At 74.3% G+C, this 56,414-nt stretch carries 51 protein-coding genes, 1 tRNA gene and 1 pseudogene (1 of these 53 running past the window's edge); 21 read left to right on the top strand and 32 right to left on the bottom strand.

Annotated features, from left to right (window positions below; genetic code table 11):
• From HOY81_RS03415 to HOY81_RS03405, 3 genes and pseudogenes are all read right to left on the bottom strand, one after another.
• Positions 1-127, bottom strand: the start of a protein-coding gene (locus HOY81_RS03415) for an ion channel (RefSeq protein WP_237317923.1). Its footprint begins 908 nt before the window's first position; 127 of the gene's 1,035 nt are visible here — the first part of the coding sequence; it begins with the start codon at positions 125-127; its stop codon lies beyond the left edge, outside the window.
• A 73-nt stretch (positions 128-200) separates the two neighbouring features.
• Positions 201-1,154 (bottom strand): MerR family transcriptional regulator, encoded by a 954-nt coding sequence (locus HOY81_RS03410; protein ID WP_237317921.1) that lies wholly within the window; start codon positions 1,152-1,154, stop codon positions 201-203.
• A gap of 185 nt (positions 1,155-1,339) precedes the next feature.
• Positions 1,340-2,269, bottom strand: a pseudogene (locus tag HOY81_RS03405) (alpha/beta fold hydrolase); the annotation flags it as partial.
• 443 nt (positions 2,270-2,712) lie between these two features.
• On the opposite strand from HOY81_RS03405, the gene HOY81_RS03395 reads away from it, so the two are divergent.
• From HOY81_RS03395 to HOY81_RS03380, 4 genes are read left to right on the top strand one after another with little or no spacing between them, the layout of a single operon-like run.
• The gene (locus HOY81_RS03395; RefSeq protein ID WP_237318075.1) at positions 2,713-3,765 is read left to right on the top strand and encodes an ABC transporter ATP-binding protein; all 1,053 of its coding nucleotides are present in this window, start codon (positions 2,713-2,715) and stop codon (positions 3,763-3,765) included.
• Complete coding sequence (locus HOY81_RS03390) at positions 3,755-4,690, top strand: ABC transporter permease (RefSeq protein WP_237317919.1); 936 nt, start codon at positions 3,755-3,757, stop codon at positions 4,688-4,690. The genes HOY81_RS03395 and HOY81_RS03390 overlap by 11 nt, the downstream gene beginning before the upstream one ends.
• Before the next feature lie 49 nt (positions 4,691-4,739).
• Positions 4,740-5,657: an ABC transporter ATP-binding protein gene (locus HOY81_RS03385; protein WP_237317917.1), complete on the top strand. Its 918-nt coding sequence runs from the start codon at positions 4,740-4,742 to the stop codon at positions 5,655-5,657.
• 16 nt (positions 5,658-5,673) lie between these two features.
• Positions 5,674-6,492, top strand: a complete 819-nt coding sequence (locus HOY81_RS03380) for an ABC transporter permease subunit (RefSeq protein WP_237317915.1) — start codon at positions 5,674-5,676, stop codon at positions 6,490-6,492.
• A 124-nt stretch (positions 6,493-6,616) separates the two neighbouring features.
• On the opposite strand, the gene HOY81_RS03375 is transcribed toward HOY81_RS03380, so the two are convergent.
• Together HOY81_RS03375 and HOY81_RS03370 are read right to left on the bottom strand one after the other, a co-directional pair.
• Positions 6,617-7,531, bottom strand: coding sequence for a DUF3800 domain-containing protein (locus HOY81_RS03375; protein WP_237317913.1), 915 nt, complete (start codon positions 7,529-7,531; stop codon positions 6,617-6,619).
• Between the two features lie 132 nt (positions 7,532-7,663).
• Positions 7,664-8,155 (bottom strand): ATP-binding protein, encoded by a 492-nt coding sequence (locus tag HOY81_RS03370; RefSeq protein ID WP_237317911.1) that lies wholly within the window; start codon positions 8,153-8,155, stop codon positions 7,664-7,666.
• Positions 8,156-8,280: 125 nt separating this feature from the next.
• Here HOY81_RS03370 and HOY81_RS03365 point away from each other — a divergent pair, with 125 nt between their 5' ends.
• The 3 genes from HOY81_RS03365 to HOY81_RS03355 all read left to right on the top strand — a co-directional run bounded on the left by HOY81_RS03365 (position 8,281) and on the right by HOY81_RS03355 (position 9,852).
• Positions 8,281-9,024 (top strand): DUF5753 domain-containing protein, encoded by a 744-nt coding sequence (locus HOY81_RS03365; protein WP_237317909.1) that lies wholly within the window; start codon positions 8,281-8,283, stop codon positions 9,022-9,024.
• 88 nt (positions 9,025-9,112) lie between these two features.
• The gene (locus HOY81_RS03360) at positions 9,113-9,481 is read left to right on the top strand and encodes a hypothetical protein (protein WP_237318101.1); all 369 of its coding nucleotides are present in this window, start codon (positions 9,113-9,115) and stop codon (positions 9,479-9,481) included.
• Positions 9,409-9,852 (top strand): type I restriction-modification enzyme R subunit C-terminal domain-containing protein, encoded by a 444-nt coding sequence (locus tag HOY81_RS03355; protein ID WP_237318073.1) that lies wholly within the window; start codon positions 9,409-9,411, stop codon positions 9,850-9,852. Before HOY81_RS03360 ends, HOY81_RS03355 begins: the two co-directional genes overlap by 73 nt.
• 131 nt (positions 9,853-9,983) lie before the next feature.
• On the opposite strand, the gene HOY81_RS03350 is transcribed toward HOY81_RS03355, so the two are convergent.
• The 9 genes from HOY81_RS03350 to HOY81_RS03310 form a co-directional block, all read right to left on the bottom strand.
• The gene (locus HOY81_RS03350) at positions 9,984-10,838 is read right to left on the bottom strand and encodes an HAD family hydrolase (RefSeq protein WP_237317907.1); all 855 of its coding nucleotides are present in this window, start codon (positions 10,836-10,838) and stop codon (positions 9,984-9,986) included.
• Positions 10,835-12,112, bottom strand: a complete 1,278-nt coding sequence (serS, locus tag HOY81_RS03345; RefSeq protein ID WP_237317904.1) for a serine--tRNA ligase — start codon at positions 12,110-12,112, stop codon at positions 10,835-10,837. The genes HOY81_RS03350 and serS overlap by 4 nt, the downstream gene beginning before the upstream one ends.
• Positions 12,113-12,692: 580 nt before the next feature.
• Positions 12,693-13,625 carry a prephenate dehydratase gene (gene pheA, locus HOY81_RS03340; RefSeq protein ID WP_237317902.1) on the bottom strand — a complete coding sequence of 311 codons (933 nt, stop codon included), beginning with the start codon at positions 13,623-13,625 and terminating at the stop codon, positions 12,693-12,695.
• A 43-nt stretch (positions 13,626-13,668) separates the two neighbouring features.
• The gene (gene efeB / locus HOY81_RS03335; protein WP_237317900.1) at positions 13,669-14,904 is read right to left on the bottom strand and encodes an iron uptake transporter deferrochelatase/peroxidase subunit; all 1,236 of its coding nucleotides are present in this window, start codon (positions 14,902-14,904) and stop codon (positions 13,669-13,671) included.
• A gap of 145 nt (positions 14,905-15,049) precedes the next feature.
• Positions 15,050-17,368 carry a copper resistance protein CopC gene (locus HOY81_RS03330; RefSeq protein ID WP_237318071.1) on the bottom strand — a complete coding sequence of 773 codons (2,319 nt, stop codon included), beginning with the start codon at positions 17,366-17,368 and terminating at the stop codon, positions 15,050-15,052.
• Positions 17,369-17,486: 118 nt separating this feature from the next.
• Positions 17,487-18,056: a copper chaperone PCu(A)C gene (locus HOY81_RS03325; RefSeq protein ID WP_237317898.1), complete on the bottom strand. Its 570-nt coding sequence runs from the start codon at positions 18,054-18,056 to the stop codon at positions 17,487-17,489.
• Positions 18,053-18,715 (bottom strand): SCO family protein, encoded by a 663-nt coding sequence (locus tag HOY81_RS03320; RefSeq protein ID WP_237317896.1) that lies wholly within the window; start codon positions 18,713-18,715, stop codon positions 18,053-18,055. Before HOY81_RS03320 ends, HOY81_RS03325 begins: the two co-directional genes overlap by 4 nt.
• A 122-nt stretch (positions 18,716-18,837) precedes the next feature.
• Positions 18,838-19,629 carry a YcnI family protein gene (locus tag HOY81_RS03315; protein ID WP_237318069.1) on the bottom strand — a complete coding sequence of 264 codons (792 nt, stop codon included), beginning with the start codon at positions 19,627-19,629 and terminating at the stop codon, positions 18,838-18,840.
• 368 nt (positions 19,630-19,997) lie between these two features.
• Positions 19,998-20,828: a hypothetical protein gene (locus HOY81_RS03310; RefSeq protein ID WP_237317894.1), complete on the bottom strand. Its 831-nt coding sequence runs from the start codon at positions 20,826-20,828 to the stop codon at positions 19,998-20,000.
• 304 nt (positions 20,829-21,132) lie between these two features.
• On the opposite strand from HOY81_RS03310, the gene HOY81_RS03305 reads away from it, so the two are divergent.
• Positions 21,133-21,603 carry an ATP-binding protein gene (locus HOY81_RS03305; protein WP_237317892.1) on the top strand — a complete coding sequence of 157 codons (471 nt, stop codon included), beginning with the start codon at positions 21,133-21,135 and terminating at the stop codon, positions 21,601-21,603.
• On the opposite strand, the gene HOY81_RS03300 is transcribed toward HOY81_RS03305, so the two are convergent.
• Positions 21,563-22,516 (bottom strand): helix-turn-helix transcriptional regulator, encoded by a 954-nt coding sequence (locus HOY81_RS03300; protein WP_237317889.1) that lies wholly within the window; start codon positions 22,514-22,516, stop codon positions 21,563-21,565. The genes HOY81_RS03305 and HOY81_RS03300 overlap by 41 nt on opposite strands.
• A 149-nt stretch (positions 22,517-22,665) precedes the next feature.
• Between HOY81_RS03300 and HOY81_RS03295 the strand changes: the two genes are divergently transcribed.
• Positions 22,666-23,589 (top strand): NAD(P)-dependent oxidoreductase, encoded by a 924-nt coding sequence (locus tag HOY81_RS03295; protein WP_237317887.1) that lies wholly within the window; start codon positions 22,666-22,668, stop codon positions 23,587-23,589.
• Between the two features lie 72 nt (positions 23,590-23,661).
• On the opposite strand, the gene HOY81_RS03290 is transcribed toward HOY81_RS03295, so the two are convergent.
• Together HOY81_RS03290 and HOY81_RS03285 are read right to left on the bottom strand one after the other, a co-directional pair.
• A complete protein-coding gene (locus HOY81_RS03290) occupies positions 23,662-24,567 on the bottom strand; it encodes a helix-turn-helix transcriptional regulator (protein ID WP_237317884.1) in 906 nt (301 codons plus the stop codon).
• Between the two features lie 315 nt (positions 24,568-24,882).
• On the bottom strand, positions 24,883-25,134 hold the full coding sequence (locus HOY81_RS03285) for a DUF397 domain-containing protein (protein WP_237317882.1): 252 nt from the start codon (positions 25,132-25,134) through the stop codon (positions 24,883-24,885).
• Between the two features lie 325 nt (positions 25,135-25,459).
• Between HOY81_RS03285 and HOY81_RS03280 the strand changes: the two genes are divergently transcribed.
• A complete protein-coding gene (locus HOY81_RS03280; protein WP_237317880.1) occupies positions 25,460-26,308 on the top strand; it encodes an SAM-dependent methyltransferase in 849 nt (282 codons plus the stop codon).
• Between the two features lie 137 nt (positions 26,309-26,445).
• Here the strand turns inward: HOY81_RS03280 and HOY81_RS03275 are convergent, their stop codons facing one another.
• Positions 26,446-27,888 carry an aminopeptidase P family protein gene (locus tag HOY81_RS03275; protein ID WP_237317878.1) on the bottom strand — a complete coding sequence of 481 codons (1,443 nt, stop codon included), beginning with the start codon at positions 27,886-27,888 and terminating at the stop codon, positions 26,446-26,448.
• Positions 27,889-28,031: 143 nt separating this feature from the next.
• Complete coding sequence (locus HOY81_RS03270) at positions 28,032-29,540, bottom strand: PP2C family protein-serine/threonine phosphatase (protein WP_237317876.1); 1,509 nt, start codon at positions 29,538-29,540, stop codon at positions 28,032-28,034.
• A 456-nt stretch (positions 29,541-29,996) separates the two neighbouring features.
• Here HOY81_RS03270 and HOY81_RS03265 point away from each other — a divergent pair, with 456 nt between their 5' ends.
• Positions 29,997-30,812, top strand: coding sequence for a bifunctional DNA primase/polymerase (locus tag HOY81_RS03265; RefSeq protein WP_237317874.1), 816 nt, complete (start codon positions 29,997-29,999; stop codon positions 30,810-30,812).
• Positions 30,813-31,953: 1,141 nt separating this feature from the next.
• On the opposite strand, the gene HOY81_RS03260 is transcribed toward HOY81_RS03265, so the two are convergent.
• The 3 genes from HOY81_RS03260 to HOY81_RS03250 form a co-directional block, all read right to left on the bottom strand.
• The gene (locus tag HOY81_RS03260; protein WP_237317871.1) at positions 31,954-32,922 is read right to left on the bottom strand and encodes a DUF5926 family protein; all 969 of its coding nucleotides are present in this window, start codon (positions 32,920-32,922) and stop codon (positions 31,954-31,956) included.
• 61 nt (positions 32,923-32,983) lie between these two features.
• A complete protein-coding gene (locus HOY81_RS03255; protein ID WP_237317869.1) occupies positions 32,984-33,667 on the bottom strand; it encodes an ATP-binding protein in 684 nt (227 codons plus the stop codon).
• A gap of 213 nt (positions 33,668-33,880) precedes the next feature.
• Complete coding sequence (locus tag HOY81_RS03250) at positions 33,881-34,705, bottom strand: glycerophosphodiester phosphodiesterase (protein WP_237318067.1); 825 nt, start codon at positions 34,703-34,705, stop codon at positions 33,881-33,883.
• Positions 34,706-35,181: 476 nt separating this feature from the next.
• Between HOY81_RS03250 and HOY81_RS03245 the strand changes: the two genes are divergently transcribed.
• Positions 35,182-37,023 (top strand): S1C family serine protease, encoded by a 1,842-nt coding sequence (locus tag HOY81_RS03245; protein WP_237318065.1) that lies wholly within the window; start codon positions 35,182-35,184, stop codon positions 37,021-37,023.
• Positions 37,024-37,169: 146 nt separating this feature from the next.
• Positions 37,170-37,254, top strand: a tRNA-Ser gene (locus HOY81_RS03240).
• Between the two features lie 185 nt (positions 37,255-37,439).
• Here HOY81_RS03240 and HOY81_RS03235 read toward each other — a convergent pair.
• From HOY81_RS03235 to HOY81_RS03225, 3 genes are all read right to left on the bottom strand, one after another.
• The gene (locus tag HOY81_RS03235) at positions 37,440-37,880 is read right to left on the bottom strand and encodes a GNAT family N-acetyltransferase (RefSeq protein WP_237317867.1); all 441 of its coding nucleotides are present in this window, start codon (positions 37,878-37,880) and stop codon (positions 37,440-37,442) included.
• A 118-nt stretch (positions 37,881-37,998) separates the two neighbouring features.
• Positions 37,999-38,925: a Rieske (2Fe-2S) protein gene (locus HOY81_RS03230; protein ID WP_237317865.1), complete on the bottom strand. Its 927-nt coding sequence runs from the start codon at positions 38,923-38,925 to the stop codon at positions 37,999-38,001.
• 145 nt (positions 38,926-39,070) lie between these two features.
• Positions 39,071-39,295: a DUF2945 domain-containing protein gene (locus tag HOY81_RS03225; RefSeq protein ID WP_237317863.1), complete on the bottom strand. Its 225-nt coding sequence runs from the start codon at positions 39,293-39,295 to the stop codon at positions 39,071-39,073.
• Between the two features lie 387 nt (positions 39,296-39,682).
• Between HOY81_RS03225 and HOY81_RS03220 the strand changes: the two genes are divergently transcribed.
• Positions 39,683-40,192 (top strand): hypothetical protein, encoded by a 510-nt coding sequence (locus tag HOY81_RS03220; RefSeq protein WP_237317861.1) that lies wholly within the window; start codon positions 39,683-39,685, stop codon positions 40,190-40,192.
• 176 nt (positions 40,193-40,368) lie between these two features.
• Here the strand turns inward: HOY81_RS03220 and HOY81_RS03215 are convergent, their stop codons facing one another.
• A complete protein-coding gene (locus HOY81_RS03215) occupies positions 40,369-40,845 on the bottom strand; it encodes a DUF488 family protein (protein ID WP_237318063.1) in 477 nt (158 codons plus the stop codon).
• A 327-nt stretch (positions 40,846-41,172) separates the two neighbouring features.
• Here HOY81_RS03215 and HOY81_RS03210 point away from each other — a divergent pair, with 327 nt between their 5' ends.
• Both HOY81_RS03210 and HOY81_RS03205 read left to right on the top strand, forming a co-directional pair.
• The gene (locus HOY81_RS03210) at positions 41,173-41,898 is read left to right on the top strand and encodes a hypothetical protein (protein WP_237317859.1); all 726 of its coding nucleotides are present in this window, start codon (positions 41,173-41,175) and stop codon (positions 41,896-41,898) included.
• Positions 41,891-42,331: a hypothetical protein gene (locus tag HOY81_RS03205; protein WP_237317857.1), complete on the top strand. Its 441-nt coding sequence runs from the start codon at positions 41,891-41,893 to the stop codon at positions 42,329-42,331. The genes HOY81_RS03210 and HOY81_RS03205 overlap by 8 nt, the downstream gene beginning before the upstream one ends.
• A gap of 46 nt (positions 42,332-42,377) precedes the next feature.
• Here HOY81_RS03205 and HOY81_RS03200 read toward each other — a convergent pair whose 3' ends face one another.
• From HOY81_RS03200 to HOY81_RS03180, 5 genes are all read right to left on the bottom strand, one after another.
• Positions 42,378-43,175 carry a hypothetical protein gene (locus HOY81_RS03200; RefSeq protein WP_237317856.1) on the bottom strand — a complete coding sequence of 266 codons (798 nt, stop codon included), beginning with the start codon at positions 43,173-43,175 and terminating at the stop codon, positions 42,378-42,380.
• Positions 43,176-43,339: 164 nt separating this feature from the next.
• Positions 43,340-43,807 carry a hypothetical protein gene (locus tag HOY81_RS03195; RefSeq protein WP_237317853.1) on the bottom strand — a complete coding sequence of 156 codons (468 nt, stop codon included), beginning with the start codon at positions 43,805-43,807 and terminating at the stop codon, positions 43,340-43,342.
• Between the two features lie 244 nt (positions 43,808-44,051).
• Complete coding sequence (locus tag HOY81_RS03190) at positions 44,052-46,421, bottom strand: ABC transporter permease (RefSeq protein WP_237317851.1); 2,370 nt, start codon at positions 46,419-46,421, stop codon at positions 44,052-44,054.
• A complete protein-coding gene (locus tag HOY81_RS03185; protein ID WP_237317849.1) occupies positions 46,418-47,107 on the bottom strand; it encodes an ABC transporter ATP-binding protein in 690 nt (229 codons plus the stop codon). Before HOY81_RS03185 ends, HOY81_RS03190 begins: the two co-directional genes overlap by 4 nt.
• A 282-nt stretch (positions 47,108-47,389) precedes the next feature.
• On the bottom strand, positions 47,390-48,082 hold the full coding sequence (locus HOY81_RS03180; protein WP_237317847.1) for a TetR/AcrR family transcriptional regulator: 693 nt from the start codon (positions 48,080-48,082) through the stop codon (positions 47,390-47,392).
• Between the two features lie 618 nt (positions 48,083-48,700).
• On the opposite strand from HOY81_RS03180, the gene HOY81_RS27265 reads away from it, so the two are divergent.
• The 5 genes from HOY81_RS27265 (at position 48,701) to HOY81_RS03160 (ending at position 54,679) form a co-directional block, all read left to right on the top strand.
• Positions 48,701-48,835: a hypothetical protein gene (locus tag HOY81_RS27265; protein ID WP_272892300.1), complete on the top strand. Its 135-nt coding sequence runs from the start codon at positions 48,701-48,703 to the stop codon at positions 48,833-48,835.
• 1,688 nt (positions 48,836-50,523) lie between these two features.
• Positions 50,524-50,763: a hypothetical protein gene (locus HOY81_RS03175; protein ID WP_237317845.1), complete on the top strand. Its 240-nt coding sequence runs from the start codon at positions 50,524-50,526 to the stop codon at positions 50,761-50,763.
• Between the two features lie 316 nt (positions 50,764-51,079).
• Positions 51,080-52,084, top strand: coding sequence for a DUF1906 domain-containing protein (locus HOY81_RS03170; protein ID WP_237317842.1), 1,005 nt, complete (start codon positions 51,080-51,082; stop codon positions 52,082-52,084).
• A 264-nt stretch (positions 52,085-52,348) separates the two neighbouring features.
• Positions 52,349-52,927, top strand: a complete 579-nt coding sequence (locus HOY81_RS03165) for a SigE family RNA polymerase sigma factor (protein WP_237317840.1) — start codon at positions 52,349-52,351, stop codon at positions 52,925-52,927.
• Positions 52,928-53,026: 99 nt separating this feature from the next.
• Positions 53,027-54,679, top strand: coding sequence for a long-chain fatty acid--CoA ligase (locus tag HOY81_RS03160; protein WP_237317838.1), 1,653 nt, complete (start codon positions 53,027-53,029; stop codon positions 54,677-54,679).
• Between the two features lie 253 nt (positions 54,680-54,932).
• Here HOY81_RS03160 and HOY81_RS03155 read toward each other — a convergent pair.
• Positions 54,933-56,414: response regulator (locus tag HOY81_RS03155; RefSeq protein ID WP_237317836.1), on the bottom strand; the 1,482-nt coding region annotated here is incomplete at its 5' end.

The raw sequence follows: 56,414 nt of genomic DNA, 5'->3' as shown, positions 1-56,414 counted from the left end.
CGGGCTCGGCCAGCCACAGCGCGAGCCAGCTCGTGGTGAAGACGAACAGCGCCACCACGAGCGCCGCACGCCAGCCACGCACCCGCGCGCGGACGGCACGGACCATCCTGGCCAGAAAGATCGGCACCGGTGTCTCCCCGTTACGTCCTGCGGATCGGCGTGGACCGCAGCCTATCGGCCACGGAACCGCCGGAAACCGGTCAGGGCCCGGCCGCGTCGCCGCGCCCCGCCAGCCGGTCCATGGTGCGGGCGGCGACCTCCCGCTCGGCCGCCGCCGCGACGAACTCCGCGACGTGCTCCTCCCCCACCAGCTCCCGGACGGCCTCCAGGGTGGCCGCCGGGAGCAGCACCGGCCGGGCCGGCGGCGCGCCCTCCGTCCCCGGGGGTGCCGCGGCCGCCGTGCGCAGCGGGTCGCGCAACGTCCGTGCGGAGAGCAGCCGCATGGCCCGGGCCAGCTCGGCGTCGACCGACTGCTGGGCCAGCGGCCGCAGCCGCCGCACCAGGTCCGTGGCCTCGGCCACCTCCTCCTGCGTCGGGGCGTGCCCCAAGTAGCGGATGAAGACGTGCTCGGTGGTGAAGTCCAGGAACCGCGCGGCGATGTGCTCCACCCGGGCCCGCAGCTCCCGCAGGTGCGCGGTGAGGGCGCGCAGCGGGACGCCGGCAGCGTGCAGCTCGGCGGCCACCGCGAGCTCCTGCGGGCTGGGCACGACGAACTCGTCCGGTGCGTCGGGCGCCGGCACCAGGACGCCGAGCGCGACCGCCTCCGCCACGGCGTCGTCCTGCTGCCCGTCCTGCTGCCCGGCCTCCTGGCCCTCCGCACCGAAGAGCGCGTGCAGCTCGGCCCGCCCGATCCGTCCCGGCTCCTCGTCCGTCCAGGGCCCGGCCACCTCACCGGCCAGGCCGAGGACGCCGCCCAGCCCCCGCCCGGCGTCCCAGGCCTCCAGCAGCTCCTTGATGGAGGCCAGGGTGTAGCCACGGTCCAGCAGTCCGGCTATCTGCCGGAGCCGCGCCAGATGGGCGTCGTCGTAGACGTTCGCCCGTCCGCGCCGCTCCGGCTTCGGCAGCAGCCCGCGGTCCTGGTAGGCGCGGATGGTGCGCACCGAGGTGCCGCTGTGGTGCGCCAGGTCCTCGATCCGGTATGCGGAGACCACCATCGCTCTGCGCTCCTTCGCCGGCGGACGGGTGGACGGATGGACAGACGGACGGACGGGGTCGATGGGCGGGTGGACGGGTCGGCGGACAGACGGGCCGGCGGGCGCGCGCGTGGACGCGTGGGCCGCCGCAGGGCTCACGGCTTCCCGGCTCCGGGCCGCTCCGGCGCCCCGGGCTCATGCCGCCGGACGAACTCCCCGATCCAGGCCGCGAGCTGGTCGGGCCGGGTGCGCGGGACCCAGTGCCGGGCGGGCAGGGTGCGCCGGGTGAGCCGCGGCACCCAGCGTTCCAGATCGTCGTACAGCCGCGCGTCGAGGAAGGCGTCCCGCGTGGGTATGACGAGCTGGACCGGCACGTGCGCACGGCAGTCGGGACGTGGGCGCCGCAGCCGCGGCAGGACGTTGTCCCGGTAGAGCCAGGCGCCGTGCGCGGCGTCGGTGGGCAGCGAAGCCACGGGGTACGCCGCCGGGGACGGGTCGGCGGGCAGCCCCTCGAACCGCTCCAGCAGCCGCGGCCAGCGCCTGCCGAGCGGCCCCTTCCAGGCCAGTTCGGGCAGCACCGGCGTGTGCAGCAGGTAGACGTACCACGACTTGGCGCCCTGGCCCAGGAGCTGGGCGACGCCGCGTGGGGTCGGCCGGGCGAGCCGCCGCCGGATCCAGTGCCCGAAGTGGTCGAGGGAGGGCCCGGAGATGCTGGTGAAGGAGGCGATCCGGCCGCCGGTGTGCGGGACCGTGACGAACTCCCAGGACTGCACCGAGCCCCAGTCGTGTCCGACGAGATGCACCGGCCGGTCCGGGCTCACCGCGTCGAGCACGGTCAGGAAGTCGCCGGTGAGCTTCTCCAGGGTGAAGCCGCCGCGCAGCGGCCGGGGCGCCGTCGACCGGCCGCAGCCCCGCACGTCGTACAGCACCACGTGGAAGCGGTCACGCAGCCGGGCGGCGACCTCGGACCAGACCTCCTTGCTGTCCGGATAGCCGTGCACCAGCACCACCGTGGGCCGGCCGGTCTCACCGAGCTCGGCGACGCACAGCTCGACGCCCTCCCGGGTGCGCACGGTGCGCTCCCGGGCCCCCGCCGGCAAGGGGCCCGGGCTCCCCGGTGTGACCTGCTCGCTCATGCCGCCGCCCCCTTCTCCGCGCTCTCACGGCGTCGCGTCTCTCACGGCCTCTTCGTGCAGCCCCGTGCACGCACAGTGACACCGACGACTGTGACAACAGTCGGTGGCGACGTCAAGGGGCTCGGTCCCGGCCCTGTGGATACCGGGGGTAACTCCTGGTGGAGCCGCCCCCGCTCCTCCCGGAGCAGGGGCCGCCCGCGCGGGACGCCCCGGCCCTCCCGGAACCTGCCGGAGCCGGCCCGGGAACCGCCCCGGGAACTGCCCCGGGAACTGCCCCGGGAACTGCCCCGGGAACTGCCCCGGGAACTGCCCCGAAACCTCCCCGGAGACCTCCCTGGGAAGCAGCCCCCCTAGGGGCGCCTCCGCCCCCGGGACGAGGTGGATTCCCGCCCCAGGAGGGACGTGTCCCGCGGCCCGCTGCCGTTACCGTCGAGGACGTGACTGTGATCGCGACCCAGAGCCTGACCAAGCGGTACCCACGGGTGACCGCACTCGACCGGCTGACCGTGGACATCACACCGGGCGTCACCGGTCTGGTGGGGGCCAACGGGGCCGGCAAGTCGACCCTCCTCAAGATCCTGCTCGGACTGGCACCCGCCACCGAGGGCGGCGCCACCGTCCTCGGCATGGACGTGTCCCGGGAGGGCAGCGCCATCCGTGAGCGCGTCGGCTACATGCCCGAGCACGACTGCCTGCCGCCCGACGTCTCCGCGACCGAGTTCGTCGTGCACATGGCCCGGATGTCCGGCCTCCCGGCCGCGGCCGCCCGCGAGCGCACTGCCGACACCCTGCGCCACGTCGGCCTCTACGAGGAGCGCTACCGCGCGATGGGAGGCTACTCCACGGGCATGAAGCAGCGCGTGAAGCTCGCCCAGGCGCTCGTCCACGACCCGCGGCTGGTGCTGCTCGACGAGCCCACCAACGGCCTCGACCCCGTCGGCCGGGACGACATGCTCGGGCTGATCCGCCGGGTCCACACCGACTTCGGCATCTCGGTCCTGGTCACCTCCCACCTCCTCGGCGAGCTCGAACGCACCTGCGACCACGTGGTGGTCGTGGACGGCGGCCGGCTGCTGCGCTCCTCCGCCACCGCCGACTTCACCCAGGGCACCGCCTGGCTCGCGGTCGAGGTCACCGACACCGACGACCACCCGGACGGCACCGCGGCGCTGCGCACCGCGCTGACCGACGCGGGCCTCGGTGTGGAGAGCCCCGGCGTGGGCGCCCCCGGCAGCGGTCACCTGCTGCTCGTCGACGCCGCCGACCCGGCCGTGCACGACACCGTCCGCGACGCCGTCGCCGGGCTCGGGCTCGGCCTGGTCCGCATGGAGCAGCGGCGGCACCGCATCGCCGAGGTCTTCTCCGAGGGCGCCCCGGAGACGGCCGCCCCGCAGGACGCCGCCGCCCCGGGTGCCCCCGCGCCCCGCACCACCCCAGCCCAGCGCGAACTCGCGGCAACCCGCCCGCAGGAAGGGGGCCCCGGCGATGTCGCCTGAGCCCGGAGCGACCGGCCGCACCGCCGGCGCACCCACCCTCGCCCCGCAGCACGGCGAGGACGTCATCCACAACATCGGCTACCGCGGCTACGACGGCCCCCGCCTCGGCCGCGCGTACGCCCGCCGCTCGCTCTTCGTGCAGTCGCTCCGCGGCGCGTACGGACTCGGCCGGGCGGCGAAGTCCAAGGTGCTGCCGATGCTGCTGCTCGCCGTGATGTGCGTGCCCGCGGCGATCATCGTGGCGGTGGCCGTGACCACCCAGGCCGACGAACTCCCCGTCGCCTACACCGAGTACGCCATCCTCCTGCAGCCGGTCATCGGCATCTTCGTGGCCGCCGCCGCGCCGCAGGCCGTCTCGCTCGACCTGCGCTTCAAGACGGTCCCGCTCTACTTCTCCCGGCCCATCGAGCGCAACGACTACGTCAGCGCCAAGTTCGCGGCGCTCTCCGCCGCCCTCTTCGTCTTCACCGCGGCCCCCGTCGTGATCTTCTACGTCGGTGCCCTGCTGGCGAAGCTGGACTTCACCGAGCAGACCGAGGGCCTCGCCAAGGGGCTCCTCTTCTCCGCGCTCTTCGCGGTGCTGCACGCGGCGATCGGTCTCGTGATCGCGGCCGCCACTCCGCGGCGCGGATTCGGCGTCGCCGCCGTCATCGCCGTGCTCACCCTCCCGTACATGCTGATGAGCGCACTGCAGGCGATCGCCTTCGAGCAGGACAGCTCCGGCGTCGTCGCCTGGCTGGCGCTCGGCTCCCCGGGCACCCTGATGGACGGCTTCCAGTCGGCCCTGCTCGGCGGGCCCAGCGGCTTCCCCGGGCAGGTCGAGCCGAGCGCCGGCCAGGGCGCCGTCTACCTGCTCGTCACCGCCGCCCTCATCGCCGGCGCGTACGCCCTGCTCCTGCGCCGCTACCGCAAGGCGGGGCTGTGACCGTCCACCCGTCGCCCACCGCCAGCCTCCGAAGGAACGGGCCGCGCCCATGAGCACTCTGCAGATCGACCACACCTCCCGCTGGTTCGGGAACGTCGTCGCCGTCAACGACATCACCATGACCATCGGCCCCGGCGTCACCGGCCTGCTCGGCCCCAACGGCGCCGGCAAGTCCACCCTCATCCACATGATGAGCGGCTTCCTGGCCCCCTCCACCGGAAGCGTCACCCTCGACGGCGCGACGATCTGGCGGAACGAGGGGGTCTACCGCGAGATCGGACTGGTGCCCGAACGCGAGGGCATGTACGACTTCCTCACCGGCGGCGAGTTCGTCCTGGCCAACGCCGAGCTGCACGGGCTGCCCGACCCGGGCGCCGCCACCCGCCGGGCGCTGGCCACCGTCGAGATGGAGCACGCCGCCGACCGGCGCATCGGCACCTACAGCAAGGGCATGCGGCAGCGCGTCAAGATGGCCTCCGCCCTGGTCCACGAGCCGTCCGTGCTGCTGCTCGACGAACCGTTCAACGGCATGGACCCGCGCCAGCGCATGCACCTGATGCAGCTCCTGCGCACCATGGGCGAGGACGGGCGCACCGTGCTCTTCTCCTCCCACATCCTGGAGGAGGTCGAGCAGCTCGCCTCGCACATCGAGGTGATCGTCGCCGGCCGGCACGCCGCCAGCGGCAACTTCCGCAAGATCCGGCGCCTGATGACGGACCGCCCGCACCGCTATCTCGTGCGCTCCAGCGACGACCGCGCCCTCGCCGCCGCGCTCATCGCCGACGCCAGCACCGCCGGCATCGAACTCGACCAGTCCGAGGGCGCCCTGCGCGTCCAGGCCGTCGACTTCGGACGCTTCACCGCACTGCTCCCGCGCCTCGCCCGGGAGCACGGCATCCGGCTCCACACGGTCTCGCCGTCCGACGAGTCCCTGGAGAGCGTCTTCTCGTACCTGGTCGCGGCCTGAAGGGGAACGAAGAACCATGTCAGCGACGACCGACAGCACCCACCGCAGCCCCGAGCCCGGCCCCGGCGGCCCGGGGCCCGCGGCCCGGGCCGGCGCGCCCACCCAGGGCCCCGCCCTCTACCACCCCACCGTCGGCCGGCTCACCTACCGCGCTCTCCTCGGGCGCCGCCGCGCCTTGCTGCTCTGCGCCCTGCCCGCGCTGCTGCTCGCGGTCTCCGCGGCCGTACGGGCCGTGGTGGGCGCCGACGACACGGTGACCGCCGACCTGCTCACCACCTTCGCGCTCTCCGCGATGCTCCCGCTGGTCGGCGTCATCGCCGGCACCGGCGCCATCGGCCCGGAGATCGACGACGGCTCGATCGTCTATCTGCTGGCCAAGCCGCTGCGGCGGCCCACGGTCATCCTCACCAAGCTCTTCATCGCCTTCGGCGTCACCCTGGCCTTCGCGGCGGTGCCCACGCTGATCGCGGGCTTCGTGCTGAACGGCAACAGCCAGCAGCTCGCGGTCGCCTTCGCCGTCTCGGCCGTCGTCGCCTCCCTCGCCTACAGCGCGCTCTTCCTGCTGCTGGGCACCGTCAGCCGGCACGCCGTGGTCATCGGCCTGGTCTACGCCCTGGTCTGGGAGGCGCTGGTGGGCAACGTGGTGCCCGGCGCCCGCACCCTCTCCGTGCAGCAGTGGGCGCTCTCGCTCGCCGAGCGGATCGCCGGGGGCGGGCTGGTCACCTCCGAGGTGAGCCTGCCGGTGTCCGTGGTGCTGCTGACCGTGGTCACCGTGGGCGGCACCTGGCTGGCCGGCCGCAAGCTGCGGACCCTCACCCTGGCCGCGGAGCAGTAACCCGGCAGGGCTCCCCCGGAGCTCTGTGGAGCGGGACGGCGCGGGCCTCAGCGCCGCCCCGCTGCGGCGGCCTTGCCGGACAGACCGGCCTGCTCGGCCCTTCGGCCTTGGCGGCCTGCTCCCCTCAGGGGAGGGGAGGGGCGTCCTCGGGGTACGGGAGGCGTGCCGGTCCGGCAGGTGCGGGAATCCGCGCCTTCGTGGAGGCCCGCTGGGAGAGCATCCAGCTTCCGGACCGGCCGAAGCGCCGGTCGGAAACGACGATGCCGCCCTTCCACTTGCCGCCCGGATCCCGCCAGCGGAACTGCCGCTTACGCAGCCGCTCGCCGATACGCCGGCGCAGCGACTCGTACGCCCCGTCGCAGTGCACGTTCCACGTCAGGTCGCTGGTGTAGGCCTGACACGCGAGAGGGAACAGCATCGAGGACACGAGGAGGTCCGCCAGCTGGAGCAGCGTGTGCGTATCGCTGTGCCCGAACACTGGCGACTCGATGATCCCGCGGTAGCCGTCCCCGCCGCTGCGGTACTTGCGCGTCGTCACGCAGTGGACGTTGGGCGCGTTCTTCACTTTCGTACGGCTGTCGAGCACCAGCATGCCGCGTGAGTGCTCGTGGGCGAGCTGCTCCTGGAAGTTCTCCGTGAGAGCGCTGATGGACGAGCTGTAGACGCCCGTCTCGTCGACGACCCGCCCCTCCTCCTTCACCCATACGCGGGCGAGCACGCGGGCGTCGTACCGCTCCAGTATCCCCAGTAGCGCATCGATGAGGAGCAGGGCCGCACGGCGCGAGTTGCGGTTCCCCGCACGCAGGTCGCGGCGTACGTCCGAGCCTTTGATCTCCGTGCGGATCACTTCGGACAGATGCGGGAAGCGGCGCAACTGAGGCCGGAACTGCTTTTTCACCTGGAGGAAATCCCACGTCAAGGACTTCACATGCGTGCGGTCCACGGTGAAGCCGCCGATGACGAGGACCGGCGGAGCAGCGGGGGCGGCGGGGGTCAGCATCTGGCCGTTCCCCGCCTCGTCGATGTAGCACAGGTGCACAAGGGACCTCTCGACAACACTATGGCCGCCCCGTGGGGCGGCCATAGGACCTGGTGCAGCCGTATGCACCGTATTCGCGTGGTTGCTGAGAACGAGACTGGCATCACACCTGACAGCACGTCAAGCACAGAGTCAGGTATCGGCCACTATCGGTGACACATGCGAGTGTGGAGGAGGCCCTGAGGGCGCCTGTTCCACCACCAGGCGGGCCCACACCGTCTTGCCGACCTCCCGGCCCCGTACGCCCCATGCATCAGCGAACGCCGCCACGAGCGCGAGCCCGCGCCCCGACTCGGCCATCTCGCCGGGGTTGCGGGCAGGTGCTGGGGGCGGCCGCCAGTCCCCGGCGTCGGACACCTCGAGAGTGACGGTCTTCGCCAGGTCGTACGTCACCCGCAGCTCCACGAGCCGGCCGGGCACACGCCCGTGCTGGACGACGTTGGTCACCAGTTCGGACACGACCAGTTCCGTCGCGGCGACATCGGCTCTTCCCACGTTCCACTCGGCGAGTACGTGCGACGCATGGTGGCGGGAGAGGGTGACGCTGCGGGGCGTGGGCGGATACCGACGCCGCCAGACGAGAGCAGTGAGCGCGGGGTCGGTCCCCTGACTTTCCTGGTTCATGTGACCAGAGTCACTACGGGCCGCTACGTTCGGTAGTAGTTGCATGTCAACGGACGTGGCTGGTGCCCCCAGCCAGGGCCGGGTTGAGGGGCGTTGAGCCGAGATGAGGGGGTGGTGGCGGCACGATGGCATCTGGCAAGAAGGTAGCCTCCCCGGCCGGGCAGTACTTCGCCGAGGTTCTGCGGCTGATGCGGGGCGGCGTGGGACTCTCGCAGAATGACCTCGGGAGCCGCATGAACTACACGGGCGCGGCCGTGAGCGCGGTGGAGACCTGCGCCAAGCCGGCGACGGACGAGTTCATCGACGCGGCCGAGAAGGCGCTCGACGCGGGAGGCGTCATCGGCGCAGCGAGCAAGTACCTGCACCTGGAGCGGTACCCCGAGCATTTTCAGGGCTTCGTGCAGCTCGAGCAGGAGGCGCTGAGCGTGGCGTCTTGGTGTACGCACCTCATCGATGGGCTTCTGCAGACAGAGGACTATGCCCGTGCAGTGCTTCGGTGTGGTTTTCCGCCCCTGGGGGAAGAGCAGGTGGAGCAGTTGGTCCTCGCGCGTATGGAGCGAGCGGCGCTACTCACGCGTGCTCCGGTCTGTGTCGTGACCACCATCATCGAAGAGGCCGCGCTCCGTCGCCGCATGGGTGGTGCCGAGACGATGAAGGCGCAGTATGCTCACCTGCTCACTTGCGCTGAGCGTTCCAACGTGGTGCTTCAGGTGATGCCCCTGGAGCGAGGAGAGCACGCAGGGGTGGAGGGTCCGCTTACTGTGATCGAAACGCCGGAGTACGAGCGTCTCGTGTACATGGAGTACAACGGGACGAGCAGTCTCCTCTCCAAGCCTGCGGACGTGGGCGTACTCGCCCGCCGAGGGTGAGGAGGCCAAGCGGTTCGACCTCACCACCTATGGGCTCCAGCTCGCCGCACTGGAGGGTGACAAGGAGTACGGTCGGCTGTCCACGCGCGTGCAGGAGATCGCCCAGGACCTCGTCCACAAGACCAATATCCCTGCCGTACGTGACCAGGTCACCCTTCTGGAGGCTGTTGCCGGCGAGGAGTGGTGGCGGGACGTCACCGTTCCGATGCTGGAGCACATGCGGCGCAGTCTGCGCGGTCTCGTGCGGCTGGTCGACGACAAGGCCAAGCGGAGGGTCGTCTATACCGAGTTCGACGACGAGCTGGGCCCCGTCACGGAGCAGGAGCTACGGGGCGTACCTCAGGGAACGGACGAGGAACGCTTCGGCAGAAGGCCCGCACCTACCTGCTCGCCCACCAGGACCTCCCCGCCGTACACAAGCTCTATACCAACGAGCAGATCACCGCTGTCGACCTGACGGATCTGGCCGAGGTTTTCCTCGCTGAAGGAGTGGCCTCGCAGGACGACCTCGACCATGTGCGCGAGAAGGACGGCGGCCTCGGCTTGTTCCTGCGCCGCATCCGCGGCTTGGACCGGCAGGCAGCCGAGACGGCGTTCGCGGACTTCATGACCTCGCACGACCTGTCCGCGCGCCAGATGGACCTGCTGGAACAGATCATCGACTACATCGTGGTGAACGGCCGGATCGATCTGAAGGACCTCTACCAGAACTCGGCGTTCAGCCGCTGGCCGCTGGACGAGGTTTTCGGTGATGAGGAAGTCGACGACCTGAACGTGGTCTTCCTGACGCTGAAGACGCGGGCGGAGCCGACGGGGCTTGCGGCGTAGGCCGACGCCGGTGGGCGCGGGCGGTACGCGGCGTTCCGTACAGGCGCCCGTACCCCGCCCCCTCTGCCCGTCCACGCTACGGCCCCGGGTGGTGCCGTGCCTTCCGGCCCCGGGGCCGCGGCCCGGCGGCCTCACCCTGCGAGCAGCTTCTCCAGCACCACCGCGATGCCGTCCGCGTCGTGCGAGGCCGTCACCTCGTCGGCGACCGCGCGCAGCTCCGGGTGCGCGTTCGCCATCGCCACGCCGTGCCGGGCCCAGGCGAACAGGGGGATGTCGTTCGGCATGTCCCCGAAGGCCAGCGCGTCCTCCGAGGACAGCCCGAGCCGGCGCGCGGCCAGCGACAGGCCCCGGGCCTTGCTGAGGCCGAGCGGCACCAGTTCCACGATCCGCGGACCCGAGAGCGTCACGCTCACCAGGTCGCCCGCGACCTCGCGGGCCACCCGGGCCAGTTCGTCGTCGGGCAGCCGCGGGTGCTGGAGGTAGAGCTTGTTCAGCGGTCGCGCCCACAGCTCCGCCGGGTCGTCCAGCGGCAGCGAGGGCAGCTCGCTGCCGCCTTCGGCGTAGCCGGGGCCGACCAGCACCTCGCCGTCCAGCCCGTCCCGGGAGGCCGCCAGGGCGAGCGGCCCGGTCTCCGCCTCGATCTTGGCGAGCGCCGTCTGGGCGAGCCGCCGGTCCAGGGTCACCGAGGTCAGCAGCCGGTCCTCGCCCGCGTGGTAGAGCTGCGCGCCCTGCCCGCACACCGCGAGGCCGGTGTACCCCAGGTCCTCCAGCACCGGCCGGGTCCAGGGCACCGCCCGCCCGGTCACCACGATGTGCGCGGCGCCGCGCGCGCAGGCCGCCTCGAGCGCCGCCCGGGTGCGCTCGGAGACGGAGTCGTCCGAGCGCAGCAGGGTCCCGTCGAGGTCGGTGGCGATCAGCCGGTAGGGGAACCCCGGCGTGCCGTCTCCCGCGGAGTCCGGCCCCGCGTCGTCCGTCGCCCCGCTCACCGGGCGACCGGCTCCAGCACCTCGCGGCCGCCGAGATACGGCCGCAGTACCTCGGGCACCCGCACCGAGCCGTCCGCCTGCTGGTGGTTCTCCAGCAGCGCCACGATGGTCCGGGGCACGGCGCACAGCGTGCCGTTCAGCGTCGCCAGCGGCCGTACCGTCTTGCCCTCCCGCATCCGGACGGCGAGCCGGCGGGCCTGGAAGGTGTCGCAGTTCGAGGTGGAGGTCAGCTCGCGGTACTTCTCCTGGGTGGGGATCCACGCCTCGCAGTCGTACTTGCGGGAGGCCGAGGCGCCCAGGTCGCCGGTGGCCACGTCGATCACCCGGAAGGGCAGCTCCAGGGCGGTGAGCCACTGCTTCTCCCACTCCAGCAGCCGCGCGTGCTCTGCCTCCGCGTCCTCCGGGGCGACGAAGGAGAACATCTCCACCTTGTCGAACTGGTGGACGCGGAAGATGCCGCGGGTGTCCTTCCCGTACGAGCCGGCCTCCCGCCGGAAGCACGGGGAGAAGCCCGCGTAACGCAGCGGCAGCCGGTCCGCCTCGAGGATCTCCTCCAGGTGGTACGCGGCCAGCGGGACCTCGGAGGTGCCGACCAGGTAGAGGTCGTCCTGCTCCAGGTGGTAGACGTCCTGCGCGGCCTGGCCGAGGAAGCCGGTGCCCTCCATGGCCTGCGGCTTGACCAGCGCGGGCGTCAGCATCGGGGTGAAGCCGGCCTCGGTCGCCTGGGCGAGCGCGGCGTTCACCAGCGCCAGCTCCAGCAGGGCGCCGACGCCCGTCAGGTAGTAGAAGCGGGCGCCGGAGACCTTCGCGCCGCGCTCGGTGTCGATCGCCCCGAGCATCCGGCCCAGCTCCAGGTGGTCCCGGGGATCGAAGCCCTCGGCGGCGAAGTCCCGGTGTGTGCCCAGCGTCTCCCGGACCGTGAAGTCCTCCTCGCCGCCGACCGGCACCTCGGGGTGCACGAGGTTGCCCAGCCGGAGCGCCAGCCGCTGGGCCTCCTCGGTGGCCTGGTCCCGCTCGGCGTCGGCGGCCTTCACCGCGGCGGAGAGCTCGCCGGCCTTCCGCAGCAGCTCCTCCTTCTCCTCACCCTGCGCCTTGGGGATCTGCTTGCCGAGCTGCTTCTGCTCGGAGCGGAGCTGGTCGAAGCGGACGCCGGCCGAGCGGCGCTGCTCGTCGGCGGCGAGCAGGGCGTCGACGACGTCGACGTCCTCTCCACGGGCGCGCTGCGACGCGCGCACACGGTCGGGGTCGTCACGGAGAAGGCGAAGGTCGATCACCCGGCCAGGGTACCGGTGCCCGGTCCGGGGGCTCGACCTGAGAGCGCATAACCCCTTCCGTCCGGTTATGCCCTATTTCATGGGATTGCGGAATCCCGGGAATCCGTGGCGCGGCACCCGTCGCGGAATTTTCCCCGGCCTTTCCGGAGGCCGGGGCGCCGCGAGCGGGGCGGTGAGGGACCGGAGGGGTGGCGGAAGGGCGGAGGGCGGGGAGAAGGGGGCGTGGAGGGTGAGGGCGGGGGCACGGTGACCCTCAGAGTTATCCACAGCCCGGAAAAGATCACCCCCAAACTTTTCCACAGGGGGCCGTGGGGGGCTGTGGAAATTGGAGGAGATCCTTCCGGGGGATCGGGGGAAGGACGAAGAATTCCCCGTTCCCGGCCTGGATACACACTCATTCGAGCGGGATCGGCTCACTCCGACGCGTTGTCGACCGGAATTCTGCTGACGTACACCCATCCGGGAGGTGTGTGTCACCTGGAGGTCTACAGGGCGTTTTGTCGACAGTGTGAACCCCCTCTGTCGACTTGTGCACAGGTCACCCGGGGGCACCTTGGGTGCCTGTGGATAACTCTGTGGATTACGTGGTGCGGCCGTCCAGGCACCTGGTCAGCCAGTCCGCCGCCGCCTCGAACGCGGCGTCCGTCGTCCCCGGGCGCAGCGTCGGCGTCCGCTCGTCCGCCCGCGGATACGACCCCAGGAAGCGCACCTTCTGACAGGCCCGCTGGAGCCCCATCAGCACGTCCCCGACCCGGCGGTCCGCGATGTGCCCCTCGCAGTCCACCGAGAAGCAGTACTGCCCGATGCCCTCGCCCGTGGGCCGCGACTCGATGCGCATCATGTTCACGCCCCGCGACGCGTACTCCTGGAGCAGCTCCAGCAGCGCACCCGGGTGGTCCTCGCGCAGCCACATCACCACCGAGGTCTTGTCCGCGCCCGTGGGGGCGGCCGGCCGCGCCGGGCGGCCCACCAGCACGAACCGCGTCGCCGCGTTCTCCGCGTCGTGGATGTCGGTGACCAGCGGCTCCAGCCCGTACGTCGCCGCCGCGAACTCCCCGGCGAACGCCGCGTCGTACCGCCCCTCCTGCACCAGCCGCGCGCCGTCCGCGTTGGAGGCGGCCGACTCCCACTGGGCGTCGGGCAACTGCGCCGCCAGCCAGTTCCGCACCTGCGGCTGGGCCACCGGATGCCCGGTCACGGTCTTCACCCCGTCCAGCCGGGTTCCCGGCCGGGCCAGCAGCGCGAACGCGATCGGCAGCAGCACCTCGCGGTAGATCATCAGCGGCGCGCCGCTCGCCAGCTCGTCCAGGGTGGCGGTGACCCCGCCCTCCACCGAGTTCTCGATCGGCACGAACGCGGCCGCCGCCTCCCCGGCCCGTACGGCGTCCAGCGCGGCGGGCACCGAGACCATCGGCACCAGCTCACGGGTGGCGGCCTCGGGCAGGGTGCGCAGGGCGGCCTCGGTGAAGGTCCCCTCGGGACCGAGGTAGGTGTAGCGGCTCGCGGGTGACATGCAGCCACATTAGCCGCGCCGGCGGGGATGGTGCGGCCGCCGCTCAGCCGTCGAGCAGACGTTCCCCCACGTACTCGCCGGCACCCGGGCCCCCGGGGACCGCGAAGAGCGCGCTCGCCTCGTGCCGGATGAAGGCCGAGAGCGCGTCCCCGCTGTCCAGCTTCCGCTGCACCGGTACGAAGCCCCGCAGCGGGTCGGCCTGCCAGGCGACGAAGAGCAACCCGGCGTCGGGTGCACCGTCCTCCCGGAAGCCGTCGTGGTACGAGAAGGAGCGGCGCAGCATCGCGGCGCCCCCGTTGGTCTCCGGGGCGCTCACCCGCACATGGGCGTTCGCGGGGATCACCACGGTGCCGTCCTTCCCGCGCTTCTCCAGGTCGACCGGGGTGGTCTCGGTACCGCCGGTCAGCGGCGCGCCGTCTCCCTTGCGCCGTCCGATGACCTTCTCCTGCTGGCCGCGGGGCAGCCGCTCCCAGGGGTCCAGCAGCATGCGGATGCGGCGCACCACGGCGTAGGAACCGTGCGCCATCCAGGCGGGGGAGCCGTCCCCGGGCACGAAGATCCGCTCGTCGAAGTCCGGCTCGGAGGGCTTCGGGTTGTTGGTGCCGTCCACCTGGCCCATGAGGTTCCGCTGGGACATGGGCTGGGCGGTGGCACCGGGGGTGCGGTTGAAGCCGGTCATCTGCCAGCGCAGCCGGGCGGCGTCGCCGGCCTGCTGCTGAAGGGCGCGCAGGGCCTGGAAGGCGACGAGACCGTCGTCGGCCCCGATCTGGATCCACAGGTCGCCGTCCGAGCGGTCCGGGTCCAGCGCGTCGGCGGTGAAGCGGGGGAGCGGCGCCAGCGCCTCCGGCATCCGGTCCCGCAGGCCCGTACGGCCGAAGAAGCCGCGGCCGAAGCCGAAGGTGACGGTGAGCGAGCAGGGGCCGGCGTCCCGGCCGACCGCGGTGTCGTCCTCCGCCGGCCGGCCCTCCATGAGCTCCCCGGCGGTGCGTGACCAGCGACGGAGCAGGGCGGCCGCCTCCTTGCGGCCGGCGCCGGGGGCCAGGTCGAAGGCGGCCAGGTGGGCGTGGGCCTGGAGGGGAGTGGTGATGCCGGCCTGGTGGCGGCCGTGGAACGGCACGGCGGTGGCGCCGACGCTGCGCAGCGCGGTCGGCGCCTCCTCCTGCGCCGCGGAGTGGGCGAGGGCGCCGGTGGCGCCGCCCAGGGCGAGGCCGGTGGCGCCCGCCGCGCCGACCGAGCCGAGCAGACGGCGCCGGGAGAGGGTGATGTCCTGGTCGTTCATGGTGGTTCTGATCCTGGTCCTCGGGGCGGTGGCTCGGTGGGTGGTGCGCTGGGTTTCTGGGGTGGTCGGGTGGGAGCGGGCTGTGTGGTCGGGTGGGGGCGGGCTGTGGTCGTTGCGCTCGGGTGAGGGCTGGTGCGGGGCGGGGTCAGCCGATCGTGACGGGGCGGGTCTCGGTCACCTGGTCGATGGCGGAGGTGCGGACGGTGAGCGCCAGCTCCCACTCCCCGGCCACCGGGAGCTGCACGTCCGGGGCGCGCCAGCGGCCGGCGGAGGTGCGTTCGGGGGCGACGCGGAGTGGGCCGATGTCCTTGCCGGGCAGGGTGAAGGCGACCTTCACCTCGGGGGCGTCGAGCGGGCCGCCGTCCGGGCCGGTGGTCCGGACGCGGAGGGTGTTGCGGCCCGTACGGCCCGGGTCGAGGGAGACGGCCGCGGTGCCCGCGCCGTCCGGGCCGCCGGTGTCGAAGGGGATCCGCAGGTCGAGGGGGCGGTCGGGGGCCGCCGTGGAGGGCGCGGTCACCGGGGCGGCGGCCTCAGCGGTGCGGGCGGGCTGGGTGCCCGTGAGCGCGGTCGTCACGGCGAGCAGGACGACGGCGATCCCGGTTTCGGCCAGCACGGACCGGCGCAGCGCGGCGCGCGCGGGGTCGGCGTCCCGCTCCCGCCTCCGCCGGGCTGCGGACACGGCCGCGCGCTGCCGAGCGAGCTGCGCGGCGCGTACGGGGTCCGTGGTCGTGGGTGCCGGTGGTCCCGCCGGGGCACCGGGGTCCCGGGGGCCGGCCGGCCCGGTGGGCGCGGGCACGTCAGGGCCACGGTCGTCGCCGGCCGGGTCCGCGGGCCCGGCGTGGCTCCCGGACGAAGCGCTCGCGGTGCGCCCGGTGCGCCCGGCGGGGGCGGTCGGCGCGGCTCCCGTGGGATGCGCAGCCTCCGTGGCACCGGCCCGCGCGGTGTCCGCCTCCGGTGCCGCCTCGCCGGGCGTGACGCGTGGCGTAGCCGGCCGGCCGGCGGCCGTGCGTGTGGGCTTCGCCGTGCCGGCCGCCTCGGGACCGGCCGGGCCACCGGCCGGGTCCGTGCCGGGCGTGCCGGCCGCCGCGACCGGGTATTCGGCCGCGTCCGCGCCAGCCGTGTCGTTCGCCGTGCCAGTGGCTGCATCCGTGCCGGGCGGGTCCGTGCCGGCCGCCTCGGCGGCCGGGTCCGGGGCGGCCGGTGCGGTGAGCCGGGCGGTGCGGCGGCGGGAGCGCAGACCGAGCGCCAGCAGCACCCCGACCAGAGCGGCCTTGACCAGCAGCAGCCGCCCGTAGTCGGTGCCGGTCAGCGCGGCCTGGGAACCCACCTGGCGCCAGGACTGGTAGAGCCCGGTGGCGGCCAGCACGCCCACGCTGCCCAGCGCCACGGTGGAGAAGCGCAGCACGGCGGCGCGCGGCGGCCCGGGCGGGGTGCGGAGCCCGGTGAGCAGGGTGGCGAGGCCGCCGAGCCAGGCGGCGACGGCGAGCAGGTGCAGGATGTCCACCGGGACGGCCACGGACGTCTGGATGCCGGTGGTGGCGTGCTCGGAGAGTGCCCAGGTCGCCGCCAGGCCGGTGGCCACGACGGAGCCGCCGAGCGCCAGACCGAGGCGGAGGTCGCGCCGCTCGGCGGGGGCGCGCTCCGGCGCGTGCGCCCCGGTGTCCGCGGCGCCCTCGCCCGCGCTGCCCCCGCGCCCGGTGCCGCCGGTGGCGTCCCGGGCGTACCGCGCGTACGGCCCGAGGAGCACCGCGACGAAGAGCGCCGCCGTGGCGAGCAGCAGCAGCCGGGAGACGAGCGCGGTGCCGGTCCCGGTGCCGACCTCGGCCTTGAGCCCACCCAGGTCGAGTGCGTCCGCGAGTTCGCCGGAGCCGGTGTACGGGGTGCGGAGCAGCAGCAGCGCCAGGGTGGCCGCGGTCAGCCCGACCCAGCCGCCGGCGACGAGCCGGCGCACCGCCCGGCGGCTCGCCCCGGCAGGCCAGCAGGCCACCAGGAAGGCGGCGCCGCCGGCGAGCAGCAGGAAGCCGGCGTACGCCGCGTACCGCGCGAGGTCGTAGAGGAGGCCCACGGCCCCGCCGCCCGCCGGCTGCTCCGGCAGGGCGACGCTGGTCCGTGACGGGGCTCCGACGGAGAAGGTGAAGGCGCCGGAGACCGGGTGGCTGTCGGCGGAGACCGCCTGCCAGGCGACGGTGTAGGTGCCGTCGGGCAGGCCGGTGCGGAGCGGGGTGCCGTAGCGGACGGTGTCGCCGCTGCACAGGTCGAGGATCTCGCCGGTGTCGGCTCGTTCGCCCTGCGGGTCGAGCACCCGGAGGGAGCCGGGGGCGACCTGCTCGGAGAAGGTGAGGGTGACGGTGTCCGGTGCGCTGTCCACCACCGCTCCGTCCGCGGGGTCGCTGCCGGTGAGCGTCGCGTGGGCGGCGGCGGGCCGTGCGGTGCCGAGCAGGCAGGCGCAGGCGGCGACCAGCAGGGCGAGCGCCGTGAGCAGCGTGCGGGGAGCCCCGCGGGGCCCGGCGGGGCCCGGGCGGGCCGGGCCGCGGGCGGCGGCCCGGGGCGGGGGAGCGGTGGTGGACGGCACGGTCAGGACCTCACTGGTGGTGGCTGCCGGACTGGTGGTCGCCCCCGGAGTCCCGGCCGTCGCCGGAGGCGGCTCCCGGGTCGTGGTGGGTCGCCTCGACGGGCACCGGTACCGTCAGCGGCTTGTGGTGGGCGAAGTGGAGCGTCAGTGTGACGGTGTCCCCGCGCACCGGCTTGCGCTTCAGGTCGAGCAGCATCAGGTGGTTGCCGCCCCGGCTGAGCCGGAGTGCGCCGCCCGCCGGGACGGGGAAGGACGCGACCTGCCGCATCTGCCGGTCGGTGGTCTCGTGCAGCTCCACGCGGGCCGCGAGGTCGCTGGTGACGCGGGTGAGCGCGTCGTCCCGGCCGCCGCTGTTGCGTACGGTCAGGAAGCCCGCGGCCATGTCCTGCATCACCGGCTGCGGCACGTAGGCACCGCTGATCCTCAGTTCGGGGCCCGTGGCGCGGTCGGCGGAGGCCGCCTTCCGTTCCTTCCCGCCCTCGGCGCCGTCGCCGCCGGTCGAGCAGGCCCCGAGGGCGAGGGCCCCGGCGAGGGCGAGCGAGCAGACGAGCGCGGTGCGACGCCGGGGCGCGTGGGTCACGGCGTTCCTCCCTTGATGATCGCGGGGAGCTCCTCGGTGAGGACGTCCGCGGTGGCGTTCTGTTCGGTGTAGACGACGTGGGCCTTGTCGTCCTTCGGGGAGAAGGCGAGGACCTGGGCGCCGTGGGTGGAGACGACGTCGCCGTTCTTCTTCTCGTACGACGGCTCGATGTGGACGCCGACGCTGCGGGCGCCGGCCTGGATGGTGGCGAAGTCGCCGGTCAGCCCGGTGAAGTCCGGGTCGTGCATCCGCAGCCACTTCCCGAGGCGCTCGGGGGTGTCCCGCTCGGGGTCGGAGGTGACGAAGACGACCCGCAGCTTCCGCTGCTCGGCCTTGCTGAGCTGGGACTTGGCGAGGGCGATGTTGCTCATCGTCAGCGGGCAGACGTCGGGGCAGTGGGTGTAGCCGAAGTAGAGCAGCGTCGGGTGTCCCGCGGTCTCCTCCAGCAGGTCGTACTCCTCGCCCGTGGTGTCGGTCAGGGTGAGGTCGGGCTTTTCGAACGGGCGGTCGAGGGTGACGCCGCCCTTCTGCTGCTCGCCCTCGACGGCGGCGGCCTGCTCGCCGTCTCCGGCGTCGGTCCCGCCGTTCCCGCCGGCGCAGCCGGCGAGGGCGAGGGCGGTGGCGGTGAGGAGGGCGGCGGTGCGTGTTCTGGTGCGCATCAGGGGCCTTCGGCTTTCCGGTGGTACGTGGTCGTGTCGTGCGGGTCGGTCGGGTCGCGTGGCCGGTCCCGGGTCCGCGCGGCCGGCCGGGGGCCGGGTCGCGCGGCGGTCCGCCGGGAGGGTCATGCGCTGCGGCGCCGTCCGGCGAGGATGCCGAAGGCGACGCCTGCCACGCCCGCGACGACGCCGATGCCGCCGAGGACGCGCGCGGTGGTGTCGGTGGCGCCGGATTCGCCGGCGCCCGTCGCTGTGCTGTCACGGCCCGCGGCCTCGGTGCCGGCGGTCTCCGCGGTGCCGTCCTGCGCGCCGGACGTGTCGCCGGGCCCGGTGCCGCCGCCGTGCGCCTCCTCCTCGGCCGGAGCGGTGAGCTGCAGGACCGGGGCGGGGTGCTCGGGCTCGGCGCCCTCCTTCGGCTCCTCGATCCAGCGGACGATCTCGTCGCTGTCGTAGGTCTGCAGCGCCTTGAAGACGAGGCGGTCGGCCTTCTCGGGCAGCGGCCCGAGGGAGACGGGGAACTGCTGGAACTGCCCCGGCTCGATCTCGCCGCCGGTCCAGGTGATGCGGGTGACGGCCTCGTCGAACTGCCGTCCGTGCCTCTCGACCGGCTCGTCCAGTGCGGAGCGGGTGACCTGCACGTCCCAGCCGGGCACCGGCTGCGGCATCACCGACGCCAGCGGCTGGTCGGTGGGGAAGGCGACCTCCAGCCGGACGGTGGAGGCGTCGTCCCGCTCGTTGGGCACCTTGAAGGTGACGGTGCTGTAGCCGCCGCGCTCGGCCTGGTCGGGGTCGACGGTGACATGGGCGGCGGCCGGGCCGGCGAGGGTGAGGACGGCCGCGGCGGCGAGGGCGCCGGTCACGGCGAGGCGGCGCGGCGCGGCGGAGCGGCGCCGGAGGGTGGTGTGCGGGGAGGTCATGGCTGCGTGTCGCTTCCTGTCGCGGAGGGTGCCCGCCCGGCGCGTGCCCTCGCCCGGCGAGGGCAGGGCGGCGCGGAGGGGCGTGGACGGTGCGGTGCGGCGCCACGGGGCACCCGCGGCCACGGTGGCGCGGCGGCGGACGGGACGCGCGCGGTGCGCGGCGCTCCTGCCGTGCAGGAGGTGCACACGCACGCGCTCATCGCGGTCCGCGGGACGGCGTCCGGGCCGGGCCGTCCGGGCACGCGGGTCTGCGTGCGCGGGGGACGCGGCGGTACGTCGTCCGGCGGGTGCCGGTGCCGTGGTGGCCGGGTGCGCACAGGCGGCGCACCGGGGCACCCGCGACCGGTGGCGCCCGGTGGGCGCCGGGTTCAGGCCGCGAGTGCGAGACGCTCCGCGGCGAGGGGTGGCCCGCGCCGGTTCGCCTCCCCGGTCAGCACCCGGGTGCGGGCGGGGGCGGTACGGTCCTCCGGCACGGCCGTCACCCGGGGCGGGAGGGTCTCCGGTGCGCCGGACAGCAGGGCGCGTACGAGCCGCAGCGCGCGGCGCAGCACCCGTACGGACAGCGCGTCCTCGGCGGCGCGCGCCGCCCAGCCGGAGAGCCGGACCAGCCGCCACAGCGCGGCCTCGCCCCGGCGCAGCAGCCAGCCGGCGGCGACCGCGGCCAGCAGGTGACCGAGCAGCATGGGGCCGGAGAGCTGGGCGAGGGCGGGGCCGAGGGCCGCCTGGAGCGGGTCGAGTGCGGAACCGGCGCCGTCGGCTGCCGGTCCGCCCGCGGCTGCGGCCGGACCGTCGCCGCCGGCCTGGGCGGCCGCCCGGGCGGGGGCCCCGTCCAGGCCGGCCGCGGTCACCAGGCGACGGGCCTGGGCGTCGGTCAGGGCCGCCGCGGCGGCGTCGTTGCACAGCACCTGCCCGGCCAGCGAGCGGATGCCGCCGGAGCCCGGGCCGGGCGTGCCGGGGGCGGAGTGGCCGCAGGAGAAGAGGGTGTGCAGCACCGTCTGGCCCAGCGCCAGGGCGACCGCGATGCCGGGCAGCGTGCGTTCCCGGCCCGCCAGCGGGGCGGCGCTGAGGAACACCAGGACGAAGCCGGCCGCGAGCGTCCACAGCGGTACGCCCCGGCCTGCCGCCAGCGCATGGCCGACCGCCGACAGCACGACGCAGACCGCGGTGAACACCGCGGCCCGCAGCAGTCGGAGATCCACGCCGGCAGTCATGGCGGCGCCATCATCTCACCGCCGCCCGAGTCTGCCCGCGGCAGGGCCCGCCCGCGGCGGGGCGGGCGGCGGTACGGGGACGACAGGGCACGGGGACGGCACGGCACGGGGATGGACTGGCGTGTGCGGGGTACCCCGTTACCTCTGAGGAGCGGTGCACCGCGTCCGCTGAACGGGTGGAACGGGGTTACGGCGATGATTACGCTCCGCCCAGCGCGGCAACACGTACTGATATGGCCAGGTACGCCCCGTTTGGGGGCGTCCGTCGAGCCGCAGCCTGGAGGGTGAGCGCATGAGCATCTGGTGGTCTCTCCATCTGCGTCGCGAGGCGGCCAGTGTGCCGCTCGCCCGGCGGCTGCTGCTCGGAGCCATGGAGGCGGCCGGTGTCGACCGGGAGGTCTCCTACGACCTGGCCATCGCCCTCTCCGAGGCGTGCGCCAACGCCGTCGAGCACGGCATCGGTGAGCGGAACGACGCGCTCTGCGTGACCGCCTGCATCGACGGCGACACCTGCCACATCGAGGTCACCGACGCCGGTCCCGGCTTCCCCGGCACCGGTCCGGACGCCGTGAACGGCGTCTGCCCGCCGGCGGAGCGGGACCCCCGCCTCCCCGCACCCGAGCACGGCCGCGGGCTCTTCCTGATCGAGGCCCTCGCCGACCACGTGCGGTTCGCCAACCGGCCGAACCGCGGCGGCGCCGTGGTCAGCTTCGACAAGAGCCTCACCTACCGTGAGGACGCCCTGCTGCGCGCCGCCGGCTGACGCCGGCTCCGGCTTCCTCCCCGGCGCCCCCCGTGCCCCCCGCCACGGTCACGTCCCGGGGACCGTCCTGGAGACCCACCACCCGCAGCAGTTCCAGCCGGGCGTGGGACTCCGTCCCCGGCCGCGCGGTGTAGACGATGAGCCGCTGCGCGTGCTCGTGGCTCGCCAGCGCCTCGCACTCCAGCTCGAGCTCACCGACCACCGGATGACGGAACCGCTTCACCGCCGCCCGCTGCACCTCGACCTCGTGGTCCTCCCAGAGCACCGCGAACTCGCGGCTCGCCGCGCGCAGTTCGGCGACCAGCGCGGCGGGACCGGGATCGCCCGGGCGGGCCGCGACCACCGCACGCAGGTTGGCCACATGGGTACGGGCGTGGCGGGGGCGGTCCTCGGGCGGGACGAAGTACCGGGAGCCGGGGCCGCCCGGCCCGTCCGCCGCGCCCAGGAAGAAGCGCCGCACCATGTTCCGGTCCCGCGGCGGCCGGGAGGCGAGGTCGCCGACCAGCGCGACGGCCATGGCGTTCTGCGCCAGCACGTCCCCCCAGTCGTTGTACACCTGGGCCGGGGTGTCGTAGAGGCGGTCCAGCACGCGCAGCAGGGCGGGGCGGACGCGGTCCGGTGTGCCCTGCCGCCGCGGCGGCTCCTCCCCGGCGAGGTGGAAGAGGTGGTCGCTCCCGTCGTCGGTCAGCCGCAGCGCGCGGGCCAGTGCGCCGAGCATCTGGCGGGAGGGCCGCGGCCCGCGCGCCTGCTCCAGCCGGGCGTAGTAGTCCGTGGACATGCCCGCGAGCCCGGCCACCTCCTCCCGGCGCAGCCCGGGCGTGCGGCGCCGCGCGCCCGGGGGGAGGCCCACGTCCGCGGGGGTGAGCCGGGCGCGGGAGCGGCGGAGGAAGTCGGCGAGCTCGGAACGGTTCACCCCTCCAGGGTCGCCCGGGCCCCGGTCCTGATCCAGGGACCGGCGGTCCCTGGATCAGCGGGTCTCTCCCGGCGGGGGCCCAGCGGCCGCAGGCTGTGACCGGACGCGGGCGGCACCGGGCCGCCCGCCGGGACAGTGGGGAGCGGACGATGCGCGTACTGGTGACCGGAGCGACGGGCCGGGTGGGACGGCGGTTCGTGCCGCGGCTGCTGCAGTGGTGGGGGCGCGGAGACGGTCCGTACGGAGACGGCGGGTCCGGGGACGGCGAGCACAAGGCCGGCGGGTCCGGGGTGCGGGTGCTGGTGCGGGACCGGGAGCGCGGGGCGCCCTTCGCGGCGCTGGGCGCGGAGGTGGCCGAGGGCGACCTGCGGGAGCCGGAGGGGGTGCGGGCGGCGCTGGACGGCGTGCAGGCCGTGGTCAACGTCGCGGCCGCGTTCCGCGGGGTACCGGACGAGGAGGCGTGGGCGGTGAACCGCGATGCCGCGATCGCCCTGGCACGGGCGGCCGTGGCGGCGGGGGTGTCCCGCTTCGTGCAGGTCGGTACCAATCTCGTGTACGGCACCGGCCGCGGCCGTCCGCTCACCGAGGACGACCCGACGGTGCCCGGTGGGGCGCTGTGGGGCGCCTATCCGGCGGCCAAGGCGGAGGCTGAGGAGGAGCTGCTGCGGCTGGGCCGGGAGACCGGCCTCGACGTGCGGATCGGCAGTCCGGCGTTCGTGTACGGCGAGGGCGATCCGCATCTGGCGGAGGTGCTGCGCTGGGCCGGGGACTGGCCGGGGAACCGCAGGCTGGCGATGGTGCACCACGCGGATGTGGCGCAGGGCCTGCTGCGGTTGCTGCGGGCACCGCGCGCCCTCGCGGGCGGCCGGCGCTACAACCTGGTCGACGATGCTCCGGCCACCGCGGTGGAGCTGCACCTGCTCAACGGTGCGCCGGTGCCCGCCGGTATGGGCGAGCGGCTGGACGACGACCCCTGGTACGGGATCGTCTCCAACGCGCGGGCCCGGGACGAGCTGGGCTGGCGGCCGCTCTACCCGTCGATGTGGACGGCCCGTGACGCGGGGGCGCTCTGAGTCATGCCCGGGGGGCGGGCTCACCGGCCGGCCGGGTGGTCTGCCGGCTCGTGCGGCGAGGCCGGCGGTCTCTCAGAGCCGGGTGAGCCGCTCCTCGATGTACTCCCGGGTCCGCTCCGGGGTGTACGCCTCCGCGCCCAGCCGGGCCATGATCACGGAGTACTGGTCGATCTCGCTCTGCTTGTCCAGGTAGACGGCGCCGGTGAGCTGCTCCAGATAGACCTTGTCCGGCAGCCCCGGCTCGCCGAACCGCAGGATCGTGATGGGGGTGCCCGCCGCTGCGGCGCTCACCTCGAACGGTGCGACCTGCAGGGTGACGTTGGGCAGCGTGGTGACCTTGAGGAGGTGTTCGAGCTGCTCCTTCATCACTCCGGGCCCGCCGAACGGGCGGCGCAGCACGGCCTCGTCCACCACGGCCCACAGGGTGGGTCCGCCGATGCGGGTCAGCAGCTCCTGGCGCTGCATGCGGAGCTCGACCATGCGGCTGATCCGCAGCGGCGGGTCGTTCGGGTAGCCGAGCTCGGTGACGGCGTAGGCGTAGCGCTTCGTCTGGAGCAGGCCGGGGAGGAACTGCACCTCGTACGTCCGGATCAGCGAGGCGGCCTCCTCCAGACCGATGTGCAGCTCGAACCAGTCCTCGAGCACATCGCTGTACTGGTGCCACCAGCCGGGGGCGTTCGCCTTGCGGGCGAGTTCGAAGAACTCGGCGCGGCGGTCCGGGTCCTGCACCCGGTAGAGCGTGAGGAGGTCGGAGAGGTCGCGTTCCTTCGAGCCGACCTGGCCGCGCTCCAGGCGGCTGATCTTGGCGTGTGAGCCGCGGATGGCGCGGCCGGCGGCCTCGCGGGTGATGTCGCACTCCTGGCGGAGCCGGCGCAGGGCGGCGCCGAGCACGATCCGGAGGGCCGTCGGACCGTTCTGGGGCTGGTCCAGATGACTCCGCAGTGAACGCTCTCCACTCGACCGCATCATGGCGGACATTCCCACTCCCGTGTGCGTTTGGCGGACACACCAGTGTCGCACTCCCGAGGGCGTCCGGTACAGACTCCGTCAAGAGCGCTCCGGTGTGTCCTGCCCACGCCGTCGGTTTCCCGGGCGGACCCGTCGACGGGCCGTCAGCCCGTTGAGCGCATACGGGAGTCGGCGGATGCGGGGGAGCGGTGAAGGTGCTGGGGAGGGTACGGGAGCACCGTGTCTCGTGCCCGGCGCCGCCGTACCCTCCCGTCCTCGGGGGCGAGCCCGCGCGGCCGGGCCCGTCCGGCGTGGGACGCTCCCGAGCCGGAGGGGCCGGTGGTGTCAGAGGCGCAGGTCGGAGGGGAGGAGTCCGTCGAACTCGCCCTCCTTCACACCGGTGAGGAAGGCGGCCAGGTCGGCGCGCGGGTAGACGAGTGCGGGGCCGGCGGGCTCGCGGGAGTTGCGGACGGCGACGTCGCCGCCGGGGAGCGCGGCGAGCTCCACGCAGTTGCCCCCGGGAGCGCTGCGGCCGCTCTTCCGCCAGGTGACGCCCTCGATGCCGGTGGCCGGAACCCCGTTGCCGAACTGCTGCATCCCACGGCTCCTTCACTGCCGTCGCCGGGCCGGGCGCCGCGTGACGCCGCCTCAGGCCCGCCTGCTGCTCTGCGGACTGCAAGCACATCTGTGCTTGCCGATGCGCGTACAAATGTAATTGCACTTCGGGGTCCCGCGCTACGACCTGCGCACGAAAGAGCGATCCGAATTCCTGTTCCCCTCTGCACGGGCATGCGAAGGTCAACGAGGCTTTCAGTCCCCGGAGTTGGCGGTGCAGAATGAACCCCACCCTGGCGGGCGCGGAACGTGCACCGCAGGGCGGCCGGGCGCGACGGCACACCGGTCACACGGCGAAGGGGTGGACATGAGCGGCGATCTCCACGGCGACCGGCAGCAGCCCGGGGCGGAGCGCGACCTGGGCCTGGACCGGCACCACAGCGCACGGATCTACGACTACTTCCTGGGGGGCAAGACCAACTACCCGCCCGACCGGGAGGTGGGCGACAAGCTGCTCGCCGCCTTCCCCGGCTTCCGCACCGCCGCCCGCACCAACCGGTCGTTCATGCACCGCGCGGCCCGCTTCCTCGCCGAGCGCGGCGTCCGCCAGTTCCTGGACGTCGGCACCGGCATCCCCACCCCGCCCAACCTGCACGAGGTGGTCCAGCAGGTGGTTCCGGACGCCCGCGTCGTCTACGTGGACAACGACCCGATCGTCCTCGCCCACGCCCGCGCGCTGCTCAACGGCACCCCCGAGGGGCGCACGGCGTACATCGAGGCGGACGTCACCGATCCCGCGGCGATCCTGGACGCCCCGCAGCTCCACGAGACGCTGGACATGGCGCAGCCGGTGGCGCTCAGCCTGGTGGGGCTCTTCCACTACCTCGTCGACGAGCAGCGGCCGTACGACCTGGTGCGCGCCCTGGTCGATCCGCTGGCTCCCGGCTCGTACCTGGTCTTCAGCCACTGCACCCCGGACTTCGCCCCCGAGGAGTGGAAGAGCGCCATCGAGGTCTACAAGCAGGACGGCGGCAGCGCCCAGGTGCGCAGCCGGGAGGAGATCGAGGGGTTCTTCGCCGGACTGGAACTGGTCGAGCCCGGCATCGAGGTGCCGCACCGCTGGCATCCGGACGAGGACACCTCGCAGCTGGTCTCCATCGGCGAGCTGGACGACGCCGCGGTCAGCCTCTGGGCCGGTGTCGCCGTCAAGCGCTGATTCCCGCGCCCCCACGACACCAGCCGCGCCACCCGCTCGCGACACCCCGCCCGGCGCCGCCTGCGGCCGCCGGGCCCGGACGACGAGGCCCCGCCCGGCCGGAGCCGTGCGGGGCACCCCGTGTCCGTCGTGGCCGGTCAGCCCTGCCGCAGGCGGGCCATCCAGGACTCCACCTCCGCGCTCGCGCGCGGCAGCGCCGCCGACAGGTTCCGGTTGCCGTCCTCGGTGACCAGGATGTCGTCCTCGATACGGACGCCGATGCCCCGGTACTCCTCCGGCACCGTCAGGTCGTCCGGCTGGAAGTAGAGGCCGGGTTCGACCGTCAGGCACATGCCCGGTTCCAGCGTGCCCTCGGCGTAGGTCTCGCGGCGCGCCGCCGCGCAGTCGTGCACGTCCATGCCGAGCATGTGCCCGGTGCCGTGCAGGGTCCAGCGGCGCTGCAGCCCCAGCTCCAGCACCCGCTCCACCGGGCCCTCCAGCAAACCCCACTCCACCAGGTGACCGGCCAGCACCCGCTGGGCGGCCTCGTGGAAGTCGAGGTACTTGGCGCCCGGACGGACGGCGGCGATCCCGGCCTCCTGCGCCTCGTACACCGCGTCGTAGATCTTCCGCTGGAGAGCGGTGAAGCTGCCGTCGATCGGCAGCGTGCGGGTGACGTCGGCGGTGTACAGCGAGTGGGTCTCCACGCCGCAGTCGAGGAGCAGCAGGTCGCCGGCGCGCACCGGGCCGTCGTTGCGCACCCAGTGCAGGGTGGTGGCGTGCGGGCCGGCGGCGCAGATGGAGCCGTAGCCGACGTCGTTGCCCTCGACGCGGGCACGCAGGAAGAAGGTGCCCTCGATGTAGCGCTCGGAGGTGGCCTGCGCCTTGTCCAGCACCCGCACGACGTCCTCGAAGCCGCGCACCGTGGAGTCGACGGCTTTCTGCAGCTCGCCGATCTCGAAGTCGTCCTTGACCAGCCGTGCCTCGGAGAGGAAGACCCGCAGCTCCTCGTCCCGCTCCGCGGTGACCTTGTCGGTGAGCGCGGCCTCCACGCCCGCGTCGTGCCCGCGGACCACGCGCACCGGGCCGGCGGCGCGGCGCAGCTCGTCGGTGACCGTGCGGACGTCCCTGCAGGGCAGCCCGTACCGCTGCTCGGCCTCGGCGAGGCTGTGCCGGCGCCCCACCCACAGCTCGCCCTGGCCGTCCAGCCAGAACTCGCCGTTCTCCCGGTTCGAGCGGGGCAGGAGGTAGAGGGTGGCCTCGTGGCCGCTCCTCCCCGCCGGCTCCAGGACCAGCACGCCGTCCTCGGTCTGGTCGCCGGTGAGGTAGGCGTACTCCACGGAGGCGCGGAAGCTGTAGTCGGTGTCGTTGGAGCGGACCTTGAGGTTGCCCGCCGGGATCACCAGCCGCTCACCGGGGAAGGCCTCGGAGAGCGTGGCCCGGCGGGCGGCGGTGCGTTCCGCCTGCGGGACGGGCTCCAGGTCGCGGCGCTCGGTGTCGGCCCAGCCGGACTTCATACCGGCCGCGAGCTCGTCGGACACCTCCGGGTAGAGGCCGTTCTTGCGCGGCTTGATCGGCTGTTCCTCGGCGGCGTCTGCCACGTCTCCTCCTTGAGCTCGTACGGGCGCTCTCCATCGTATGGCGGCCGTCGCGCCTGTACAGGGGCAAAAGGTTGTGACGTATCTGTCAGCAGAGCATACGGGCCCCGGCGCGCGTCACCACCGGCGCGCCGCTGCCCGCGCGCTCAGCCGAAGCGGGCCGCCAGCAGCACGACGTCCTCCGGGTGGTCGGCGGTGTCCCGCCCGTCCGGGAGCAGGGTCTGCAGCACGTGGTCGACCAGCGCGTCCGGGTCGTCCCGGACCTCCGGCCGGGCGGTGGCGACGGCCTGGTGGAGCTGCTGGTACGCCCGGTCGGTGCCCTCGCCGGTACGCCGCAGCAGCCCGTCGCTGTAGAGCAGCAGCGTCTCACCCGGCCCGAGCAGCAGCTCGGCGCTGGGCGCCTCCCAGCAGGCCAGCATGCCCAGCGGCGCGGAGAGCGCGGTCTCGGCGAACTCGGTGCGCGCCGGTCCGGCGATCAGCGGCGGGCAGTGCCCGGCGCCGGCCAGCACGACACGGCGGGCCGCCGGTTCGGCGTAGGCGAAGAGGGCCGTCGCGGAGCGGGCCGGTTCGGTCAGCCGCAGCAGCAGCTCCAGGTCGGAGAGGACGGCCACCGGGTCCTCGCCCTCCATCACGGCGTACGCGCGCAGGCTGGCGCGCATCCGCCCCATGACGGCCATGGTGCTCGCCCCGCCCCCGGTCACGCCGCCCACGGCGAGCCCCAGCGCCCCTTCGGGCAGCGGCAGCGCGTCGTACCAGTCGCCGCCGCCCCGCGGGCCCGTGCGGTGCCGTACGGCGAGGTGGACGCCCGGGAGCCGGGGGAGGCGGCCGGGCAGCAGCTCCTCGCGCACGGCCGCCACGTCACGGCGGGCGCGGGCCAGCTCCAGCCGGCGGTCGAGGTGCTCGGTGGCGCAGCGGGTGTAGAGCCCCAGCAGGTGGCGCTGGCGGGGGCTGGGCTCGGCGGGCTCGTCGTAGAGCCACACGGCGGCGCCGATACGGCGCCCGGTGTGGGTGGTGAGCGGCACGGCGTAGCTGGCGGCGTAGCCGAGCCGGGAGGCGACCTCGCGGTGCAGCGGGTCGAGGGTGTCGTCGGCGGCGATGTCGGTGTGCACGATCGCGGGCAGCGCGGCGCCCGCGGTCACCCCTGGGGGGCTGCCCGATCGGGTGCCCTCCTCGCCGTCAAGGAGGCGTGCGCAGGAGGCGGAGTGGCGCGGCACCGTCTCCAGGTGCCCGAGGTCGGCACGGCCCAGGCCGAGGCCCACGGTGTGCTCGGGCCCGCACTCCTCCACGGGGGCGAGGGAGACGAGTCCCCGGCGGGCGCCGACGAGGGCGGCTCCGGCGGTGAGCAGCTCGTGGAGCGCGGGATCGAGGGCGCGGGTGCGGGCGAGGCGCTCGGTGAGTTCGTGGAGGGTGGTGAGGTCGGAGATCCAGCCGGCGAGGCGGTCCTGCACGGCGGCGAGCTGATCGACCGGCGCAGTTTGCTGCGGTGGCGAAAGTGTAGGGCTGAATCCAGCCACTTTCGGGACGTGTGGGGTGCTCATCAGCCGCGGCTCTCGCCCGCGTTCGCGCTTCTCAATAGCATCGCAAACCCCCATGTCGTGCTGCTCTGCTACGAATGCCTTCACATCTACACGCACCGCATACGCGATGTCCAGCATCGGCCTGTCGGCATTGATGGTGTCCCCGGAACGCCCTTCTCCCCAGGGGGCAGGCCGTGATCCCCGAAGTTTGGCTGAAAAGCAATCCTGCGACCGGTACATTGGGGTCGACTGGGCACGTACGACAGTCCGGTGCACGGCTGTGACCTCTCGGGGCGGAGGCCGGGTGCGGGGCGGAGAGTCACCCCCGCCGTGGCGGGTACGGGAACCTGAGTGGGAGCGACACGCGTCTCCTACTCCGCGACGGCCGTGCCCCACCCCCCGAGTTGGCGGGCAGCACCAGAGCAGCACCAGCGGAGGCGCCTCGTGCGCGCCGCCCCCCGCCGAGTACCACGCTTGATCAGCGGCAAGAAGGCAGTGCCCCGTACGCACAGTGATCCGTGATGCACGTGGTGTGTTGGGTTGGACGATCTCCGAACGTGTAGATCCGGCGTTTGACGGAAAGGACGAGCGCTCATGCGTGAGATCCTCGGAAGGCGACGCATGACCCGGTCATCGCTGCGGAACGCAGCGCTCACCTGCGCCACCCGATGGCAGTGGCCCGTGCTGCCCGGCGCGTCGGCCGTCCCCGTGACGGCCCCGGCGGATCCCGTGTCCGCCACGGACCCCGCGGACCCCTCCGCCTCCCCGCAGCCCGCCACGAACCCCGCGAGTCCCGCGAGCCAGGACCCCGCTCCTTCCCGGAGCCCCGCCGAGGCCGGGAACTCCGCCGGCCGCCCCGCCCGCCGCTGCACCTGCGCCGATCCCGAGTGCCCCGTGCCCGGCGCGCACCCCGTCGACCCGGTGCTCCTCGCCGCCACCACCGACGCCCGGATGGTCCGCTGGTGGTGGACGGAGCGCCCCGACGCCTCCCTGCTGCTGGCCACCGGTGCCACCGCGGACGGCCGCCGCTCCCCCTGTGCACTGAGCCTCCCGGCCGCCGCGGGCCGGCGCGCTCTCGACGACTTCGACCGGCTCGGGGTGCGCCTCGGCCCGGTGCTGGCGACGCCGACGCGCTGCGCGCTGCTCGTACAGCCGTACGAGCTGCCGGAGCTCGGTGAGCTGCTCTACGCCCAGGACTGGGTGCCGAGTTCGCTGCGCTTCCACGGTGACGGCGGCTATGTCCCGCTGCCGCCCACCGCCACCGGCTCCGGTCAGGTGCACTGGGAACGCCGCCCCGTCGTCGACCCCGGGCGCCACACCCCCTGGCTGCCCCGGATGGAGACGCTGCTCGACGTCCTGGTGGAGGCCAGCGCCGCCACCCCGGACACCGGCAGTCGGCTGGCGTACTGACGGCCTGCCAGGGGCCACGGCACCTGCCGTAGGGCGGCGCGGGGGCGCCCGTACGGGTGCCGCGGCGTCCCTCCCCTCACCCGTACGGGTAGGGGTGAGCGGCCGAACTCCGCGGTACGGCGGTCGTAGCCCGCATGCGGCCCCTGGGCGGGCTATGTTCGGCGTGCCCGCGCGGCGCCGCCCGGGCCCGCCGTCGCGTGCGGCAGGGTGGCGGGCTCCCGTCCCGTCGCCCGCCGAGGGCTGTGCGCGGCGTGCCCGGAACGCACGGACGCGGCGGACGGACGGGCCCGAGGGGACGGAGGGACCCCGCGGGCCCGGCCCGCCGCTCCTGCACGGATCTGCCACCGGCCCCCGCCCGGGCCTGCCGCCGTGCCGAGCCGGCCGGGAGGCCGACGCCGGTGACGGACGGGCCGGCCAAGGGCACTCCGCGGGGTCCTCCGCGGGGCCCGCGCCACCACCCCTCAGGGCCGCAGGTCCCCGCCGGCGGCTCTGGCCGCCCGCGGCCGGCGACCAGGGACGGTAGGGGGCCGGTGCGGCCTGCTCGGCGGCGGCGCGGGCGTGCGCCACCCCAGCGGCCCCGGGGTGCCCGAGACGGCGGGTCGCGTCGTCGAACTCCCGGTGCGCCCGGCCCCTTTACCACGTCCCGGGGGGTGCTCCGTCCCGCTGCGGGGCACCGTGGCCCGCTTCCGGGCCGGACAGGGGCTCTGCGCACGGGCCCTGCCACACCGCCGGGGGCCCGCAGGGGAAGAGCGTGCGGGGCCCGCGGAATTGCCGCCGGAGTGCCGTGCAATAACCCCGGGCCGGGCGTCCGGCCCGCTCTCCGCGACGTCGTGCGCCCGGGCCCCGCGGCTGCGCGGGGCCGTCAGTGCGGGACCCAACTCCCCACGCTCGTCTGCCAGTTGAACGGCTCCGGCCTCCGCGAGCGGCGCCGCCCAGCCGCATGCGGGCACAGAAAAACCCGGTCGCTGGCGACGGGGGATGCACCAGCGACCGGGCACTTAGAACGGTAACAAGAGATCGGCTTTTCGCAAATTCGATCGCGCAGATCCGGACGTCGAATTACCTGCAAGTACGCCACATCTGACGCACAGTGTGACCGGAGTCACGCTCACGAATCCTTCGCAAGCCTCTCACGGGTCCCTCAGCTCAGGGTCACCTGACGGTTGGTGAGGCCGCTGCGCGCGCGGCGCTCGTCGGCGGTCAGCGCAGCGGTCACCTCCAGCGCCCCGGCGAGTCGCCCGGCGAACTGCTCCGCCGGCTGCTCGCAGTCGGCGGAGGTCATGGCGCCGGGCAGGTCCCAGACCGGCACCAGGAGCCCGTGTGCGCGGAAGGACCCGACGAGCCGGGTGCCCTCGCCCAGCCCGGACTCCCCCGCCGCGTGCAGCCGGGCGAGTGCGTCGAGCAGCTGTTCCTCGGGGTGGGCCATCACCCATCGCAGGTGGTTCTTCTCGGGCGTTTCGCACCAGTACGCGGCCTCGACTCCGGCCAGCCGCGCCGTCGGGATGGCCGCGGAATTGGCGCGTTCCAGTGAGGCGGCGACCTCGCCGGTCGCCTGCTCCGCGTCGTCCAGCCAGAACTCGAACCCCTCGTGCACCTGCGGCACGAACGGAGCCTCCAGATCCAGCAGGTCCTGCAACCGCGGCCCGCCCGGTGCGGGGCGCCCGGCATCGACCGGGTTGCCCGGCTCGGCCTGCAACGCCCGCTCCAGCACGTCGGCCAGGTCGCGGCTGAGGTCCCCGGAGGAGGTGTCGTTCTGCAGCGCGAGCAGCACCTCACCGTTGTCCCGGCGCAGCGCGGGCCAGGCCATCGGCAGCACCGTGGCCAGGCGTACCGCCGGCACGCCCTCCGGCAGCCCGCCCTTCAGGGTGAGCTCGGCCGTCGCGGCCGGCACCAGCTCCCGGAGCGCCACCCAGTCGCACTCACCGGGCAGACCCTCGAACGGGCGGTGCACCAGCTCCGTCACCGCGTGCGCGGCCTGCCGGCCGTGGCAGGCCTTGTAGCGGCGGCCGGAGCCGCACGGGCAGGGCTCGCGGGCACCGACGACGGGCACCTCTCCGTCGACGAGCTGGGACGTTCTGGGCTTCGTCTGGGGACGGCGCTTCTTGGCCATGGCGTGCGGTACTCCCGGTCGGCGGTGGTGTCTTCCGCCGTGAGCCTAGCCCCTGCGACCCCTACGCCCGGTCCAGCTCGTCCAGCCCGTCGTCGAGCTCTTCCAGCTCCGCGAGGCCGAGCCCGGCGAAGGCGTCGCCGTACCCGCCGTCCTCCGCGGGGGCGAGCACCGCCCACACCCGTACGCCCGTCGCCGCGCCGTCGGCGCCACCGGCCGCGCCGTACCCGGGGGAGCCCCGGCCGGGCGCTGGGCCCGGCGTGTCGCGGCCGGGCACGGGGCGCGCCATGCCGTGCGGCGCCGTGCCGGTCCTCGCCCGGGCGCCGGACACCTGCGCGCCCTGGCCCGGGGCGGAGGCGCACTCCTCCACGCCCCAGGCCCGGGCGAGCGAGGTGATGATGGAGAGCCCACGGCCGCCGCGCGCGGAGACCGAGGGGGTCGCCGGGACGGGCCGGGTGGGCCCGCCGCCGTCGGTGACCGAGATGGTCAGCTCGCCCGAGACGTCGCGGCTCCAGTCCGCCCGTACATAGGCGCCCGTCGCGGCCGGACCGAGCGGGCGCGCGTGCCGGCAGGCGTTGCTCAGCAGCTCCGAGAGGACGAGCACGGCGTCGTCCACGACCGTCTCCGCGGCGCCACAGGCCCGCAGGTCCTCGCGCATTCTCCGACGTGCCGCACCGACACCGGCCGGACCATGGGGCACGGCCATGGTCGACGAAGCAGGCACCTCCTGTGCCACCACCAACGCCACCCCCGAGACCTCCTTTGCCCCACGCCAGAGAGATGAATGCCCCGGCGTCGTCCGCAGGAAACCGAGACGTTCCTCTCTCTTGACGCAGGCGTGCGGATCGCCTACGTCCGCGTGCGCCGGGGCACAGGCGCGTGCGACCTCCCCGTACGGCCGGTCCGCCGGGTGCCCGGGCGACCGCCGGGCCGCCCGCCGTCCGGCCGTCCGCCCCGCCGCTCAGCCGGCGAGCTGGGCCCGCACCTGGAACGGCCGGTTGGTGATGATCGCGTCCACGCCGAGCCGGGCGCAGAGCTCGACGTCCGCCGGGTCGTCCACGGTCCACACATGCACCTCGTTGCCCGCCCGGTGCGCCCGTTCCACGTACTCCGGGTGCGCCCGCAGGATGCGGATGCTGGGGCCCGCGACGGGCACGCCCGCGGGCAGCCGTCCCTCGCGCAGCCGGGGCAGCAGAAGCTGCATCAGATACACCGTGGGCAGGTGCGGTGCGGCCGCCTGTACGCGCTGCAGCGAGCGCGCCGAGAAGCTCATGACCCGCACCGGGGAGTCGAGGCGGTGGCGGTCCAGCAGATCCAGCAGCCGCTCCTCGACCTGGCCGGCCCAGCGCGTCGGGTGCTTGGTCTCGATGGCCAGGCCCACCGGCCGGTCCGCCTCGGCGACCAGTCGCAGCAGCCGGTCCAGCGTGAGCACCGCGGTGTGTTCCCGGTCCTCGCTGTCCGGCGACTCGTACGGGTCCTTGCCGCGCTGTGCGGACTGCCCCTGCTTCCAGGAGCCGAAGTCCAGCTCCGCCAGGTCGGCCAGTTCCAGCGCGGAGACGGCGCCCCGGCCGTTCGAGGTGCGGTTGATCCGCCGGTCGTGGACGCAGACCAGATGGCCGTCGGCGGTGAGCCGGACATCGCACTCCAGGGCGTCGGCGCCGTCCTCGATCGCCTTCCGGTACGCGGCCAGGGTGTGCTCGGGGGCGTCCTCCGAGGAGCCCCGGTGGGCGACGACGGCGATGCTCCCGGGCGGGCGTGCGCCGAACGGCCGTGCTCCGGGGCGGATGTCATGGCTCACCGGGTTATCGTGCCACCGTGACGGCGCGTACGCTCCGACGGGTGCGGATCGGGTGTCGGGAATACGTGCGATGCCCGGTATGTCCGGGGTAAGGAGTGCCGGGTGAGGGAGCCGGTGCGATTTACGTCCCGCTGACGTGCCATGGGGAAAGCTGACGGGGGAAACCGAAGAGGCACGCGTATGCCTGGCGATGTCGTGTACCTGAGGAGAGAGCTGTGAGCACCGACCACGAGGGCACCGCCGTCACACCTGCGGCGGGGCCGACACCCACGCAGGGCGCCGCGGCGGGCCGCCACGAGGCCGACAGCGCGTCTCCGGAGCCCACGGCCGCCGGGCACCGGGAGCCTCACGACCAGCCCGGCGGGCCCGATCAGTCCGGCGGGCCCGATCAGCACGGCGAGGACTTCACGCTTCCCCGGCCCGACGACGGCCGGACCGCCGCGGGCGCCGAGCAGACCACCCGCCTGCCGCGGATCACCGACTCCGGGACCCCGGCCTCCGCCGGGGCCGGCGCCGGTGCCGCGCCCGGTGAGGGTCCCGGGGCCGCCTCCGGTGGTGCTGCCGGCGCCTCCCCCGCTGCCCCCGCGTCCCCGGGGACGGACTCCCCCTCCCCGGGTGCGAACCCGGCCGGCACGGCCCCCGGCGCCGCCGAGCCCACCGCCCCCGGCGCGGTCCCGCCTCCCGGCGCCCCCGGCGCCGAGGCACCCGCGGCCCCCGCGGACACGACCCCCGCGGGGAACCCCGGCGCACCGCCGCCCCCCGGCGCCGCCGCCCAGGACCACACGGCCCCGCTCCCGCCCGTACCCGGCGCCACCCCGGCCGGCGGAGCCCCCGGCGCCACCCCGGCCGGCGGCCCGTACGAGGCGCCGTACCAGAAGGCCCGGAACACCGGCCCGGCCGGAGGCACCGACCCGTACACCGGTCCGGCTGCCGCACCCGGCGCCACCCCGCCCCCCGGCAGCACCCCCACGGGTGCCTCCCCCACCGGCCCGGCCCCGGCCGCCCACGCCTCCGACGGCTACGGCGGTACGGGCGCCGCGCAGCCCCCGCACGGCGGCTGGGGCGCCCAGGGCGGCGGCCAGGGCGGCGCCGACCACCACGGCGGGCCGGGTGACGGCGGCGCCTCCGGTGGTCACGGCGGCGGCCCGCACAACCCCTGGGCCGCCCCTCCCGCCTCGCCCCCGCCCGCCCCGCGCCGGCGCCGGGGCGGCCTGCTGGTGGCCGCCGTGGCGGCGGCCGCCCTGGTGGCCGGCGGTGTCGGCGGCGGGATCGGCTATGTCGCGGCCGAGGGCTCCGAGGGGTCCGGCTCCACCACCGTCTCCACCGATGTCGGCTCCGAGGCCCTCAACCGCTCGCCCGACTCGGTCGCCGGCATCGCCGCCAAGGCACTGCCCAGCGTGGTCACCATCGAGACCGGCGGCGGAGGCGAGAGCGGCACCGGCACCGGCTTCGTGTACGACAAGGAAGGCCACATCCTCACCAACAACCACGTGGTGGCCAGCGCGGCGGACGGCGGCAAGCTGACCGCCACCTTCTCCGACGGCAAGTCCTACGAGGCCGAGATCGTCGGGCGAGCCCAGGGGTACGACATCGCGGTGATCAAGCTCGCCGACGCGGGCGACCGCGAACTCAAGCCGCTGCCGCTCGGCAACTCGGAGCAGATGAAGGTCGGCGACGCCACCATCGCGATCGGCGCCCCGTACGGGCTCTCCGGTACCGTCACCACCGGCATCGTCAGCGCGAAGAACCGGCCCGTCGCCTCCAGCGACGGCAGCGGCGGCGACGCCTCCTACATGAACGCGCTGCAGACCGACGCCTCCATCAACCCCGGCAACTCCGGCGGGCCGCTGCTCAACGCCCAGGGCGCGGTGATCGGCGTCAACTCCGCCATCCAGTCCGGCGGCGGCGGGCTCGGCGGCCAGTCCGGCAGCGTGGGGCTCGGCTTCGCCATCCCCGTCAACCAGGCCAAGCGGGTCGCGAGCCAGCTCATCGAGACCGGCGTGCCCGTCTACCCGGTGATCGGCGTACGGGTGCAGACCGACCGGCAGGGCAACGGCGCGGTCATCGCCGAGCAGGTCAGCGGCGGCGGAGAACCGGTCACCCCGGGCGGCCCCGCGGACAAGGCGGGCCTGGAACCCGGCGACGTCATCACCAGCTTCGACGGCACGAAGATCGACAGCAGCCCGACCCTGATCGCCACCATCTGGGCCCACAAGCCCGGCGAGACCGTGGAGCTCACCTACGAGCGCAACGGCGAGGAGCAGACCACCGAGATCACCCTCGGCAGCCGCAAGGGCGACGACTGACGGCCCCGCCGGGCCCGCCCCGCGGGCCCGGGCACGGGCCCGTGGCCGCATCCCGGGTTCAGGATCCGGCCCGCGGGCCCCGGCCCCGCACCGGCCGCGCACAAGGGCTACGCTGTCCCGGTGCCGCCCCGGCAGGGGCGGCACCGGGAGGTGTGCCCGAGCGGCCTAAGGGAACGGTCTTGAAAACCGTCGTGGCGCAAGCCACCGTGGGTTCAAATCCCACCGCCTCCGCACCGCTGCACGGCCCCTGACCAGCACGAACGGTCAGGGGCCGTAGTCGCTTGCGCTCCCCGTCGGTGACCGGGGTTCCCCGTGGTCTCCCGCTCGCTGTGGCACGGCGGGGGCACGGCCGCTGCCTTCGACGCATGGGGCATGGATCCTGAGTGAGGGCACCTCTGCCTGTCCGGTAGGTGGTATCAGTCGAGGTAGAGCCGAAAGCCCTGCGCCAGTGGGCGATAGCCGCATGCGCCGTAAAACCGGTGGGCTTCCTCCCCTTCGGCGGCGAGAAGCTGCACCTTGTAGCATCCGGCAGCCTCGGCCAGCTGACCGGCGGCATCCATCAGCTTTCGACCGACGCCACGGCGCCGGACTCCTTCGGAGACGACGACGTTCTCCACGAAGAGGATCGCGCGGCCGCCGCGCGTGAGATTCGGAAGGACCGTGCAGTCCGCCGTGCCCACTGGTTCGCCGTTCAGGTCCGCCACCAGTAGCGTTCGGCCCTCCTGGCGTCGGATGGCCTTCCAGATGGTCTCCGCCGTCTCATCCGGCAGGGGAGCATCTTCTGGGTTGAGCTCGCCGTAGAGGCTCAAGAGGCCAGGCAAGTCGGGCTCAAGAGCCGGACGGACCATGATGGGCATGTACCTGATCCTATGCGGCGCATCGCGGCCGGCCCGGTCGATCAGGTCGTTCCTCCGGCTCCGGGGCCCGTTGAGCAACCTCGCATCGACGCGGTGCAGCACGTTCGAGCCGCCTCGGTCACCGCAGACGCGCCTGGACCTGTCCGGCGGCCGTCCGTGTCTCGAAGGCCGGCTGCGGCGCGGTCGCCGGGCCTGCGACGTTCCAGCCCGTGGCCAGGTCGAACCTGCTGCCGTGCCACGGACACTGCAGGCAGCCATCGACGAGTTCTCCCTGACTGAGCGGACCCGCCATGTGACTGCACTGGTCGGCGAGGACGTACACCTGGTCGTCCGCGTCCCGTACCACGACGACGGGCACGTCGGTCACAGTCCGCCGGACCGGTTGGTCGACAGGGAATTCCGTCAGCGCTCCGAGAGGGTGCCAACCGTCGCCGACCCGTGTCGCGATGTGCTCGGTCTGATTGGCGCCCGCGGCCTGCCTGAAGGACATGTGGGCTCCGAGCGCGCCGCCGAGTCCCACGGTCGTCAGTCCCGCAAGTGCAAGGGCGCGCCCGCGCCCTTCCCGCCCTCGTATGCGTACGCCGAGTGAGGCGGAGTACAAGCCGACCGCGGTGACGTTGAGGGCTGCGTGCAGGAGGCCGACCCGCATCTGCGGCTTGCGCAGTTCCGCCCAGTCCACCCAGCCGGCGAGAGCGGCCGGTGCGGCGGAGGCCAGTCCGACGCCGATGAGCGTGCGTGCCGCGATGCGTTGTCCGGGCAAGGCGTCGAGAATCGTGGCGGAGGTCCAGGTGCCGATCGGAATCTGCACCGACAGGGGGTGGAAGGGGTGCCCGAGTCCTCGGCCGTGCAGAGCGTCGCGTAGACGCCCCAACGGCAATCCCTTGACGGCGCGGCGCAGCGTGAAGGCCATGGCGTCCAAGGAGGCAGTGTGTTCAAGCCGGTCGATGGACTGCAGGATGCGGCCGGGGCCTTCCCGCGGAGGAAGAAGGTGCCGCGCGGCATGGCCTGGCCTGCGTGTCGTCGTCATGGCGTTGCGGGTGACCACGACGGCGCAGCGGAAACGTTCAGGTGCTGGCCGGCCTTCTTGGATGCGTCACGGCTCAGCCATTCTCCGAGTTCGGTGGCAGTCATGCTGAGCGTGGAACTCGCGCCATGTACTGTCCTTGCCTTGCTGACCGTCGGTGGCCATGTCAGGAACGCTTTTTCTTCTTCAGGGCGCGTGGCCTGTGTACCGCGCTCCGACCCGTCTTTTCGCTGCGTACCTTGTACTGCGGGTCCTCCGGGGAGGCGTCGACCGTACGACCACCGGCCTCGGTGCGTTCGGTGATTTCCTCTTCGACCTTGCCGCTGGTTTCCGTTCCGTGGGTTTTCCACGCCACCCGGTCGCCCTTGCGCGGCTTGTCCTTCCTGGCCATGGACAGCTCCTTCCGAGGCGCTTCGCGTAGCCGGCGACGGCGGCGACAAAACGTACGAATGTCTCCTGTGGCGACCGCCGGGCAGGGCTTGGCCGGCACAGCCGAGCAGGTCGTCAGGGGGCGCCGTCGTGTGCGGCGCACGTGGGCTGAGGCTGTTCCTGTCGGTCCCGGGCGGGCGGCGGCGCGCTGGGGTGCCCAGCGCGCCCGCCCGGCGCGCGCTCGGGGCCCGCAGGCGTGGGCAGGGCTCACCCGGAGCGGGTGTCGCCGCCCGGGCGAACGCCGACGCAGCGGCGATCACAGAATGGTCACCTCGCTTACACCATCTCCACATACTCCTCTCTGCGGTACTACGGTCCCTCCATCCGCAGAACGTCTGAGGGGGGCGAGATGAGTAATCCCTACAACACGGTCATACCGCCGACGCCGCGCCAGCCTGACACCCGCCCGCTTCGTCAGCGCAAGCGCGTCTGGATCGGAGGCTCGGGCCTGCTCCTGGTGGGAGTCCTCATCGGTGGCGCTGGGGACGGGGGACGGGAGCCCGCCGCAGCCGAGGCCACGCCGGCGACGACCGTGACGGCGACCGCGACGGCGACGGCAACGCCCGAGCCCGGCCCCACCGTCACCGAGACCGTCAAGGCCGAAGCCAAGCCCGGACCGACCGTCACCGTCACGAAGACCTCCGCTCCCGTCGCGGCCGACACCGACACGGGCAGCTCCGGCAACACCGGTGACCAGGACGGCACCGGCACGTGCTCGATCGTCTCCAGCTCGGGGAACTGCTACTCGGCCGGGCAGTTCTGCCGGAACAGCGACCACGGTGCCGTCACGACCACCGCGAGTGGCGCGAGGATCAAGTGCACCTATAGCTCCAACGCATGGCGCTGGAGCTATGTCTGACGGTGCAGAACCCGCTCGTGACTTCGCCGTCGAGTCACTCGCCTCCGGGAAGGCGGGCGGCAACGGTAGGGAGGGCGCTCCCGCCCCCGGGCCGGGCGCTCTCCGGGCCGGGCGCTCTCCGGGCCGGGCGCTCTCCGGGCAGGGCGCTCTCCGGGCAGGGCGCGGGAGGGCAGGCGTCACCGGCGGTCGTAGTAGAGCAGTCCGTCCTCGCTCACCCGGGCGCCGGCGCTCGGCGGGTGTGCGGTGAGCCGCCCGTCGTGCAGGAGGTGCCGTACGCCCACCCCGCGGACCAGGACGGCGTAGTCGGCGATGAGGCGCCGGTGGCAGCGCCACCAGACGGTCTCCGCGCACATCACCGCGGTGGGCGTGGTGGCGGCCTGCCGCAGCAGGTCGTCCATGGCGGCCAGGAACCGGGGGTCCCGGGTGTGGCCGGCGTACCCGCGGAAGGCGGCGTTCTCCCACCAGGCGTCGGGCGAGTCCGGCGCCGCCCGGCGGAAGCCGCCGAGCCGCTGCTCCCAGCGGTAGTCGATTCCCGCCGCGGGCAGCCACGCGCTCAGGGCGTCCCGGGCGGCGTCCGGGTTGCGCCGGCTGCCGGGCGCGGTCCGTACGTCGACGACGGCGCGCACCCCGGCTCCGTGCAGCAGGGAGGTCATCGCGTCCCGGTCGGCGGTGCCGTGCCCGAACGTCGTCAGCTCCCGCTGCCCGGGGGTGGAGTGGTCTTCGCGGGACACGGCGGTCACCCCGGTCAGGTGCGGGGGAGGGCGACGCCCTCCGGTGGTGCGGGCAGGGCCGTGCCCGGCCTGCGGCCGGTCTCGCCGTCCGGCCGGGCCCGGTCCACGGTAGTCGGCCGTGGTGCCCCCGGCACGCCGGGTGCAGGGCGACGGCGGGCACCGGGCGGGCTGAGCGGCCCGCAGCGGGTGCGTTGTCGGTGCGGCCGCATACGGTTCCGAGGTCGTGGCACGACGTCATGGAGGGGCACGTTGGGAGCCAGGAGCGGCCTGCTGATCTACACCGACGGGGAGGAGGCGCCGGGACTGTTGCGGCAGGTGGGGACGGCCGATCCGCGGCGGACGTCCGCCCTGGTGCGGCGGCTCCACCCGGGCTGGGAGATCGCGCCCGGCGAGGGCTCGGAGCTGTCCGAGGTGTATCCCCCGCCGGGAAGAGTCCGGGCGGCGAGCTGGCCCGGCGTGGACGTCGTGAGCGACCGAGGCGTGATGGCGGGCCCGCCCTCGCAGCTCCCGCAGCGCTACGTCGAGGCGAGCGCCGACCGCCGATTGGTGCTCCACGCGATGCACAGCGTGGTGGACTGGCTGGCATTCGCCGTGTGGGAGGACGGGCGGCTCATACGCTCCCTGAGCCTGTCGCCGGACGACGGGATCGAGGAGAACGTCGGTGTTCCCCTCCGGTTCGAGCTCCCGTACTGGGCCGGCGAGTACCCTGTGGACGTCATGCCGTGGCCGGACGAGGAGGCGCCGTACCCGCTGCCCTTCCACCCGCTCGACATGGGCGAGGACGCCCTGCGCGCACTCTGCGGCTTCACCCTGGAGGGCCTACCCGCGCCCGGGGACGTGGCGGCCGACGACATCGAGCTGTACGGGTTCGACGTGCGGGAACCGGGGCGCTGCCGGCCCGCTGAGCAGCCGGCGGAGCGGAGCACGGCGCGGCAGGATGCGGGGGTGACGAGGGACGGTGACGGTGGTGACTGACGCCGGGGCGGCGCGTTTTGTGCGGTACGAGGGGACGGTCCGGGACCCGCGGGGGCACTTCCCGGGGATCTTCTTCCTGGTGAACGGCCTGGCCCGGGAGGGCCGGCTGAGCGCCGGGGAGGAGCGGTTCCGGCGCGCGGCGAACGACTGGTACGACGCCGCGTACACCAACCCGGCCGAGGTCGACCCGGCCGTCTACGACCACCGGGTCAACCCCGGTGCCGTCGCCTGGTTCAAGATCTCGGCGCGGCATCTGATCGAGCGGGTGGACGGGTATCTGCGGATCCTCGACGCGCACGGGGTCCCCTGCCGCCGCGTGGTGGCGAGCGACCCCGGGGAGATCGTGTACGAGGACGAGGTGCAGGTGGTCGTGGTGCCCCGGCGGGAGGCTGTTGCCGTTCCCGGGCCCGGTGTCCGGGGCGGGGGCGCATGACCGACGGGCCCGGGCGCGCCGTCCCGTCCGCAGGCCGGGCGGTCCGTCAGTCCGGCTGTCCCGGTGGGCAGTCCGCGCCCGGGATGCAGAAGCCGGCGTACGCCCGGTCGAGGGCGAGGGCGATCTTCGGGGCGTCCTCCGGCCGACCGATCGCGATGAGGGAACGGACGGTCCCCGCCGCGTCGCGGAAGGACACCGTCGCCGCCTGGCGTGGGGAGCCGGTCTCGGTCCGGTAGCGGTAGCCGAAGCGTGCCGGGCCCGCGTGTTCCGCGTACGGGTCCTGCGACAGCAGCTCGTATCCGGGCAGGTCGCTGACTCGGTCCCGGAGGGCGCGCGCGGCCTCGTGTGGAGTCATCTCCGGGTCCGGCGCGCGGAGGACGCGCAGCTCCACGCCACCCTCGCCGGACGTGGTGAAGACGACCGCCGTGCCGTCGGTGGCGCGCACGGCGCCTTCGGGAACCAGGAGCGAGAAGCCGCGGCGGTCCACGACCCGTTCATAGGGGGGGATGCGCTGGGCTGGCGGGGCCTGGTCACCGGTCTGCCAGGTCAGCAGGCCCGCCACCGAGGCGATGAGCGCGACCAGAAGGCTCGTCAGGACGGGGCGCCGTCCGCCCCTCGAGGCGGTGTGGACGAGGACGTCTCCCCGGGCCTGGACGAGGGCGTGTTCCGGCCTTCCGTCACCCGTGGGGAGTCCCGCCGGTGCCCGGCCGTAGGGGTCGTCGGCCGGCCGGAACCGGGAGACACCGTGCCGCGGCTGGACGAGGGTCCGCCGGCTGAACCGCCGGTCGCCGGGACGGCGTTCGCCGGCCCGCCCCGTCTCCCGCGGCCTGGTCGGCAGGGACACGCCGAGGACCGCTGCCGCGCAGCGGCGCGGCAGCGTGTACGGGCTGGGCCGGCGCACGGCCGTCCCCGGCGGGGCGGAGCGGGCCCCGAGAACCGCGCTGAGGACGCGCCGCGCCACGCCGCGCCGCGCCGCGCCAGGGTGCCCGGGAGGGTGACGGGGCGCGGTCACGGGGTGCTGCCCTGGCCGCTGGCGGAAGGGGCGGGCCCCGGGGTGTCGGCCGGCGAGTCCGGGGCGGGCCCCGGTGCCGGGGACTGCACCGGGTTCGCGGCCTGGGGTGCGGCGGTGCCGGTCACGGCCTCGTTGACGGACGAGAACTGCCCGAGCTGCACCAGCAGTGCGGGCGCGGAGATGCCGACGGCGAGGGCCGCGTAGGCACCGGTGATCTGGCCCGAGGTACCGAAGAGCAGAGCGGCGACGCCGCCGAGCAGGGCGTGGAAGAGGAGGGCGACGGTGTCCGGCAGCGGGTCGAAGTAGTCCCCGAGGGGCGGCGGGGGTTCGCCGGCCTCCGCGCTCGGGCCGCTGCGGTGGGTGTGGCGTGCCGCGCGCCAGCTCATCGTCTGGTGGTAGGCGTCGACGAGGCCGCGTACGGAGCCGCCCGCGGCGCCCAGCGCCAGCAGCGTCACCGTGTCCACAGCACCCTGCCTCCCCCTCCGGCGCCTCCGTCCGTACGGTCCCGGCCGGACCGGTCTGGCGGCCGGCCGCGCCGTCACGCAGGGTACGCGGACCGCCGCCGCCCGTGCCAGTGGAACGGCGGTACCCGGGGCGCACCGCCCCGGGCGGGGAGCCCGGGGAGAACCGGGCGCCCCGGGCCGGGCCCCGCGGCGGCATCGCCCGGGGCGCCTGCCCCCACCTACGGGTCCGCCTACGGGGACCTTCCTACTGGGCCCGTTCCCGCACCACGCGGGCGACGTCGAGGCGTCGCACCATGCGGATGGCGGGGAGCTGCGAGAGCAGCGAGGCGGCGAAGACCGCCGTCGTGGCGCCGAGCAGTACCGGCGGCCCGAGGGAGAGCTCCATGGTGACCATGTCGCTGTTGAAGGCGCGCAGCGAGGCCCATGCCGCCGCCGTGCCGGCGGCCAGCCCGAGGGGTACCGCGAGCAGCGTGGCCGTGAGGTTCTCGGTGGCCAGCAGGGAGGCGAGGCGGCGCAGGGAGACCCCGGCGGCGCGCAGGGTGGCGAGTTCGCTGCTGCGTTCGGCGACGTTGACGGTCATGGTCACGGAGATGACGGTCAGCGCCAGTGCCCCGCCGAGGACCAGCATCACCAGGGTGAAGACGCGGAACAGCCCGAGGTAGTCGTCCACCTGCCGCCGCAGTGCCTGTTCGTCGGTGTACGAGACGACCCCCGGCAGGCCGGTGATCCGTGCCCGGGCCGCCTCCCGGGCATCCGTGCCGGTGCCGTCGGCGAAGCGGAGCTGATAGGCGTCGCCGGGGCTTCCGGTGATCGAGCGGGCGGTGTCCCGGGTGGCGTAGACGGCGGTGCCCAGCGGTTCGTCGACGAGCCCGGCGAGCCGTACGCGGGTGGTCCGGCCGGCTGCGGTGTGCACGGTGAGGGTGTCGCCGACGGAGATGTCCAGCCGGCCGGTGAGCGCCCGGCCGCCCAGCACCGCGCCGTCGCCGGGGAGCCGGGTGCGGCCGCCGTCGTCCGTACGGAAGCCGTGCATGCTGGTGCCGGGCCGGAAGCCGGTGAGCGTGGTGGCGTACGAGTGGCCGTCGGAGGTGACGGTGACGGGCGCCTCGGTGACCCGTTCGACGTCCGTCACCCGGGGCACCTCGGCGAGCTTCTCCTGCAGGTCGGGCCCGCCGGCCCGGGTGGTGACGGTGGCGTCCTGCCGCTGCACCGTGTCGAACTGCACGTCCAGCAGGGTGCGCAGGCTCGTGATCATGCCGACGGAGGCGAGCACCAGGATCAGGGAGAGGACGGTGCCGGTCATGGTGGCCAGGGTGCGTCGGCGGCTGCGGGTGAGTTCGCGGAGGGCCATGCGCCCCGTGACGGGCAGCCAGTGGGCGCGCGCCACCAGACGGCTCCACCGCCCCGGGGGCCGCAGGGAGCCGGCGTCCCCGCGCATCGCCTCCGCGGGCGCCGTACGCGACGCGGAGAGCGCCGGGGCGAGCGCACCGGCGACCCCCACCAGCACCCCGAAGACCAGGCCCAGCGCGAGCGTCAGCGGGCTGTTCCGCACCACGGTGTCCGGGATGTCGAGGGCGGAGGTGTACGCCCGGGTCACCGCGGCGGTGGCCACCGTGCCCAGCGCCGCGCCGAGCACTCCGCCGGCCGTGCCGGCGGCCAGCCCGTGCCCGAGGTAGTGCCGTACGACGGTGCCGCGGGGCGCGCCGCCGGCGAGGAAGGTCGCGATGATCTTCCGCTCGGCCAGCACCAGCCGGGTCAGCAGGACGTACGAGGCGACGGCGGCCGCGGAGAGGAAGAGCAGCGGGAAGCCGAACGCGAGCTGTTCGAAGCCCTTGAGGTCCTCCTGGAGGGTGGCGTGCGAGGGCTGGTCGGCGCGCGGCACCACGTCCACGGCGCCGGCCTCGCGCAGCCGGCCGGCGACGCGGTCGGCGGCGCCTCCGTCGCGGGCTTCCGCGGCGAGCCGGACGAGCGTCTGCTGCTCCGCGGAGTCCCCGGCCAGGGCCCGGGCGGTCGCGCCGGGCGCGAAGACCGCGGCGAAGGAGTGCGGGTCGGCCAGGATCTGCTGCCGGCTGGGCGCGGGCCACAGGTACTCGGGGGAGACGGCGATACCGCGTACGGTCAGCGTCCGCCAGCCGGAACCGTCGTACGCGCGCAGGGTGTCGCCCGGCTCCAGGTGGAAGGTGTCGGCGGCGTGCCGTTCGACGAGCACGCCGTCCGGGGCGCCGGGGGAGAGCCCGCGGCCTTCGGTGACGTCCACCCGGTTCACCGCGGCCCGGGTACCGGCGGGGAGGCCGAGCACCCGCCCGGCGAGCTTGTCGTCGCCGATGCCGAGCGGCACGCGGGCGGTGGTGCGGGTGGCCACGGCGGCGACGCCCTCGGCGTCCCGCACGGCGTCCGCGATCCGGTCCGGGGCGCCGCCGGAGGCGGTGAGGTCGGCGAAGTGCAGGCGTTCGTAGGTGCGTTCGTAGGAGGCGCCGAGGTTCCGGTACGCGTCGTAGCTGGCGACGAAGAGCAGCACCCCGGTCAGCACGGTCAGCGCGATCGCGCAGCACTGCGGGAGCCGGCGGCGCAGGTCGCGCCCGGTCTTGGCGAGCATGATGCGGTGCACGGCGCTCACCAGCTCACTGCGAGCGCGTCGGCCGGCTCGGCGTTCCGCTCCACGGACTCGATACGGCCGTCCCGCATGGTCACCACGCGGTGCGCGATCCTCGCGACCGAGGCGTTGTGCGTGACCATGAGCACGGTACGACCCTGGCGGTTGGTCTCCTGGAGCAGCCGCAGCACGGAGACGCCGGTGGCGACGTCGAGGGCGCCGGTCGGCTCGTCGGCGAGCAGCACGTCGGGGTCGGTGGCGAGGGCGCGGGCGAGCGAGACCCGCTGCTGCTGGCCGCCGGAGAGCTGGGCGGGGAAGTTGTCCATCCGGTCGCCGAGGCCGACGGAGCTCAGCAGTTCCGGTACCTCCCGCCGGCCGCCGCGCCCGGTGAGTTCCACCATGGCCTCGACGTTCTCCCGGGCGGTGAGGGTGGGCACGAGGTTGAAGAACTGGAAGACGAAGGCCACCCGCTCCCGCCGGAAGGCCACCAGCTCGTTGGGGGAGCGTCCGGTGAGGTCCGCCCCGGCGACCCGGAGCTCGCCGCGGTCGGCCGGCTCGATGCCGCCGAGGACGTTGAGCAGCGTGGTCTTGCCGGAGCCGCTGGGGCCCAGGACGACGACCAGTTCGCCGGGGCCGATGTCGAGGTCGACGCCGTCCAGCGCGTTCAGCGCGGCCTCGCCGGTGCCGTAGGTCTTGGTGACGCCGCGCATGCGGATCTCACCGCGCCGAGCGGCCGAGGGGGCGGGGCGGGGCGGCGCCGGTGCGGCTGCCGCTGTCCCCGGCTGCGCCTCCGGGGCTGCGGCCGGGCCGGACGCTGGGTCTGAGGCCGGGCCCGACCGTGGATCTGATGCCGCATCTGCTGCCGGCCGGGTCTCCGGACCGGTCCCTGTTCCGGTCTCCGGTCCGGTCCCTGGGTCGGTTTCTGCCATGGCGGTTCCTCCTCGGGTGGGCGGCGCCCGCGGCGGCCTGGTCCGGTGCCGCGGGCGCCTGGGTCAGCCGGTCGCCCCGGGTGCACCGGGCGCACCGGGTGCGGTGCCGTCGTGTGGCGGGTGGCCGGCGGGGTGCTGCTCGGGGTGTTGCTCCGGGTGTGTGGTGCCGGCGCCCTGCGGCGAGGGGCCGGAGAGGCCGACCAGGCGCCGCAGCGCGCCGGTCACCGGGATCTCGGCGAGCGCGGGGTCGACCAGCCGGTGCAGCACCAGGCCGTCGATGGCCGCGCCCAGGAGCAGGGCGGTGGCCTCGTTGTCCTCCGCCACGCCGCTCGACGCGAGCCATTGGGCGACGCGGCCGCGCCACTCCGCGAGCAGTGCCGCCAGTTCGCGGCGGAGCCGTTCGTGCCGGGTGGAGGCCAGCAGCATCTCGCTGAACAGGATCGTCGCCGGGTCCTCGGAGGAGTAGGCGGCCATCTGTTCGAGGATCTGGTCCACGCCGGTCGCCGGGTCGGCGGCCTCCGCCAGGGCCAGGGTCGCGACCTCCACCTCGCGCCGTACCCGGTCGAGCGCGGCGTCGATGAGCAGGTCGTTGACGCTGGCGAAGTGGTAGTGCACGAGGCCCGCGCGCAGGCCGGCGCGGTCGGCCACCTTGCGGGTGGTCACCCCGCCCCAGCCCTCTTCCACGATCAGCTGCGCTGCGGCGTCGAGCAGCTTGGTGCGGCTCTCCTGGCCTCGTTCCGCCGAGGTCGGGGTCATGTCCACTCCGGTTCCGTCTCGGGCGAACGTGCGGTCGAACGCAGAAGTGGGGCAGACAGCAGTCGGATGGGGCGTTCGCACCGGGCGTTCGTCTTGGGCGTTTGCCCTACACGGTAGCACTCGCACGACCGGTGCGGTACGGCGCCCGGAGGCGCGGGGTGGCAGACGGTTGTGAACGGGTGCGCGGGCGCGGGGCACGCGGGGCTCGTGGGGGCGCGTGACGACGTGGTGTGAGGGGGCGCGGGGTGATGGGCCGTACGGGTGTGCCCTGGGTGCCTCTCGCGCACCGTTCAGCGCGGGGTCAGCGGAAGGTCAGTCCGCGAGGTCAGACTGACCCCGGGGTACGCGTGCACCCCGCCCGCGCTGGCGGACGACCGCCCGGGGCCCGCGGAGGGAGCGGGACGCGACCGCTCCGTGCGAAAGGTGGAATCCCTGATGAGCGTGCTGTCGGCATCCCCGCCCCCGGACGCGCCGAAGGCCCCGGCGGCCCCGTCCGCCGAGCCGCCGCCTCGGGACCCCGCCCGCGAAGGCGAGTCCGGTGGGTCCGGTGGGGCAGGTGGGCCCTCCGGAGGTGGACGGGCCGCATCGGGCGCAGAGCCCGGCGGCACCGAGGCGGACGTGGCGGCGGCAGGCGGCCGCCCGGCCGGCGGGCCACTCCCGTTCGCCGAGCTGGAGATGGGGTCGCTGAGCATCGAGGAGCTGCTCGTGGTCATCCAGTCCCGGGTGGGCGCCCGGGGGTACGCCCAGCGCTGATCGCGGCAGCAGCGGCACGGGCAGCGGGCGGGGGTGGCTGGGCAGTCGTGGCCGGGTGCGGGTCGGTGGGTGGATGCGGTCACTGATGGGCGGGCTACGGGGGGAGGGGTGGTGGGTGGCGGGCTCGTTCATGCTGCTGGTGGCGGGTGGCGTGGTGGGCCGGGGTTCACCCGTCTGTGACGGGTGAGGCGGCGGGGCGGTCGGTAGCCGGTGACGGGGGTGCCCTGGCGGGCTGCTGCCGCGCTGTGGCTGGGGTTTCGTCTTCTCGCTCCGCTCGTGTCACGTCGGTGGCACTGCGGGGTCTGTCTGCGGGCCGTTCCGGAGTGGGGGTACGCCCCCTGGCCTCCCCGCAGCCCAGGGGAGCCGGCCGGGGCTCGCGGGGGCCGGCCGGGCACTCGCCGGGGGATGGCCGGAGCTCGCGCGAGCCGGCCGGACGCTCGCGCTGCCGCCTGGTGAGAAGGCGGGATGCCCGGCGCCCGGGGCCAGGCCGGTGATGTCCGGCGCGCGGCGTGTCACTTGGCGGGGTCCCGAGCCCGGGTGCGACCTGCGGGCGTCCCCAGGCCTGGCGGACCGGGCCTGCCCCCGGGGAAGCGCCCCACGAACCGGGACGTAAGGGCCGCCTCCGGGGAACCACCCCTGACATACCCCGGGCGATCTTGTACTGGTCCACGTAAATCCCATATCCGAGCCGAATTGTGGGCCTTTCGTGGACCAGTACAAGATCGTCATAGGCGCCGCCCGCTGAGACCCCTTACCCCCGCCCGCAACAGGGCAGCCCCGCCCCGAGCAAGCCGGACATATGTGGCATTCCGCGAATGGATCTTGTACTGGGTCCACGCTTTTGATAAAAATCGGCCCAAATCTGTCAAAAGCGTGGACCGGCACAAGATCATCCGAGAGTCGTCAGGGGTGGTGCCCACCGGCGGCCCTTACGCCACCCGGTTCGGGAGTACGTGCCGGGTCCAGGCCGTGCCCGGCCAGTCCCCGCGACTGCGAGCCGCGCGTACCCCCGCTCCGGAACGGCCCGCAGACAGACCACGCAGTGCCACCGACGTGACACGAGCGGAGCGAGAAGACGAAACCCCAGCCACAGCGCGGCAGCAGCCCGCCAGGGCACCCCCGTCACCGGCTACCGACCGCCCCGCCGCCCCGCCCCGTCACAGACGGGTGAACCCCAGCCGACCACGCCACCCGCCACCAGCAACATGAACGAGCCCGCCACCCACCACCCCTCCCCCCGTAGCCAGCCAAGCAGTGACCGGACCACGGGACGGCCCGCACCCGGCGGTCAGGCCGCCACCACCCCGGCCGCGAAGCCGTCACCCACCCGACAGGTGCTCCTCCTCGAGGGCGTACAGACGTACGACCGGGGTCCGCCCGGGAGCGTGCGCGGGCGCGCGTGGCTGACCTGCGGGAATGCGGGTTGGCCGAAAAGCACCCGGCGGGCGTGCCCCGGCGCGGCAAGGGCTGCGCGGGGGCGTGCGCCGCTGCGCGCCGTTTCGGGGCGCACAGAGGTTTATCGACAGATCGTCATGCCTGGGTGGGAATCGGGAGGTGCGGGAGGTTCGGCGGAGGTTCCCGGGGCAAGTCTGGTGGCGCGACGTCGCAGTCACACCGGGTGAGGCGGCCGGATCCCGGCCCGACGACCTGGGAACACGAAGAACTTTCCGGTTCTGGAGGGAACACCCATGGCACGTATCCGTACGGCCCGCGTCCTCGCCGCGGTGGCCGCTGTCCCGGTCGCGGTCGCCCTGATGGGCGGGGTGGCGCAGGCGGACACCGGCACCAACGGCATCGTCAACACGCAGGTCGCCGGTGGCAGCAGCGGCGTCGGCAATCAGGCCAACAACGCCGGCGTCAACAACTCCGGCTTCACCCACATCGACCAGGACAACGTGGCGGTGAACTTCGCCGCGTTCGACTTCTGAGGGTCAGCGGAGCCGGGGCTTCCTGCTCGGGGAGTGCAGGGGTTGTGGCAACGCCCAGGCAGTGCGCCCGTACCACCAGGTGCGGGCGCACCGCCCTGTCCGGGGCGTGCGTGTCCGTCCGGCCCGTGAGCGACCCGCTCCGCGCGGGGGTGTCCCCGGCGTCCGCTGCCGGCGCCCTGCCTCCGGCTCCACTTCTCCCGCCTCCGGCTGCTGCGAACGGCTGAACTCCGGGCCCGGTGGCACCTCACGACCGGCATGTCGTCGCTGTCCTGACGTGCCCGCGCCGTTCACTCGCCTCATGCGGCAGAAAACTCACATGATGCGACGAGCCGGCGTCCTGATCGCCGCACTCGCCTCGCTGCTGGCCGGCCCGGCCACCGTCCCGGCTTCCGCGAACGCCGGCCCCGGCGCTCCGGACCCCGTGCCCGCCCTCGCGGGCGCCCTCACCGGCGAGACGCCGGGCGAGGTTCCCGGCGCTCTCCCCGCCGAAGCCTTCGCCCCCGTCCCCGCCGAGTACCCCGCCCGGCACCCCGCCGGGTCCTCGGCAGGCCAACCCGCCCACCCGGCGGCGGGCGCGCCCGCCGTCCCGTACGACTACGCCCCGCGCACCTTCACCGGGGTCGGCTTCGACACCTGCCACACCCCCTCCTTCGAGACGATGCAGGACTGGACCGCCTCCCCGTACCGCGCGGTCGGCGTCTACATCGGCGGTCGCGCCCGCGCCTGCCCCGACCAGCCGAACCTCACCCCGGGCTGGGTACGCGCGGTGGACTCGCTCGGCTGGCGGCTGCTGCCGCTGTACGTCGGCTCGCAGGCGCCCTGCGTGCACGCGAAGGGCAAGCGCCGGTACACCATCGACGGGTACGCGCCCCGGTACCAGGGTGTACGCGAGGGCGCGGACGCCGTGCGCCAAGCGCGTGCCCTGGGCATGCACGAGGGCAGTCCCGTCTACCTCGACATGGAGGCGTACGACCAGCGCAACGCCTCCTGCGCCCGCACCACCCTGGCCTTCGTCCAGGGCTGGTCGCGCGAGGTGCGCCGGCACGGCTATCTGCCGGGCTTCTACAGCAGCTCGACCTCCGGCATCCAGCACATGGAGCGGGCGCGCCGGGCCGGCGCGGGCGACCTCCCGGGCGCGGTCTGGTTCGCCCGCTGGCAGGAGGAGCCGGACCTGTTCGGCGAGCCGGTGCTCGCGTCCGACGCCTGGCAGCCGCACCGCCGCGTCCACCAGTACCGCGGCAACATCCGGCAGACCTGGGGCGGCCGCACCCTGAAGATCGACGCGAACCTGGTGGACGCACCGGTCGCCGTGGTGGGATAGCCGCACGGCGCACAGCGCACGCGGCCGGCCGCGTCCGCCCCGGGCCACACCGCGCGGCACGGCACCGCGCGCACGGCACCGCGCGGCCCGGGTGACCCGGGTCACGTGCTCGGAGGCCTTTTCCGAGAGCACCCCTGAGGCCCGCGGCGGGCCGCCTCCACCTGCGGGAGGTGGAGGTGGCCCGACCCCTACTCCCTAGGGCGGACGCACCATCGGGACCTGCGGCCGATCCGCGGGACACCCGTGCGCTTCTAGCGTTGAGCCATGACCACGCCTGGGACCGAACGGAGCGCCCGAGCCTCCGTCTCGACCGTGACGCCGCTGACGTTCACGTCGTACGTGCGGAACCGCGGCCCGGTGCTCCTGCGCACCGCCCGCTCGCTGACCGCCAACCCGGCCGACGCCGAGGACCTGCTCCAGACCGCGCTCACCAAGACCTACCTGTCGTGGGAGCGCATCGAGGACCACCGCGCGCTGGACGGCTACGTCCGCCGGGCGCTGCTGAACACCCGCACCTCGCAGTGGCGCAAGCGCAAGGTGGACGAGTTCGCCGTGGAGGACCTGCCGGAGCCGGAGCCGCAGGCGGGCCCGGACCCGGCGGAGCAGCAGGCGGTGCGGGACGCGATGTGGCGGGCCGTGCTGCGGCTGCCGGCCCGGCAGCGGGCGATGGTGGTGCTGCGCTACTACGAGGATCTCAGCGAGGTGCAGACCGCCGAGGTGCTCGGGGTGTCCGTCGGCACGGTGAAGAGCGCGGTCTCCCGCGCGCTGGCCAAGCTCCGCGAGGACCCGCAACTCGCCGCCGACGCCCTGGGAGAGCCCGGCCCGGCCACGGCGGCCGCCTAGCGCCCCGGACACATTTTCGCCACGAGGTAGTGACATACCGCGTGGTATGCCCGCAGAATCGCAGCACCCTTACCAGCCCGTAAACTCGGGAGGCACCCGGTGCTGAGCACGATGCAGGACGTACCGCTGACCGTCACGCGCATTCTGCGGCACGGCTCGACGGTCCACGACAAGTCGCAGGTCACGACCTGGACCGGCGAGGGAGAGCCGCACCGGCGGAGCTTCGCGGAGATCGGTGCGCGCAGCGCCCGGCTCGCCCACGCCCTCCGGGACGAGCTGGGCGTCCGTCCCGGCGACCGGGTGGCCACCCTGATGTGGAACAACGCGGAACACGTCGAGGCGTACTTCGCCATCCCCGCCATGGGCTCCGTCCTGCACACCCTCAACCTCCGGCTCCCCCCGGAGCAGCTCGTCTACATCGCCAACCACGCGGCCGACCGGGTCGTGCTGGTCAACGGCTCGCTGCTGCCGCTCCTCGCGCCGCTGCTGCCCCGCCTGGAGACGGTCGAGCACGTGGTGGTCGTCGGCCCCGGCGACACCTCGGCGCTGGACGGCGCCCGCCCGGCCGTGCACGAGTACGAGGCGCTGCTGGACGGCCGCCCGGACTCCTACGACTGGCCCGAGCTGGACGAGCGCGAGGCCGCCGCGATGTGCTACACCTCCGGCACCACCGGCGACCCCAAGGGCGTGGTCTACTCCCACCGTTCCATCTACCTGCACGCCATGCAGGTCAACATGACCGAGTCCATGGGCCTGACGGACGCCGACACCACACTGCCGGTGGTGCCGATGTTCCACGTCAACGCCTGGGGGCTGCCGCACGCCACCTTCATGACCGGCGTCGGCATGCTGATGCCGGACCGCTTCCTGCAGCCCGGACCGCTCGCCGAGATGATCGAGACCGAGCGCCCCACGCACGCCGCCGCCGTGCCGACCATCTGGCAGGGCCTGCTGGCCGAGCTGGCGGAGAAGCCGCGGGACATCTCCTGCATGAAGAGCGTGACCATCGGAGGCTCCGCGTGCCCGCCCGCCATGATGCGGACCTTCGAGGAGAAGTACGGCGTCACCGTCTGCCACGCCTGGGGCATGACCGAGACCTCCCCGCTGGGCACCGTCGCCAACCCGCCGCGCGGCCTGACCGGCGAGGACGCCTGGCCGTACCGCATCACCCAGGGCCGCTTCCCGGCCTCCGTGGAGGCCCGGCTGGTCGGCCCGGACGGCAGCTTCATGCCGTGGGACGGCGAGTCCGCGGGGGAGCTGGAGGTCCGCGGCTCGTGGATCGCCGGGTCCTACTACGGGGGCGCGGGCGCCGAGTCCGTGCGGCCCGAGGACAAGTTCAGCCCGGACGGCTGGCTGCGCACCGGTGACGTCGGCGTCATCACCCCGGACGGCTACCTCACCCTCACCGACCGCGCCAAGGACGTCATCAAGTCCGGCGGCGAGTGGATCTCCTCGGTCGAGCTGGAGAACACGCTGATGGCGCACGAGGCCGTGGCCGAGGCCGCCGTGATCGCCGTGCCGGACGAGCGCTGGGGCGAGCGGCCGCTGGCCGCCGTCGTGCTGCAGGAGGACGCGGGCGACGTGACGTACGGGGAGCTGCGCGCCTTCCTCGGCGAGCGCCTCGCCCGCTGGCAGCTCCCGGAGCGCTGGACCCGGATCGCGGAGGTGCCGAAGACCAGCGTGGGCAAGTTCGACAAGAAGGTACTGCGGGCGCAGTACGCGGCGCAGGAGCTGGACGTCACCACGCTCTGACGGCCCGCGCCCGCCGTATGCGCCGGTGGGCGAACGCGCGAGCCGTACGCGCCGGCCGTGCCTACCGGTGGTACGCGTGCGCCGGTGGTGCGGGCGGGCGTACGCATGCCGTGGCGGGCCCCCGCCGGGGTGCGGGGCCGGGGCCCGCGGGCCTGCGTGCGGGCGGGCCGGTGCACGCGCGTGCACCGGCCGCTGCACGCGAGGGGCTTCTGGGGCGCGGGGGCTGCGCCACGGTCGCGTGCACCGCGTCCCGTCAGGTGGCGCCGATCTTGGCCAGCAGGTCCACGATCCGCCCCTGCACCTCGGCGTTGGTCGAGCGTTCCGCCAGGAACAGCACCGTCTCGCCGGAGGCCAGTCGTTGCAGCGCGCCCGGGTCCATGCCCGCGGAGGTGTACACGACGAAGGGCGTGCGGTTGAGCAGGCCGTTCACCCGGAGCCAGTCGATGATCCCGGCGCGCCGCCGCCGCACCTGCATCAGGTCCATCACGACCAGGTTCGGCCGGACCTGCGCCGCCACGTTCACCGCGTCCGAGTCCGTGGGCGCGTGTGCCACCTGCATCCCGCGCCGCTCCAGCGTCGCCGCGAACGCGCCCGCGATCGCCTCCTGTTCCTCCACCAGCAGCACCCGCGGCGGGTGCTGTTCGCTGTCCCGCGGTGCGAGCGCCTTCAGCAGCACGGCGGGGTCGGCGCCGTACGCCGCCTCCCGGGTCGCCTGCCCCAGACCGGCCGTGACCAGCACCGGAACCTCGGCGGCCACGGCCGCCTGCCGCAGCGACTGGAGCGCGGTGCGCGTGATCGGGCCGGTGAGCGGGTCGACGAAGAGCGCGGCGGGATAGGCCGCGATCTGGGCGTCCACCTCCTCCCGGGAATGCACGATCACCGGGCGGTAGCCGCGGTCGGAGAGCGCCTGCTGGGTGGAGACGTCCGGTTCCGGCCAGACCAGCAGCCGCCGCGGGTTGTCCAGCGGCTCCGGCGGCAGCTCGTCGTCGACCGGTACGGGCCGCAGCGGCATCGTGAGGCCCGCGCCCTCGGTGACCTCGACGGCGCCGTTCGGTCCGTCCAGCGGTTCCGGGCCCTCGGCCGCGCCCGCGTCGGGCGCCCCTATCGCGAACTCGCGCGCCGGCGTACGACCGTGCCCGCCCGTGGGCGGCCCCTGCGGGGCGTGCGGCTGGGGCCCGGGTGCCGGTGGGCTCCCGGGACCGGCGTGCGGAGCCGCTCCCGCGCCCTGGGCGCCGCCCGTACGTTCCTCCGCCTCCGCCGGGGGCGTCGCCAGCTTGCGCCGCCGCCCCGAGCCCGGCGGCGGAGTGGGCGTCGACGGGGTGGACGGGATGGCGCCGCCGGCGCCGCCCGCGGACTGCCCGGAGCCGCCGCCCTGCTCGGTGAGGCGGCGGGCGAAGGGCACGCCCTGGCCGAGCGTACGCACGCTGATGCCGCCCGAGGACTGCGGGGACTGCTCCGTCTCGCCGGGCCGCGGCGTGCCCTGCCGGGCGGCGGGGAGCTGGGGCACCGGACCGCCACCGAGTATGGGGCTGCCGGCGACCCGGGACGGTTCGGCGGGCCGCGGCTCCCCCTCGTCGGGCGCGGTGGGGCCGCCGCCCGGGGCCTCCGCGGGCGGCTCGCCCGGGGTGGGGCCGCCGTGCGCACCGGGGGCCGGAGTCGCCGGATCCCGCTCCATGGGGGCCTCCGCGGGCAGCGGCAGCGACGCGCCCGGCGTCGGCCCGCCGCCGGGCGGGAC

The sequence above is a fragment of the Streptomyces sp. JJ36 genome (genome assembly GCF_021696945.1).
Classification (GTDB): domain Bacteria; phylum Actinomycetota; class Actinomycetes; order Streptomycetales; family Streptomycetaceae; genus Streptomyces.
Note: the sequence above shows the minus strand (reverse complement) of the source record. Positions and strands in the feature narration are given on the sequence as shown.

Coding starts and splice junctions, on each gene's coding strand:
- HOY81_RS03410 (WP_237317921.1), bottom strand. CDS start 1,154: ATGGTGGTCTCCGCATACCGGATCGAGGACCTGGCGCACCACAGCGGC.
- HOY81_RS03390 (WP_237317919.1), top strand. CDS start 3,755: ATGTCGCCTGAGCCCGGAGCGACCGGCCGCACCGCCGGCGCACCCACC.
- HOY81_RS03385 (WP_237317917.1), top strand. CDS start 4,740: ATGAGCACTCTGCAGATCGACCACACCTCCCGCTGGTTCGGGAACGTC.
- HOY81_RS03380 (WP_237317915.1), top strand. CDS start 5,674: ATGTCAGCGACGACCGACAGCACCCACCGCAGCCCCGAGCCCGGCCCC.
- HOY81_RS03370 (WP_237317911.1), bottom strand. CDS start 8,155: ATGAACCAGGAAAGTCAGGGGACCGACCCCGCGCTCACTGCTCTCGTC.
- HOY81_RS03365 (WP_237317909.1), top strand. CDS start 8,281: ATGGCATCTGGCAAGAAGGTAGCCTCCCCGGCCGGGCAGTACTTCGCC.
- pheA (WP_237317902.1), bottom strand. CDS start 13,625: ATGTCACCCGCGAGCCGCTACACCTACCTCGGTCCCGAGGGGACCTTC.
- efeB (WP_237317900.1), bottom strand. CDS start 14,904: ATGAACGACCAGGACATCACCCTCTCCCGGCGCCGTCTGCTCGGCTCG.
- HOY81_RS03320 (WP_237317896.1), bottom strand. CDS start 18,715: ATGCGCACCAGAACACGCACCGCCGCCCTCCTCACCGCCACCGCCCTC.
- HOY81_RS03315 (WP_237318069.1), bottom strand. CDS start 19,629: ATGACCTCCCCGCACACCACCCTCCGGCGCCGCTCCGCCGCGCCGCGC.
- HOY81_RS03305 (WP_237317892.1), top strand. CDS start 21,133: ATGAGCATCTGGTGGTCTCTCCATCTGCGTCGCGAGGCGGCCAGTGTG.
- HOY81_RS03295 (WP_237317887.1), top strand. CDS start 22,666: ATGCGCGTACTGGTGACCGGAGCGACGGGCCGGGTGGGACGGCGGTTC.
- HOY81_RS03290 (WP_237317884.1), bottom strand. CDS start 24,567: ATGTCCGCCATGATGCGGTCGAGTGGAGAGCGTTCACTGCGGAGTCAT.
- HOY81_RS03285 (WP_237317882.1), bottom strand. CDS start 25,134: ATGCAGCAGTTCGGCAACGGGGTTCCGGCCACCGGCATCGAGGGCGTC.
- HOY81_RS03280 (WP_237317880.1), top strand. CDS start 25,460: ATGAGCGGCGATCTCCACGGCGACCGGCAGCAGCCCGGGGCGGAGCGC.
- HOY81_RS03270 (WP_237317876.1), bottom strand. CDS start 29,540: ATGCTGGACATCGCGTATGCGGTGCGTGTAGATGTGAAGGCATTCGTA.
- HOY81_RS03265 (WP_237317874.1), top strand. CDS start 29,997: ATGCGTGAGATCCTCGGAAGGCGACGCATGACCCGGTCATCGCTGCGG.
- HOY81_RS03260 (WP_237317871.1), bottom strand. CDS start 32,922: ATGGCCAAGAAGCGCCGTCCCCAGACGAAGCCCAGAACGTCCCAGCTC.
- HOY81_RS03235 (WP_237317867.1), bottom strand. CDS start 37,880: ATGCCCATCATGGTCCGTCCGGCTCTTGAGCCCGACTTGCCTGGCCTC.
- HOY81_RS03225 (WP_237317863.1), bottom strand. CDS start 39,295: ATGGCCAGGAAGGACAAGCCGCGCAAGGGCGACCGGGTGGCGTGGAAA.
- HOY81_RS03220 (WP_237317861.1), top strand. CDS start 39,683: ATGAGTAATCCCTACAACACGGTCATACCGCCGACGCCGCGCCAGCCT.
- HOY81_RS03215 (WP_237318063.1), bottom strand. CDS start 40,845: ATGACCTCCCTGCTGCACGGAGCCGGGGTGCGCGCCGTCGTCGACGTA.
- HOY81_RS03185 (WP_237317849.1), bottom strand. CDS start 47,107: ATGCGCGGCGTCACCAAGACCTACGGCACCGGCGAGGCCGCGCTGAAC.
- HOY81_RS03180 (WP_237317847.1), bottom strand. CDS start 48,082: ATGACCCCGACCTCGGCGGAACGAGGCCAGGAGAGCCGCACCAAGCTG.
- HOY81_RS03175 (WP_237317845.1), top strand. CDS start 50,524: ATGGCACGTATCCGTACGGCCCGCGTCCTCGCCGCGGTGGCCGCTGTC.
- HOY81_RS03170 (WP_237317842.1), top strand. CDS start 51,080: ATGATGCGACGAGCCGGCGTCCTGATCGCCGCACTCGCCTCGCTGCTG.
- HOY81_RS03165 (WP_237317840.1), top strand. CDS start 52,349: ATGACCACGCCTGGGACCGAACGGAGCGCCCGAGCCTCCGTCTCGACC.